The 57,671-nt window shown below is 48.8% G+C and carries 44 protein-coding genes (1 of these 44 only partly in view); 26 read left to right on the top strand and 18 right to left on the bottom strand.

What is annotated here, in order from left to right; translation table 11 throughout:
• Positions 1–5: 5 nt before the first annotated feature.
• The 5 genes from K7B07_RS14750 to K7B07_RS14730 form a co-directional block, all read right to left on the bottom strand.
• Positions 6–1,364, bottom strand: a complete 1,359-nt coding sequence (locus K7B07_RS14750) for a sulfatase-like hydrolase/transferase (protein ID WP_223710874.1) — start codon at positions 1,362–1,364, stop codon at positions 6–8.
• 65 nt (positions 1,365–1,429) lie between these two features.
• A complete protein-coding gene (locus K7B07_RS14745; protein WP_223710872.1) occupies positions 1,430–1,639 on the bottom strand; it encodes a hypothetical protein in 210 nt (69 codons plus the stop codon).
• Between the two features lie 25 nt (positions 1,640–1,664).
• Positions 1,665–1,859: a hypothetical protein gene (locus K7B07_RS14740; RefSeq protein WP_223710870.1), complete on the bottom strand. Its 195-nt coding sequence runs from the start codon at positions 1,857–1,859 to the stop codon at positions 1,665–1,667.
• Between the two features lie 223 nt (positions 1,860–2,082).
• Complete coding sequence (locus K7B07_RS14735) at positions 2,083–3,486, bottom strand: radical SAM protein (RefSeq protein ID WP_223710868.1); 1,404 nt, start codon at positions 3,484–3,486, stop codon at positions 2,083–2,085.
• A complete protein-coding gene (locus tag K7B07_RS14730) occupies positions 3,458–4,240 on the bottom strand; it encodes a prolipoprotein diacylglyceryl transferase family protein (protein ID WP_223710866.1) in 783 nt (260 codons plus the stop codon). Before K7B07_RS14730 ends, K7B07_RS14735 begins: the two co-directional genes overlap by 29 nt.
• Before the next feature lie 141 nt (positions 4,241–4,381).
• Between K7B07_RS14730 and K7B07_RS14725 the strand changes: the two genes are divergently transcribed.
• Complete coding sequence (locus K7B07_RS14725; protein ID WP_223710864.1) at positions 4,382–5,506, top strand: peroxiredoxin family protein; 1,125 nt, start codon at positions 4,382–4,384, stop codon at positions 5,504–5,506.
• A 183-nt stretch (positions 5,507–5,689) separates the two neighbouring features.
• Here K7B07_RS14725 and K7B07_RS14720 read toward each other — a convergent pair whose 3' ends face one another.
• The 7 genes from K7B07_RS14720 to K7B07_RS14690 form a co-directional block, all read right to left on the bottom strand.
• Positions 5,690–8,611: an FAD-binding and (Fe-S)-binding domain-containing protein gene (locus K7B07_RS14720; protein ID WP_223710863.1), complete on the bottom strand. Its 2,922-nt coding sequence runs from the start codon at positions 8,609–8,611 to the stop codon at positions 5,690–5,692.
• A gap of 114 nt (positions 8,612–8,725) precedes the next feature.
• Positions 8,726–9,109 (bottom strand): response regulator, encoded by a 384-nt coding sequence (locus K7B07_RS14715; RefSeq protein WP_223710861.1) that lies wholly within the window; start codon positions 9,107–9,109, stop codon positions 8,726–8,728.
• Positions 9,110–9,613: 504 nt separating this feature from the next.
• On the bottom strand, positions 9,614–10,489 hold the full coding sequence (sucD, locus tag K7B07_RS14710; protein ID WP_223710859.1) for a succinate--CoA ligase subunit alpha: 876 nt from the start codon (positions 10,487–10,489) through the stop codon (positions 9,614–9,616).
• A gap of 60 nt (positions 10,490–10,549) precedes the next feature.
• Complete coding sequence (locus K7B07_RS14705; protein ID WP_223710857.1) at positions 10,550–11,446, bottom strand: ABC transporter ATP-binding protein; 897 nt, start codon at positions 11,444–11,446, stop codon at positions 10,550–10,552.
• 14 nt (positions 11,447–11,460) lie between these two features.
• The gene (locus K7B07_RS14700; RefSeq protein WP_223710856.1) at positions 11,461–12,198 is read right to left on the bottom strand and encodes an MlaE family ABC transporter permease; all 738 of its coding nucleotides are present in this window, start codon (positions 12,196–12,198) and stop codon (positions 11,461–11,463) included.
• 22 nt (positions 12,199–12,220) lie between these two features.
• Entirely contained in the window at positions 12,221–14,551 is a 2,331-nt protein-coding gene (locus K7B07_RS14695; protein ID WP_223710854.1) for an NADP-dependent malic enzyme, read from the bottom strand.
• 548 nt (positions 14,552–15,099) lie between these two features.
• Positions 15,100–15,972 carry a hypothetical protein gene (locus tag K7B07_RS14690; RefSeq protein ID WP_223710852.1) on the bottom strand — a complete coding sequence of 291 codons (873 nt, stop codon included), beginning with the start codon at positions 15,970–15,972 and terminating at the stop codon, positions 15,100–15,102.
• 63 nt (positions 15,973–16,035) lie between these two features.
• Between K7B07_RS14690 and K7B07_RS14685 the strand changes: the two genes are divergently transcribed.
• The 6 genes from K7B07_RS14685 to K7B07_RS14660 all read left to right on the top strand — a co-directional run bounded on the left by K7B07_RS14685 (position 16,036) and on the right by K7B07_RS14660 (position 20,294).
• Complete coding sequence (locus K7B07_RS14685) at positions 16,036–16,368, top strand: hypothetical protein (protein WP_223710850.1); 333 nt, start codon at positions 16,036–16,038, stop codon at positions 16,366–16,368.
• Positions 16,369–16,414: 46 nt separating this feature from the next.
• Positions 16,415–16,945, top strand: a complete 531-nt coding sequence (locus tag K7B07_RS14680) for an FKBP-type peptidyl-prolyl cis-trans isomerase (protein WP_223710848.1) — start codon at positions 16,415–16,417, stop codon at positions 16,943–16,945.
• 13 nt (positions 16,946–16,958) lie between these two features.
• Entirely contained in the window at positions 16,959–17,471 is a 513-nt protein-coding gene (locus tag K7B07_RS14675; protein WP_223710846.1) for an FKBP-type peptidyl-prolyl cis-trans isomerase, read from the top strand.
• A gap of 32 nt (positions 17,472–17,503) precedes the next feature.
• The gene (locus K7B07_RS14670; protein WP_223710845.1) at positions 17,504–17,974 is read left to right on the top strand and encodes an FKBP-type peptidyl-prolyl cis-trans isomerase; all 471 of its coding nucleotides are present in this window, start codon (positions 17,504–17,506) and stop codon (positions 17,972–17,974) included.
• 211 nt (positions 17,975–18,185) lie between these two features.
• Positions 18,186–18,677, top strand: a complete 492-nt coding sequence (locus tag K7B07_RS14665) for an FKBP-type peptidyl-prolyl cis-trans isomerase (RefSeq protein ID WP_223710843.1) — start codon at positions 18,186–18,188, stop codon at positions 18,675–18,677.
• Between the two features lie 177 nt (positions 18,678–18,854).
• Positions 18,855–20,294, top strand: coding sequence for an L-serine ammonia-lyase (locus K7B07_RS14660; RefSeq protein WP_223710841.1), 1,440 nt, complete (start codon positions 18,855–18,857; stop codon positions 20,292–20,294).
• A 78-nt stretch (positions 20,295–20,372) separates the two neighbouring features.
• Here K7B07_RS14660 and rnhA read toward each other — a convergent pair whose 3' ends face one another.
• Positions 20,373–20,834, bottom strand: a complete 462-nt coding sequence (gene rnhA / locus K7B07_RS14655; protein WP_223710839.1) for a ribonuclease HI — start codon at positions 20,832–20,834, stop codon at positions 20,373–20,375.
• A 101-nt stretch (positions 20,835–20,935) separates the two neighbouring features.
• Between rnhA and K7B07_RS14650 the strand changes: the two genes are divergently transcribed.
• Positions 20,936–21,784 carry a DUF4846 domain-containing protein gene (locus tag K7B07_RS14650; RefSeq protein WP_223710838.1) on the top strand — a complete coding sequence of 283 codons (849 nt, stop codon included), beginning with the start codon at positions 20,936–20,938 and terminating at the stop codon, positions 21,782–21,784.
• 178 nt (positions 21,785–21,962) lie between these two features.
• Here the strand turns inward: K7B07_RS14650 and K7B07_RS14645 are convergent, their stop codons facing one another.
• Complete coding sequence (locus K7B07_RS14645) at positions 21,963–22,376, bottom strand: hypothetical protein (protein WP_223710836.1); 414 nt, start codon at positions 22,374–22,376, stop codon at positions 21,963–21,965.
• An 871-nt stretch (positions 22,377–23,247) separates the two neighbouring features.
• Here K7B07_RS14645 and K7B07_RS14640 point away from each other — a divergent pair.
• A complete protein-coding gene (locus K7B07_RS14640; protein WP_223710834.1) occupies positions 23,248–23,682 on the top strand; it encodes a RidA family protein in 435 nt (144 codons plus the stop codon).
• Positions 23,683–23,966: 284 nt separating this feature from the next.
• Here the strand turns inward: K7B07_RS14640 and K7B07_RS14635 are convergent, their stop codons facing one another.
• A complete protein-coding gene (locus tag K7B07_RS14635) occupies positions 23,967–27,212 on the bottom strand; it encodes a TonB-dependent receptor (RefSeq protein WP_223710833.1) in 3,246 nt (1,081 codons plus the stop codon).
• Positions 27,213–27,445: 233 nt separating this feature from the next.
• Here K7B07_RS14635 and K7B07_RS14630 point away from each other — a divergent pair, with 233 nt between their 5' ends.
• The 10 genes from K7B07_RS14630 (at position 27,446) to K7B07_RS14585 (ending at position 44,997) form a co-directional block, all read left to right on the top strand.
• A complete protein-coding gene (locus K7B07_RS14630) occupies positions 27,446–28,645 on the top strand; it encodes a bifunctional 3,4-dihydroxy-2-butanone-4-phosphate synthase/GTP cyclohydrolase II (protein ID WP_223710831.1) in 1,200 nt (399 codons plus the stop codon).
• A 114-nt stretch (positions 28,646–28,759) separates the two neighbouring features.
• Positions 28,760–29,404: a murein L,D-transpeptidase catalytic domain-containing protein gene (locus K7B07_RS14625; RefSeq protein ID WP_223710829.1), complete on the top strand. Its 645-nt coding sequence runs from the start codon at positions 28,760–28,762 to the stop codon at positions 29,402–29,404.
• Positions 29,405–29,962: 558 nt separating this feature from the next.
• Positions 29,963–30,967 (top strand): tryptophan--tRNA ligase, encoded by a 1,005-nt coding sequence (trpS, locus tag K7B07_RS14620; protein WP_223710827.1) that lies wholly within the window; start codon positions 29,963–29,965, stop codon positions 30,965–30,967.
• Positions 30,968–31,038: 71 nt separating this feature from the next.
• On the top strand, positions 31,039–31,677 hold the full coding sequence (locus K7B07_RS14615) for a deoxynucleoside kinase (RefSeq protein ID WP_223710825.1): 639 nt from the start codon (positions 31,039–31,041) through the stop codon (positions 31,675–31,677).
• Between the two features lie 253 nt (positions 31,678–31,930).
• On the top strand, positions 31,931–35,200 hold the full coding sequence (locus tag K7B07_RS14610; protein WP_223710823.1) for a SusC/RagA family TonB-linked outer membrane protein: 3,270 nt from the start codon (positions 31,931–31,933) through the stop codon (positions 35,198–35,200).
• 11 nt (positions 35,201–35,211) lie between these two features.
• Entirely contained in the window at positions 35,212–36,963 is a 1,752-nt protein-coding gene (locus K7B07_RS14605; RefSeq protein WP_223710821.1) for a RagB/SusD family nutrient uptake outer membrane protein, read from the top strand.
• Between the two features lie 161 nt (positions 36,964–37,124).
• Positions 37,125–40,442, top strand: coding sequence for a SusC/RagA family TonB-linked outer membrane protein (locus K7B07_RS14600; RefSeq protein WP_223710820.1), 3,318 nt, complete (start codon positions 37,125–37,127; stop codon positions 40,440–40,442).
• Positions 40,443–40,453: 11 nt separating this feature from the next.
• Positions 40,454–42,226, top strand: coding sequence for a RagB/SusD family nutrient uptake outer membrane protein (locus K7B07_RS14595; RefSeq protein ID WP_223710818.1), 1,773 nt, complete (start codon positions 40,454–40,456; stop codon positions 42,224–42,226).
• 12 nt (positions 42,227–42,238) lie between these two features.
• On the top strand, positions 42,239–43,078 hold the full coding sequence (locus K7B07_RS14590; RefSeq protein ID WP_223710815.1) for an endonuclease/exonuclease/phosphatase family protein: 840 nt from the start codon (positions 42,239–42,241) through the stop codon (positions 43,076–43,078).
• 629 nt (positions 43,079–43,707) lie between these two features.
• Positions 43,708–44,997 (top strand): aminopeptidase P family protein, encoded by a 1,290-nt coding sequence (locus tag K7B07_RS14585; protein WP_223710813.1) that lies wholly within the window; start codon positions 43,708–43,710, stop codon positions 44,995–44,997.
• Positions 44,998–45,210: 213 nt separating this feature from the next.
• Here the strand turns inward: K7B07_RS14585 and K7B07_RS14580 are convergent, their stop codons facing one another.
• From K7B07_RS14580 to K7B07_RS14570, 3 genes are read right to left on the bottom strand one after another with little or no spacing between them, the layout of a single operon-like run.
• Positions 45,211–46,281: a hypothetical protein gene (locus K7B07_RS14580; protein ID WP_223710811.1), complete on the bottom strand. Its 1,071-nt coding sequence runs from the start codon at positions 46,279–46,281 to the stop codon at positions 45,211–45,213.
• Positions 46,282–46,292: 11 nt separating this feature from the next.
• The gene (locus K7B07_RS14575) at positions 46,293–48,086 is read right to left on the bottom strand and encodes an HSP90 family protein (protein WP_223710809.1); all 1,794 of its coding nucleotides are present in this window, start codon (positions 48,084–48,086) and stop codon (positions 46,293–46,295) included.
• A 1-nt stretch (position 48,087) separates the two neighbouring features.
• Positions 48,088–50,577, bottom strand: coding sequence for a tetratricopeptide repeat protein (locus K7B07_RS14570; RefSeq protein ID WP_223710807.1), 2,490 nt, complete (start codon positions 50,575–50,577; stop codon positions 48,088–48,090).
• Between the two features lie 178 nt (positions 50,578–50,755).
• On the opposite strand from K7B07_RS14570, the gene K7B07_RS14565 reads away from it, so the two are divergent.
• The 7 genes from K7B07_RS14565 to K7B07_RS14535 all read left to right on the top strand — a co-directional run.
• Positions 50,756–51,481 (top strand): succinate dehydrogenase cytochrome b subunit, encoded by a 726-nt coding sequence (locus tag K7B07_RS14565; RefSeq protein ID WP_223710805.1) that lies wholly within the window; start codon positions 50,756–50,758, stop codon positions 51,479–51,481.
• Between the two features lie 71 nt (positions 51,482–51,552).
• Positions 51,553–53,529 (top strand): fumarate reductase/succinate dehydrogenase flavoprotein subunit, encoded by a 1,977-nt coding sequence (locus tag K7B07_RS14560; RefSeq protein WP_223710803.1) that lies wholly within the window; start codon positions 51,553–51,555, stop codon positions 53,527–53,529.
• Between the two features lie 7 nt (positions 53,530–53,536).
• Positions 53,537–54,214, top strand: a complete 678-nt coding sequence (locus tag K7B07_RS14555) for a hypothetical protein (protein ID WP_223710801.1) — start codon at positions 53,537–53,539, stop codon at positions 54,212–54,214.
• A gap of 16 nt (positions 54,215–54,230) precedes the next feature.
• Positions 54,231–55,004: a succinate dehydrogenase/fumarate reductase iron-sulfur subunit gene (locus tag K7B07_RS14550; RefSeq protein WP_223710799.1), complete on the top strand. Its 774-nt coding sequence runs from the start codon at positions 54,231–54,233 to the stop codon at positions 55,002–55,004.
• Positions 55,005–55,095: 91 nt separating this feature from the next.
• The gene (locus tag K7B07_RS14545; RefSeq protein ID WP_223710797.1) at positions 55,096–55,935 is read left to right on the top strand and encodes a hypothetical protein; all 840 of its coding nucleotides are present in this window, start codon (positions 55,096–55,098) and stop codon (positions 55,933–55,935) included.
• Between the two features lie 16 nt (positions 55,936–55,951).
• Complete coding sequence (locus K7B07_RS14540; protein WP_223710795.1) at positions 55,952–57,253, top strand: MFS transporter; 1,302 nt, start codon at positions 55,952–55,954, stop codon at positions 57,251–57,253.
• Positions 57,241–57,671: the 5' portion of a CDP-alcohol phosphatidyltransferase family protein gene (locus K7B07_RS14535; RefSeq protein WP_223710793.1), read on the top strand. Its footprint extends 178 nt past the window's final position; the window shows 431 of its 609 coding nt (coding positions 1–431); the start codon lies at positions 57,241–57,243; its stop codon lies beyond the right edge, outside the window. The genes K7B07_RS14540 and K7B07_RS14535 overlap by 13 nt, the downstream gene beginning before the upstream one ends.

Here is a 57,671-nt window from a genome sequence, read left to right as displayed (position 1 = left end):
TTTATTTATTGCTGATCCACTTCCACCACCCACTGGTCATAAAGTGCTTTTAATTCGTTCACGATCCCGGGTTGTTGTTTTGAAAGATTGCTCTTTTCAGCCGGGTCTGCTTTGATATTGGCGAGAAAAAAACCATCCTGGTCCAGCTCTTCTTTCCGGGCCTGCACAGGGTTGTGCAGCAGCTTCCAGTCGCCCCGGCGCACCGCCCATTGCGGTTTCTCTTTGGTGCCCCCCTGTTTCCAAAAAAAAGTTTTATGCCGTGTAGGCGTCCTGTCATCCCTGATAATGTGCACCAGGCTTTTCCCATCCAGCTTTCTGCCGGGCAAAGAAAGATTGCAATAAGCTGCCAAGGTAGGGAGCCAGTCGATATTGGCTGCAAACTGATCTCTTACCTGGTTGGACGCGATGTGCTTTGACCAGCTAATGATGGCCGGAACCCGGGTACCGCCTTCAAACAGGCTGAATTTGGAGCCGCGGAGGATACCTGCAGATCCGCCGCCGCCAAACGTACGCTCTTCCTCTGAAAACCCCTGGTCCGGCTGAAAGATCACGATCGTGTTGTCCGTCAGACCCAACGCCTTCAGGCGGTTCAGCAACATTCCGATCTTTTCATCCATCGTTGATACAAAGGCCGCATATTGAGCGCGGGGCGAAGCCAGCCCCTTTTCCCGGTAATAATCCAGCCACTTTTTTTCACCCTGTAACGGGTAATGCGGCACGTTGATGGCAAAATAAATAAAGAAGGGGTCATTCCGGTTCTTTTCCATAAATGCACCGGCCTCGCGGACCATCAGATCCGGGAAATAAGCCCCATCCTCATGGATCTCCGTTCCATTGCGCCAGAGGTCGTGCCGGTTAGGACCGTTCCAGTAAAAAAAATGAGAATAATTATCGATGCAGCCTCCCATAAAACCAAAGGAATAATCAAAGCCCTGTGCGTTGGGCATCGTTTCAGGGGTGTAGCCTACATGCCATTTACCAATATGAGCCGTTTTATACCCCGCATCCCGGAATAATTCGCCCATGGTATACTGATTACCCGGCATGCCCTCCACTCCCTTTAAGGAGGAAGCCATCTCCGGCAGTCCTGCCCGCTGCGGATACCGGCCCGTAAGCAATGAAGCCCGGGAAGGGGAACAGATGGGGGATGCAGCATAAAACTGTGTAAACCGCACACCACTGGCTCCCAGGCTGTCCAGCACCGGGGTATATAAGTCGTTGGAGCCGAAAGAATGCAGATCAGCCCAACCCTGATCATCGGAGTAGATCAGGATCACATTGGGACGCTGCTCCGTGGATTGCGCCCAAACACGGATGGTGAGCAGCACGCAACCGACGAACGGCCAGAAACGTTTTAATTTCATGCAGGGATATCTGTTATAATTTTGTTCTAAATTAGGATTTATTTGAATTCAGGAGCAACAGTAACCTAATGAAACCCACCGGCAGAAGCCCCCATGGAACAAATAGAAAAACCGATGAGTATGGAGACCACTACAATGAGAAGACCGATAAGGGCCGTCCGGCGTCCCTTTGCGGCTGTTTCGCTGCTTCCGAAAAGCTGGATGATCCCCACCAGCAGTACAATACCTCCCACAATAGGACCAGCGATCAGTAAGAACAAACCCAATTCCGCCATACGGTTGTTTTATTTTTTTAAGGATCTATCGGAATCCCCCTGTGCAGATGGAGAAACCCACCAGTGCCGAAACTACGAGGAAGATGAATCCGATGAGTACCAGTTTCCGCCCTTCGATCGCTTTTTCACTTTGCCCGAACAGCCTTATGATACCCCCCAGGATAAGGATCAGCCCGATAACCGGCCCGCCGATTAAGATCATTATACCCATCTCTTCCATTGTTTTTTATTATTTATAGCCTGGCCTAAAAAATACCGAAGCAAAGCGAAAAGCCAATTAAAAAGATCACTGCAATGATAATGCCATCCGTAAGCAGTAACCGTGATCCGGATTTCCGCATTTTATCTTTCCGGGAAAACAACATTACAAAGCCGGCGATCATCAGGGTCGGACAGGTAATGGGAATCCCAAATAAAAGAAAACCAAAAAATCCATCCATTTATCAAACTGTCGTCTCCATCTTTTCCTGCAATTCTTTTACATACGCTTCCTTCTCATCCCGGTAAAATAAATTCATGGTCTCAAAGGGGATCAGCCGCCCGTCTTTATGTACAATATGCACACAGCTTTTTTTTATGGCGCGCACATCAAAATCATAGGCGTCGATAAATCGCATAATGATGATGCGGAACAGGTTGTTGTAAGTAAGCCCCGGTGCCTGTATCTGCGGAAGACAACAAAGCAGCTGGTTCATATTCTCCTCCACACGGTCTACTGAAATACCGGTGCTGAAGATATCGATCATCTTTTCTTTCAGCGCGTCGTCCTGCTCGTACACAATCGTATTCTTCGAATTGTCCAGCAGCAACGCCGGATCAATATAACGCGTCAGCGGGAATACCTGGTTATTCAGCTTCAGGGCATAGCCCATTACCAGCGCATCGGGGTTGCAGGGTACCGGGATCAGGTCATGGGCGTTGAACACAGTGGTCTGGTGGAGGATCTTCTGCCGCACATCCGTCATGGTGATCCGGTTCACGGCCGGATCAAAATTTTCCGTACGGCCCGCGATCTGAACCGGCTGAAAGGTAACACCCCTTACACAGGGCTGCTGAAGAGCATAGTCGATAATTGCCCCGATCTCATCATCGTTCACCCCCTGTTGCAATGTCACCACCAGCGTGGTGGAAAGATTCAGCTCATTCAGGTGCTGCAGGGCTTTCATCCTTGTTTCCAGCAGGTCTTTTCCGCGCAGCCGGATCAATGCTTCCGGTTTAAAGGAATCAAATTGCAGATAGATCTCAAAGTCGGGCATATAAGATGCCATTTGTTTTGCAAATTCTTTATCCTTTGCGATGCGGATGCCGTTTGTATTTACCATCAGGTGCTTGATGGGCTTGGTTTTGGCAATGTCCAGTATTTTAAAGAAATCGGGATGAAGTGTCGGTTCTCCCCCGCTGATCTGCACCACATCCGGTTCACCTTCATTGGCCACGATGATGTCCAGCATGCGCTCCACCTCTTCCACCGTGCGGTGCCGGCCATAATGCGGGCTGCTCATCGCATAGCAGGTAGGACAGGTAAGGTTGCAGCGGTCCGTAATTTCCACTACCGTCAGGCAACTATGCTGTTCATGATCCGTGCAAAGGCCGCAGTCGTACGGACAACCGTAATGTGTTTTTGTATTGAACTGTAGCGGTGTTTCGGAGGGTTTGTTGTAGTTGCGGATATTTTTGTAGTATTCCACGTCCGTGGCGATCAGCACTTTTTCAAACCCGTGCTCCGCACAGTTTTTGAGCATGTATACCTTATTGTTCTCGAAAACAATTTTGGCATCGACCCTTTTCAGACAGGTGCTGCAGAGGCTGATGGTGAAATCATAGTAAGTGTATGGACGGACCGGCATGACGGATCAGTAATTTTTTAGGTTGAATGATATATCTAAAATAATACAATAATCCCAGTAAGCAAGCGATCTGGATGGACGACAATCCCACCGGCCAGGTGTAATGCGGTTTTATAAAATCCAGCAAAAACCGGAACAGCAGGTACCCGATCATAAAGATCTTGAACCGCGCGCCGCTGTCCAGCTGTACTGCCCGTCCGGTGCGTCTCAGGAACAGTGCCAGCAGCAGCAGGAAAACGATCTCATACAGGGCAACCGGATGCCGCAACAGACCATCGCCCAGATCCATTCCTGTGAAAAGCCGGGTAGGTAATCCGTAGGTTTCCTCCTGCACGCCCATGCTGAAGCAGCCGATACGACCGATGATCAGTCCCAGGAGGATCGGGTAAGTGTACAGATCACCACTGCGTTGCTTTTCACCAATGATCTTTTTCGTTATTTCCACACCGGTCAGTCCGCCCAGAAAACCACCGACAACGGTCTTATTCATATAGAAGTATTGAAGCGGTGAAGCACTGGCAGCCAGCGCCGCCGGGTCTTCCAGTCCGCCCAGCAGGCGTGAGCCCAGCAACGCACCGATAGTGGCACCCAGTAAAATATACAACCGGTTCATTCCTGATATGGTATCCCCCTGCTTTTTTTTAAGATAGACGTAGACCCGGAAAGCAATAAAAAAACTGGCTAATTCCGTTACCATATGTAACAGGATCCTGTGTGTTCCAAAATGCAGGTATACCGGAAATTCCAGACTCATAATCGTTATGGAAAGATAGGTGATTTTGCGCAACGGCAGGCGGTGCAGATCATTTACAAAAAACCGGTTGCCGCCTGTGTCATCCCGCTTCCTCCATGAACCGGCTGAGAATGTTTAAAAACCGGTAACTTTAATGACCGTATGAAGCATCTTTTTTTATCCGCTTTGCTTTGTTGCTCCTGCATATGTTATGGCCAGCAACAGACGGCTCTTATAAAAGGCCGGCTGCTGAATGTAAAGGAATTCATACCTTATATTTATTACAGCTATGAAACAGAGAACGGACCGGTATCGGACAGCGTGCCTGTGACCCATGACCGTTATACCATTCCGATCAAAGAAGAACTGCCGTTGCTGATCCATCTGCGCAGCAGGCCGCTTGACGATCGTTCCCGGCCACGAAGACTGATCACCGCTTCCGTTTATATCCAGCCGGGGATCAATGAAATCTTTTCAAAAGATTCTTTTCCCAATACCTCCATTCCTCATAATACGGCCAATAAAGAATATATTAAGTTAGAAACAGCGTCAAAGATCTACTCCCAAAAAGAAGATTCATTGGGAATGCAGTTAAGGGCCGCCCGGTCGACCAATGACACGGCAACCATGTTTGCCGTACAGGCCCGGCTCACCAAAGTTCAACGTGCTGCCAATGGTATTTACGAAACCTATGCCCGGCAACATCCGCAATCGCCCATTGCCTTATATGCATTGACCCGCTGCTGCGGAGCAATTATTGATGCAGAAAAAGCAGGGCCGCTTTTTGACAGCCTGCCTGTCGCTGTTAAACACTCGACCGCAGGCCGGAATTTTGAAAAAAGATTATTGGTGGCAAAAAAAGTTTCCGGAGGTGCTGCTGCGCCCGGATTTTCTCAGGCAGACACATCGGGGAAACAGGTGGCACTGGCTGATTTTAAAGGCAACTACCTGCTGCTGGAGTTCTGGGCCAGCTGGTGCATCCCCTGCCGGTTGTCTAACCCCTCACTGGTAGCGCTTTTTAACCGGTTCCGCGAAAAGGGTTTTACCATACTCAGTGTATCGCTCGACAAACAGGAAGGTAAACAAAAATGGATCGATGCCATCCGGAAGGATGGGCTGAACTGGACCCATATATCGAGCCTGGATGGATTTGACAATCCTGTTGCGAAGCTGTACGATGTACACGAGATCCCCCAGAATTTTCTGATCGGTCCGGATGGGAAGATCATTGCCCGCAATCTTGACGTGGACGGCCTTGAAAACCGGCTTGCTCCGTTATTAAAATAGCCTGTTAGTTGCCGGGTCGGTGCCCGCACGAACCATTACCCGGCCATGAGCGGTTTTTCCCGGAGATAAACACAGTCGCAACAGCAGCTCTCCTTACGGATCACTTTTCTACAGAAGGACCTGATGCCGCTCGCCGCAAATCAATACGGTATGTCAGCCCTTCGTATAAAAGACGGACGTATTTTACTTCAGCGCGGCCCACAATACTTCCACGGGATGCAGGCTCTGCCGCTTTGCACCATCCTTTATCTGGTGGCGGCAGCTGGTACCGGATGCGGCAATAAGGGTATCAGCGGCTGCCGACCGTACTGCCGGCAATAGTACCAGCTCCCCTACTTTCATCGATACGTCGTAATGTTCCTTTTCATACCCAAAGGAGCCGGCCATACCGCAACAACCCGAAGGGATCAGCTCCACATAATAGTTAACAGGGATACTGAGTGCTTTTTGCACGGAAGGCACAATTCCGAAAGATTTCTGATAACAGTGGCCGTGCAGTTTTACCGTTTGTTTCGCTTCCGTGAACCGGCCGGATGTGATATGTCCTTTTTCATATTCACCGGCCAGAAATTCTTCGATCAGAAAGCTCTGCGCAGCCAGTTGCCGTGCGTTGGTTTTAAGTGCCGCGGGCACCAGGTCCGGCGCTTCATCCCTGAAAGTAAGCAGGGCACTGGGTTCGATACCGATCAATGGCTGATCTGCCGTGACCACTTTTGAAAGTGCTGCTACATTTTCTGTAATGATCTTTTGTGCCTGCCGCACCAGTCCTTTGGAAAGCCAGGTGCGCCCGCTTTCCTTATGTACGGGAATTGTCACTCCGTAACCCAGGGCATTGAGTAGTTTGATGGTGGTTTTGCCGATCTCCACATCGTTGTAATTGGTGAACTCATCACAGAACAAATGTACTTTCCTATTGTATTGCTGTGCCGTTGTTTTTTTATATTTTTCAAACCAGCTGCGCAATGTTGTTTTACCTACCGCAGGTAACGAGCGGTCGGGTGCAAAGCCTGCTATTTTTTTGATCAGGCCCGAGGTAAATTTATTACCGGCCATCGCATTATAAATTCCAGGCACCATAATACCCAGCCGCTGCGATCTTGTAAAACCTGCTATGAGCTTTGAGCGGAACGGAATCCCGTTGGCATCATAATAATGTTGTAAGAATTCAGCTTTAAGTTTGGCGATATCCACACTGGAAGGGCATTCCGACTTACAGGCCTTACAGCTCAGGCAAAGGTCCATCACTTCCTTTATCTCAGGATGATCAAAAGGATTCTCCGCTGAAGTATTGGTAAGGAACTGCCGCAAAATATTTGCCCGTGCACGCGTGGTGTCTTTTTCCTGCAAAGTTGCCATATAAGAAGGGCACATGGTACCCCCTGTGATATGCGATTTCCGGCAATCACCCGAGCCGGAGCATTTTTCGGTAAGCCGCAGGATATTTTCCTGGGCGGTAAAGTCAAACACCGTAGCTATATTACGCGGCGTTTTTTGCGGGTCATAGCGCAGCTGTTCATTCATTTGGGGGGTATTCACGATCTTGCCTGCGTTAAAAACACCCGCCGGATCAAAAAACTGTTTCACCTGCTGCAACAGCCCATATACTGCATCACCCATAGCGCTGGCAATAAATTCGCCTCTTAACCGGCCATCGCCGTGCTCTCCACTTAATGAACCATTGTATTTTTTAACCAATCCTACCGTATCGCGCAGCACATCACGGAACACCTGTCTTCCTTCTTCTGTTTTCAGGTTGATCATCGGCTCCACATGCAATTCACCCGCACCCGCATGGGCATAATAAGAAGCGGTAAGACCATATCCGTCCAGCAGTTGTTGCAGGTCTTCGATATAGGCCGGCAGGTCTTCGGGAGAAACGGCACAGTCTTCGATCAGGTTCACCGGCTGCCGGTCCCCGGGCATGTTGCGGATCAGCCCCAGACCGGCCTTCCGGATATCCCATACCAGTTTTGTCTGCGGGCCTTTTATCACCGGCCAGGCATAGCCCAGTCCGTCCCGTTTCAGATCTTCGATCAAAGCAGCGGTCCGTTCGTCCAGCTTTTCATCCGTATCCTCCATAAATTCCACCATCAGCAGCGCCTCGGGAGCACCTTCAATAAAAAAACGGTTCTGCTGATATACGGGATGTCCCTTTGTAAAATCCATGATGTACCGGTCTACCAGCTCCGAAGCCATGGGATGGTGCCGCAGCACCACATTATTAGCATGAAGCGCATCTGCAAGTGATGCACAATGAATGCAGACCAGCGCATCTTTCGCCGGCGGCAGCGGCAGCAGGTTCAGTTTGACTTCCGTTACAAAGGCCAGTGTGCCTTCGGATCCCGCAAGGAGCCGGCAGCAATTAAAACCACCCGTTCCGGCTTCCATCTCCTCCAGCAGCGCATCCAGCGCATATCCGGTGTTGCGCCGTTTCAGCGAGCGTTTGGGATAATTTTTGCGGATGACGGTCTGGTTGACCGGATCGTTTAACAGCGTCAAAAGTTCTTTGTAGATCTTTCCTTCCAGGGTAGCCGCCCGGGCCTTTGCCTCCATATCTGCTGCCGTCCTGTATTTCAGCACTACTTCTTCCCCGTTGCTCAGCAACACGGTAGCTTCCAGCAAATGCTGCCGGGTATCGCCCCATACAATGGAATGCAGACCGCAGGAATTATTGCCGATCATTCCGCCGATCATGGCCCTGCTGGCGGTGGAGGTTTCCGGGGCAAACAATAATCCATAGGGTTTTAGTGCCGCATTCAGGTCGTCCCGGATAATACCCGGTTCCAGCCGCACCCATTTTTCCTCCTTATTCACTTCCAGGATCTGTTTAAAGTGCCGGGATATATCCACCACGATGCCGTTCCCTACTACCTGCCCTGCCAGCGATGTGCCCGCAGCACGGGGGATCAGTGAAATGTTATTCTGATTGGCAAAGCGTATGAGCGTTTTCAGATCGTTCCTGTCTTTGGGATGTGCCACTGCCAGCGGCTGCTCCTGGTAAACGGAAGCGTCGGTGGCATACACCATTTTCTGTGCCCGGTGCAGGCTGCTGTCGTCATAAAACAGTTCCCCGGAAAATTCCGTTTCCAAATGCTTAAAGTCCATGATCCTGTGTTCTATCCGCTAAAGATAACTGATCCCCCGTAAAACAACGGCCGGTTCATATAATAATAGGAGTTTCCGGTGAAAGCGGATCAGCCGGTTACGCACACGCAAAAATCACTCAAGCAATCCGGCAATGGTTTCTATGCGGATGGGCTTTACAATATAGCCTTTTATCAGCGGATAGCTTTTCACCCGTTCCTGATCTTCATCCGAAAAAGAAGAGGACACCATATAAACCGTTACCGGATCACGCAACGCAGGATCCAGCTGCTCAAAGGCTTCGATGAACTGCCAGCCGTTCATCACCGGCATTTCGATATCCAGCAGAATGAGGTCCGGGGTTCCCGTATCAGGATCTTTTAACGCATCCAGCCCTTTCTGGCCGTTCTCAAAAAAACGGAGGTGGTATTCTTGGGATTGCTTGGCAAACAATTTATCCATCAGCAGCCGGTGAATCGGATCATCATCAATTATAAAAATCTTTTTGCCTTCCTTCATATACAGTTGAAGTTATTTGAACGGTTTACATCATTTTACACTGTGGTGTTCAAATAAAATAGCAATCATACGGTCGTTGTCTCAGGAATGCAAAACAATTCATTATCCAACAGCATTCATGATCAATTATCCGGTAACAGGGGCATTCAAATTTATGATATTTTTCTTGATATCCTTTCCGAAATCTGATAAATAAAAATGGCTGCATCCAAAATCGTTGCAACAGGGAGCCGTATCAAAAGTCTCCATCCTGTTACCATGCTGAATCCTGACCGGGATTGTTCCTGCATCTAAAGTTCAGTCAGCCAATTAACAGATACTGATCTTCCACGGCGGGCAAAACAATGCGCTATTCACAGTATCTTAATACAATCACATCTAAAAACACTCTTTATCAACAGATTCGGAAATACCATTACGCCACATTCCCTCAGGAACCGGTATTTGATGCGGTACAGCAAAAAGCCCCGGTTAACGGGGCTCTGTAAAATAAATGCGTTCAGATTATTTTTTGATGAGTTCGGCCATTGTTTTACCGATATCGGCCGGGCTGCTTACTACTGCAATACCACACTCGCTCATGATCTTCATTTTTGCTGCCGCCGTATCATCAGCGCCACCCACGATCGCTCCTGCATGGCCCATACGGCGTCCGGGAGGGGCGGTTTGTCCGGCAATAAATCCCACTACCGGTTTTTTATTTCCGTTTTCTTTGATCCAGCGGGCCGCTTCGGCTTCCATACCTCCGCCGATCTCACCGATCATTACGATGGCATCGGTATCATCATCCTGCATAAACAGTTCGATGGCTTCACGGGTAGTAGTGCCAATGATCGGATCTCCGCCGATGCCGATGGCGGTACTGATGCCCAGACCGGCTTTAGCTACCTGGTCGGCCGCTTCGTAAGTAAGCGTACCGGATTTGGAAACGATCCCTATACGCCCTTTTTTAAACACGAAGCCAGGCATGATACCTACTTTGCACTCATCTGCAGTGATCACACCCGGGCAGTTCGGTCCGATCAGTCTTGTTTTTGAACTTTGGAGGAAATTCTTTACGGTCACCATATCCTGTACCGGGATCCCTTCAGTGATACATACCACCAGTTCGATACCGGCATCCGCCGCTTCCATAATTGCATCCGCCGCAAAAGCCGGCGGCACAAAGATAATGCTCACATTAGCGCCGGTTTGCTTTACGCAATCCGCTACTGTATTAAACACCGGACGTTCCAGGTGTGTTGTTCCGCCTTTACCCGGCGTAACACCCCCCACTACGTTCGTTCCGTATTCGATCATTTGTGTGGCGTGGAAGGTACCTTCCGTGCCTGTAAAACCCTGAACCAATATCTTTGAACTCTTATTAACCAAAACTGCCATATCGTATAGATTATATATTTAAAAAAGCAAGTGCAAAATTAAGGGTTTGCGTTGTACGCGCTAGTTTTCTTTTGACGGAGGTGTTTTTTTTGTTCCGTCTCCGATAACGCCGTCCTTATCCAGGTCGATGTTCAGATTTTCCTCGATCTTATTCTTTACATCGTCGGACACTCCCTGGGGCAGTTCCCCCGTTTCCTGGATGGTGCGCATCTTTTTTGCATCCTGTAAGAATTCGGATGCAAAAATGAATTCATTGAGTTTTTTATTATCGCTGAGGATGATCTCTTTACTGTTGCCTTCCCATTCCTTCTCCCCCTGGTGCATATAAACAATATGGTCACCGATCTCCATCACACTGTTCATATCATGTGTGTTCACGATAGTTGTGATATTGTATTCCTGCGTGATCTCATGGATCAGTTTGTCGATCACCATCGAGGTCTGGGGGTCCAGTCCGGAATTGGGCTCATCACAAAAAAGATATTTGGGGTTCAGCACGATGGCCCTGGCCAGCGCTACCCTTTTCTGCATGCCCCCGCTGATCTCCGACGGAAATTTCCGGTAGGCATCCTCTTTCAGCTGTACCCGTTCCAGTACCTGTTTTACCCGTTCCTTCTTTTTGGAGTATTTGTCATTGGTGAACATATCCAGCGGGAACATTACATTTTGTTCCACCGTCTGACTGTCGAACAACGCACCGCCCTGGAACAGCATCCCGATCTTTTCACGCACGGTCTTTTGTTCAATATCACTCATGTTCACAAAATCATCTTCATCATACAGCACATTCCCGGAGGTCGGTTTTATCAGCCCTACCATGCATTTCATCAGCACCGTTTTACCGCTGCCGCTGCTGCCGATGATCAGGTTACATTTGCCGTCATCAAAAACCACATCCACCCCTTTCAGGACCGCCTTGTCGTCAAAACTTTTCTTCAGGTCTTTTATTTCAATCATGTTATTGAGCGTTTTTACAGAAGCAGTGCAGATAAGATGTAATCAGCCAGCAGCAGCAATACACAGGAAACCACCACCGCACGGGTACTGCTGTGCCCGATCTCCAGCGCACCACCCTTTACATTATAGCCGTAGAATGCCGGCACTGCGGTGATAATAAATGCGAACACCACCGATTTGATCAGGGCGAAATAAACGTTATATGCCTTAAAGGCCATCACCAGCCCCGTATCAAAAATAGTAGGATCAATAATACCCGCAGCGGTACCGGCAAGCCGTCCGCCCCAGATGCCCAGGATCATCGCCAGCATAATCAGCAGCGGGATGGTCACCAGACCGGCCAGTATCTTTGGCAATACCAGGTATCCTTTTGTATTGATGCCCATAATTTCCAACGCATCGATCTGCTCACTCACCCGCATATTTCCCAGTTCACTCGCGATCTTACTGCCTACCACACCGCAGAGCACGATACAACTCAGCGTGGGCGCAAATTCCAGGATCACGGTATCCCGCACGATCTGGGCAATGGTGGTTTTGGGAATGATGGGTGATACCAGCTGATAGGCGGTCTGCAAGGTAGATACCGCCCCGATAAAAACAGAAATAATGCAGATAATACCCAGGGAACCGATGCCGATATCGTTACACTGAAGCATGAACTGCTTCCAGTACATCTTGGTATTCTCCGGTTTGCGGAACATGCCACCGGCCATTTTAATAAATTCCCCGAGCTCTTTTAATATTCTCAATGGATCGTTTTTAAAAAATGGATCAATCAGTTTTTCTTTTCAACAGTCTTCTTCCGCGTTTTTCGCTTTCAGCCGTAGTTTTTGTCTTCAGCTGTGCGTCGATCACCGCGATCATTGCCATATTCACGATACTGCTTACCGTACTGCCCAGCTGCAGCAGGTGCACCGGCTTTTTGAGCCCCATTACGATCGGACCTACCGCATCCGAGGAACCGATCTCCAGCAGGATGTTATAGGCAATATTTCCGGACGCTAAGTTAGGGAAGATCAGCGTGTTTACCTGCTGTCCTACCAAATCACTGAACGGATATATTTCCTGGAGCAATCCGTTGTTCAGTGCTACATTGGCCTGCATTTCCCCGTCGATGATCAGGTCCGGCATTTTTTCTTTAACGATCTCCCGGGTACGGGACATCAGCTGTGCCTCCGGCGATTTGCTGCTGCCGAAGTTGGAATAACTCAGCAGTGCGATGCGCGGCGTGAGGTTAAACGCCCGTACTTCTTTTGCGGTCAGCAACACGATCTCCGCCAGCTCTTCTGCCGTAGGGTTAAAGTTGACCGTGGTATCTGCAAGGAACAACGGGCCTTTTTTTGTCATTACCAGGTACATACCGGCCACCCGGTTCACGCCGGATTCGGTACCGATGATCTGCAGTGCCGGGCGGATGGCCTCATCGTATTTTTTGGTAAGACCCGCCAGCATGCAGTCTGCATCTCCCTGTTCCACCATCATACATCCGAAGTGATTCCGTTCCTTCATGAGTTTATAGGCCTCATCCTTTGTATACCCTTTACGCGCCCTCATTTTAAAGAAAAGCTCTCCGTACTCCTTTCGCTTCCCGATCATTTCCTCGCTGCGTGGATCAAAGATCTCCATCCCTGAGATGTCGATGCTGTTCTCGGCCGCAATCGCTTCAATTTCTTTCTTATCGCCGATCAGCTGGGGGAACCCGATCCCCTCATCCAGCACGATCTGAGCGGCTTTCAGGATCTTTACATTTTCGCCCTCAGCAAATACGATCCGTTTGGGCGCAGAGCGGGCCTTGGCACCCATGGCGCGCAGTACCTGATTGTCAACACCCAGCCGTTTATCCAGTTCGCGGCTGTAGGCCTCCCAGTCTTCAATATGGTGGTGTGCCACCCCGGATTCCATTGCCGCCCGTGCCACGGCCGGCGCCACGGTGGTGAGCAGCCGCGGATCCAGTGGTTTGGGAATGATATAATCCGGTCCGAAGGCCATTTTTTCCTGGTTATAGGCAAGGTTCACGATATCCGGTACCGGCATTTTTGTCAGTGATGCCAGGGCTTTTACCGCCGCCAGCTTCATCTCGGTATTGATCACCCTTGCCCTTACATCCAGCGCCCCCCTGAATATATAAGGGAAGCCCAGCACATTATTTACCTGGTTCGGATAATCGCTGCGGCCGGTGGCCATGATCACATCCTTGCGGGCACCGGTGGCGTCCTCCCAGGAGATCTCCGGGGTAGGGTTGGCCATTGCGAATACGATCGGGTTTTTCGCCATGCTTTTGACCATCTCTGCCGTAACGGTGTTACCGGCGCTCAGACCGATGAACACATCCGTTCCCTTCATGGCCTCCGCCAGTGAAATTTCACGCGTGGCATTGGCAAAGGGCAGTTTCATCTCCTCCAGGTCGGTCCGGTTCCTGCCCAGCACGCCATTCTTATCAAACATCAGGAAATTGGATGGCCGGGCACCCAACTCCTGGTACAACAGCACGCAGGCCATGGCAGCGGCACCCGCACCATTTATTACAAATTTTACTTTATCGATCTTCTTTTTCTGGATCTCCAGGGCATTGATCAGCGCCGCCGCGCTGATAATAGCGGTGCCGTGCTGATCATCATGCATCACGGGAATGTTCATCTGCTTCCGCAGTTCATTCTCGATATAAAAACATTCCGGTGCCTTGATGTCTTCCAGGTTGATACCACCAAACGTGGGCTCCAGGGCCTTTACGATCTCAACAAATTTCTGCGGGTCTTTTTCATTGATCTCTATATCAAATACATCAATATCCGCAAATATTTTAAACAATACTCCTTTACCTTCCATTACCGGCTTGCTGGCTTCGGGGCCGATATCTCCCAGCCCCAGCACTGCCGTACCATTGCTGATCACGGCCACCAGGTTTCCTTTTGCCGTGTATTTAAAAACGTTCTCTGTATTCTTTGCGATCTCCAGGCAGGGTTCTGCCACACCGGGCGAATAGGCCAGTGCAAGATCTCTTTGGGTTTTGGCTTTTTTAGTAGGGACCACCTCTATTTTTCCCGGCCTTCCTTTTGCGTGGTAGGCCAGTGCCTGCTCTTTTCGTAGATCATTCTTTGTCATATGATTTATTTCGTAATATCAGCCGGTCTTAGACGCCCGAAAAGTAAATCAATCTGCCAAATGTGCAAAATATTGTTTGGCCGTAACCGGCGTACAGCGGCCGTTTCAGCGGCCGCTTCCATGTTGTTTTACAAATAGTTAACCTCGTTCCGTATGAAAACAAACAGGATCCGGCACAAAGCCGCCGGTTGTCATGCAATCCTGATGAATCACATATGTGCGCCAGGTTAATATTTGCCATTAGAACGCTGCAGCGCAGCGCTGCTATTACAGGTATTGACAACAACAGCGTAAGGCGGTACAGGGCCGTACAGAAGGTGATCGCCGCGCTGCGGCTTTAAGGGTCGTCAGGTACCCCGGGGGTTACAAAGAGAAACGGCGCGCTGCGCCTGTTTTTATTTGATAGATTATAAGGGATATGCCGACGTTTCAGCCGGGGCATTTTTATCCTGACGCATATGTTAACGAATCGGGATGTTTTGGAGGCCTGTGCTGAAACAAGCACCGGAAAGAATTTTCCGGTTGATATGAAACGACCGTCGACCTTATCAGTAACGGATGGTCACTTTTCTTCCGGAGATCGCGGTCAGTGAGTCCCGCACCCTGGCAGTGTCTGTAGCGGGTGTGTTCAGCCGCATAATGATCGCATAGCGCAGGGAATCCAATTGTTCCAGCTCCACCGGCCATTCTATTTTTTTCAGCTGATTGTAACGTTTGGAGGCACGTGGTTCTTTTGTGGTTTCCAGCACATAGGTGGTGGTGCCGGGAGTTGCCGTGGAAACAGGCACAGCAGTGCGCGCCGATGATGTATCACCACTGGCACCGGGTTTACCGGCGGTTCCTGTTGAGGGTTCGCCCGCGGTACTGTTTGATGTGCCCGTAGTATCACCAGCCTGCTGCCGTTCAGCAGGCTCGCCTGTTTTTGAATAGAACCATACTGTGGCTGCAATGGCAATAATGGCAAGGACGATAATGATAATCGCCGGCTTTTTTGATCTGACATTAACCGGTTTCTCTTCGATATAGGATTGCGGCACCGTGTTCCGCTCCGTGAACGGAACATCCTTTTTCTTCGGAGGCGGGGCCATTACAGTATTGGGGACAAAGTCATAGGTACCGTCTGTTTTTTTCAGCAGGGTACCGATTCCGTTAAACAGATAGGGCTTACCGGTATTTAAAAACCGCACAGCTTCATACAATTGCGAATTCAGGTCGGATACCGCCAGTACCTTCATCTTACCGGTTTCTGCTGAAATAAAATCCACCACCGAAGGCTCAAAATCCTCCACGGGCTGTTGTTCAAACCGGACAATTGTATTTTCTGGTCCGCCGCTGGTATCGGCATGAAAAACTCCGAGCCCAGGCAAGCTTAACTGCTTATGGGCGAACAGGTATTGGGCTAATAATGACGCTAGTTTCACAAACAATTAATTGAACTGCAATATAGGCAACATTTGTTACACTTACAAAACTGCCTGTTTTTCATGTACCTTTGGGTTGCCATGTATACGAAAGAAGAAGAGGCCTTTATCAAATACTGGGAAGCGAACCGGCTGAGGAAAAAGAGGTCATTAAAAAATTTTTTAATCAGTACGCCCCTGGGAATCTTGCTGATGGTAGGTATTTTTATAAATTTCTTCAGCGGATGGTACAAAAAAGCTGCCATGCAGGCCAATGCAGATCCGTCGCTTTTTTTAATTTTATTAATTGCCGGGATCATTATTGTTGCGTTTATCGGTATCTTTTCGTCTTATCACAAGTGGGATATCAATGAAAACCACTACAAAGCGTTGCTGGCCCGTAAAGACAAAAAATAACTACTTGATAGTCAATATTTATTAATTTAATTATTAAATCGAAAGAATGAAAAAAACGTTATTCGTCCCCATGATTGCTGTTGTTGCTGTTGTAACGGTACTTGCCTCGTGTATGAAAGATAAAGGACCTTCCTGTGTTCCGCTGACTACAGAACAAGACAAGCATGTCATTGATTCTTTTATTGCAGATAATGGGCTTAATTTAACCTATAAAGCCGATGCCGATTATGGTACCTTCTATTATATCGGTGTTACCGATCCCGGAACAGGAAGCACACCTACTTCAGATTCGCTGATCAGTTTCAAATATACATTGAGCCTAATGAATGGTACGGAGATCGGAACATCAGATACCATCAAACAAAAAAGTGACGGAAGTCCGATCAAATTAAGCGATCTGAAAAGTTATGAACTGGCAGCGCTTTCTTCTGTAAGAGAGAGTGGTAAAGCAAAGGTGATCCTTCCTTCCTCGCTTTATTTCTCCTGCACACCGCAGACCATCAACGGAAAGAATGTGCCGGGCAACTCCCAGCTGATCTACGAATATACCCTTACGGACGTAAAAAAGCCCAACTGATCCGGAACAGGATATGAAAAAAGGAATTTCAATTCTCTTTTTTATTGCAGCCCTGGCAGCCGGTTGTTCCAAATCGGGGGATAAATCGCCCTGTACCAACAAGCTGACGCTTGCCCAGGACCGGAAGATCATTGACTCCTTTCTCCTGGCGAATCAGCAGCAGAGGCAGTACACATTCGACAACCAGGCACAGGTGTATTATTTTGTTGAAGATGCGGGCAGCGGTACCACCCACCCCACCATCGATTCGCTGGTATCCTTTCGATATAAAGGCCGGCTGATGAACGGCACACTGGTGGATTCCCTCACCGTAAAAGATCCGCCAACGGCACCATTGAGGAATTTCAGTTCCGGCGTTTATGTGGTATATGCGCTCAGCAAAATTTCAAAAGGAGGAAAGATCCGCCTGGTCATACCGTCCTCCATCCAGTTTGGCTGTACCCCGGTGCAGGGCCTTAATAGGATACCGCCCAACTCCCAGCTGGTGTACGAATATGAACTGACGGATATGACACGCAATTATTAAAGTTCAAATAAAACAGTTCCCAAAATCTTAATATGAAAAAAATCATTGGCCTGGCTGCGATACTGGGCATACTTGTAACCGGCTGTCTGAAAAATGATGATGTAAAACCCTGCACACCTAAATCCGTGGAAAGCGAAAAAACTGCCATGGAAAAATATGCAACCGATAGCTCCATCAACGTTACCACGGATGCCACTGGCGTGATGTATGAAATCATCACGCCCGGAACCGGTGCCACACCTGCGGCCACCAGCAAGGTAACCGCCAAATATGTGGGCCGCTTTTTAAACGGCCAGCAGTTTGATGCATCGGCCCAGGGTGTGGAATTTCCGCTAAACGGGGTGATCTCCGGCTGGCAGATCGGCATTCCCAAGATCAAAGAAGGCGGCGTCATCAAGCTCATCGTGCCTTCCTCGCTGGCTTACGGATGTACCGGTTATTTAAGCATTCCGCCAGACCAGCCCCTTTATTTTTACGTAGAGCTGGTAAAAGTGACCAACTAAGGTCATTGATCCCGGCCCTTCAAAAGGAGGTCGCAAAAGTTATTAATGTCATGCTGTTCCGGCAGGATCCGGTAAGCATGACATTTTAATTTAAAACAACGCTGATACGGCCTCATTTATATTAACAACCGGCATTCAGCAGTTTACTGTAAATTGCAGCGTTTCCCGAAAGCGTTATCCCGGTTGGGATGGCGCATTAACACCTGATTGAATGAATAAAAAAGCATACGCGGGCATTGCCGTAATTCTTGGTCTGCTGCTGATCGGCTGCCTTAAAGAAGAAGAAGTTACCAGCTGTGAACCCAGGGATGTGATCAGTGATACGGCACAAATGAAAAAATATGCACGGGATAGTGCCATCACTATCGATACGAATACCAGCAACTGGATGATGTGGGAGATCATTGACCCCGGAGCCGGTCCGAAGCCGGAAGCATCCAGCCTGGTTACAGTTAAATATATGGGGCGCCTGCTGACCGGCAAGGGCTTCGATTCTACTTATGCCGCACATCCCGATGGCACAGAGCTGCGGCTCAGCCAGATCATTCCCGGCTGGCAGGAAGGCCTTGCCAAGATCAGGGAGGGTGGCCGCATCAAGCTGCTGCTTCCGTCAGCCCTGGCTTACGGCTGCGATCCGCGATACGGGGCACTCACCAATCAGCCCTTGTTTTTTGATATCGAATTGATCAAAGTGGCGCAGTAACGCACTGATAAATAATACCGGAGCGTAAAGGTCTTACGGCAGGCGAAAGAAAAGTCCTTGCAGCACAGTCCCGCTCTGACCGGTTCGTTACCATTAGCCTCCCCGTACCACTGCTTTTATTTTCTTAAACTTACAATCACCGGCTTTGTTGTAATTTCGATCATTAAAGATTGTTATATGCAATACGAGCCGATTTCGGTTTTTGATATGTTGAAGATCGGTGTAGGGCCCTCCAGCTCCCACACCCTTGGTCCCTGGCGGGCTGCAGAGCGGTTCCTGGCATTTTTAAAACAGCAGGGGCAGCTGGACCAGGTGGTGCGGCTGAAGGTGCTGCTCTATGGTTCCCTTGCCAAAACGGGTGTTGGCCACGGCACTGATATTGCTGTACAGCTTGGTCTCTGTGGCTATGACCCTGTGACCTTTGATGTGGAAAAGATCGACAGCACTATTGCAGACATAAGGGAAGCAAAACAACTGGTTCTTGGTGGCAGTCATCCTGTTGCCTTTGATCCCGAACAGGATATTGAATTCCTTTTTTCGGAAACCCTCCCCTATCACTCCAATGGGCTTACCTTCCTGGCAACGCTCGAAAACGGCAATAATATTGCAAAAACCTATTACTCCATCGGCGGCGGATTTGTAAAGGAAGAGGGAGAAGAAACAGTGCTCAACAATAATGTGCTGCTGCCTTTTCCGATTGATGATGCCGATGATCTCCTGCGCTGGTGCATCAAGACCGGGCTTCCCATCAGCGATATTGTAGCGGAGAATGAACAGGCCTGGCGCGGTGAAAAAGAGACCAGTGAGGGGCTTACCAAAATATGGGAGGCCATGCGCGACTGTATCTACCGCGGCTGTCATAAAACCGGTGTGCTGCCCGGCGGCTTAAATGTGCGGCGGCGTGCTGCTGCACTCAATAAAAAACTCATCGGCAATGCGTCCTATAACAGCTATGAAGAATGGATCGCGCTGATCCGCAACGGGGGCAGCAGCTTCCGTTATACGCTGGACTGGGTCAGCTGTTTTGCGCTGGCCGTCAACGAAGAAAATGCATCCTTCGGACGTGTGGTTACGGCCCCTACAAACGGGTCGGCCGGTGTAATACCTGCGGTGCTGCACTATTTTATCATTTTTTGTGCCGACGACCCGGAAGCCGGCAACCGCGAACGCATCCATAAATTTTTAATGACAGCAGCAGAGATCGGGAGCATCTTTAAAAAAGAATCCACCATATCGGCCGCCATGGGTGGTTGCCAGGCGGAGATCGGTGTTTCTTCTTCCATGGCTGCTGCGGCATTGACCGAAGGACTGGGCGGCTCACAAAAGCAGGCCATGATGGCTGCGGAAATTGCCATGGAACATCACCTGGGCATGACCTGCGATCCGATCGGCGGACTGGTGCAGGTACCCTGTATCGAGCGGAATACCATGGGAGCCATCAAGGCCATCACTGCTTCCCAGCTGGCATTGCAGAGTACACCCGACTTTGCCCGGGTATCGCTGGACGATGTGATCAAGACCATGTGGGACACGGCCCAGGATATGAACTTTAAATACAAGGAAACAGCTGACGGCGGGTTGGCAGTGCATGTACCGCTGAGTTTGCCGGAATGCTGAGATCAGAATTGAGACGTCAGATTTGAGATTTCAGCAGTCAGCTTTCAGCCACCCGTCCCGTTTCTCAAATCTCAATTCTCACCCCTCGTACCCTACGTCTTCCGCCAGGTTGCGCCCATCAGCCGCAGCAGTGGCCAGTTCATCGCAGCGATTGTTATAGGGGTTGTCTGCATGTCCCTTTACCCATACAAAACGGATCTGGTATTTCTTTGACAGCTGGTGGTATTGCATCCAGAGGTCTTTATTCTTCTTACCGCCTTTAAAATCGGTACGTACCCAGTTATTCAGCCAGCCTTTGGTAACGGAGTTCACTACATACTGACTGTCGGAATAAATGGTTACCGGCAGCTCGCTTGTTTTTAGTGTCTTTATCCCTTCAATTACGGCCATCAGTTCCATACGGTTATTGGTAGTGCGCTTAAAGCCGCCGGATAATTCCTTCACGTGTTTGCCGTACATCAGCAGCACACCATAACCACCGGGGCCGGGATTGCCGCGCGCCGCACCGTCTGTATAGATCGTAATTCCCTGGGATTGCATCGCGGACAAAGATAATGGTTGCCCTTTAATCTGTTTATGGAATTTAGCGCTGCACTACTCCTATCTCTAAAACATTTTCCTTATTTAAATGCACCATGCGCATGAAAATCACACCCCTGCTTCTGATCCTCGGCAGCTGGCTTTTTCCGGCCTGCGAATATGCAGCACCGGATGCCGCCGCAATAACAACAGTACCGTCTGCATTACCGGAGGAGGTCCTGCCCGCCACCATTTCGCGGATCCGTGTTCCGGAAGGTTTTACCCGCCATCAGCAACCGGCTGCTGCTTTTGCTACTTACCTGCAACAGCTGCCGCTAAAAAAAGACAAACAGGTACACCTTTTTAATGGCACATTAAAAGAGAACCAGCAGGCACAATACGCCGTACTGGATGTAAGCGTGGGCACGAAAGACCTGCAGCAATGCGCCGATGCGGTAATGCGGCTGCGTGCGGAATACCTGTTTGCTGCAAAACGGTTCAGTGAGATCCGGTTCAATGCCGGCGATGGCACCTGGATCCGGTACGACCGCTGGCTGAAAGGCACCCGTTACCGGCTCTCCGGGAGAAAGCTCATAGAAGTATCCGGCAGCCCCGTTACCAGTACCCATGCCACACTGCTGCAATACCTGGAAACCGTTTTTGCCTATTGTGGCACCGCCACACTACCCTCATCGCTTTATTCAAAGCCGCTGAAGGAGCTGCAACCCGGCGATGTGTTCTTAAAACCCGGCGCCCCCGGTCATGCTGTGATCGTTGTGGACATGGCCGAAAATAAAAAAGGTAAAAAAAGCTACCTGCTGGCACAGAGTTATATGCCGGCACAGGACATTCATATTCTTAAAAACCCAACTGATGAAGAAGGCGGTCCCTGGTATGCATTAACGGACGCCGCCGTTATCCAAACACCGGAATGGACCTTTTACAGCAACCAGTTATATGGATGGAAGTAGGTAAAATCAGCACCGGCTCATCATGGCATATCCAAAGCTCTCAGTTGCCACAACCTGTACCCCGCAAGACCATCCTGTGCAGCCACTTGCAGGTTGTATCAAATCTGCTCCCCGAAAAATCAAAACCGTTTTATACATTTGAGTCTCATACCCGCAATGAAAAAAGACCTGTCTCCCGTTAGTTGCGCATCCGCACATAGGTAACCACGCGGCCGTCGTATAAGCAGGGCGGCGTATAAATTGTAAGCGTATCCTTATCTACTTTAATAGCCTCATGGCTACCGCTTTCATATTCCAGCGCCCAATATTTTTGTCCCTTCGGCTCGCTGCAGTCAGCGGTTCGTCTTTCTATCTTGATTTTTTCTGTAGCAGTCATCTTGCCGTCAGTATACTGGCTAAGCACCCCCGTGCTCTTCAGTTCGATGTAGGTACCACTCCCCAGGTAGGTTTCTGGTAAGGATGAAGCTCCATGAGTTACAAAAGCCAGCAATCTCCAGCTGCCATAGAACCTTTCTGTACTCAGCTCCTCCTTTGTACAGGAAATAACAGCCAATGCCATCAGGCTTATAAACAGGAAATATATCTTTTTCATAAAGGCAGTTTCTTACATAAACGAGATAAGCGGGGCAAGCGCAACAGGTAACATGCCGGCAGGCAAACAAAGCGGCACTCTTTCATCCCGGTTATGCATTTATTTCCCCCGCCTGCTCCGCACTACTTTACCCCACCTCCCGGGTACCCCCGCGTACCTAAAACCCAAACGCACCAGGCTTTTACCTTAGCTTGCAAAGCAATTTGTTAAACTGTTGAAGCTTTTGCCTAAACGCACCCACCTGTGCAGGTGGGGGTACCCACCTTCTCTCTCTGGTCAGTTTAGGTTTTGTATACCCTTAACATAGAAAAAAGCTTCGCGCGCGAAGCTTTTAGGTGGGCCGGTTTAGCTTTTTGCTTCAACGGCTTAGGATTTTGATAAATTAGTTTAGGTATTAGGCACCTCCCCCCTGCTTTCAGGTGGGGGTACCTGGGTTTTACCCTGCCCGCTAAACCGTTGCTTTTATGCACCGTGCCCATGGCACTCCTGCGCTCCGTAGCATGTGGGTCCCCCCGGAATAAATTCCGGGAGTTAAAAAATCAATCAGGCCTATGGCCTTTACAAAAAATCCATTGCCCGGTCGCTGCCCTCAGCGAAGCGGTTCTATAGTTACCGGAACAAGATGAAAAAAATTGTTCCTCTCCCTGGCAGACGAAAGGCCTGTGTCGCGCAGGTCGCGCCCGGTTCCACATAACAGGGCATGCCCATAAAAAAACTGAGCCTATGGATAAATAACTTTCTGGCGCAGGCCTCCCGACCGGTAACCAGCAGAAAGCATAGTTACCTGGAAATACTGTTCACTTTTGCATTTTTCACTATCTCTCATACGCATTGACTATTTTTACTGAAACCTTATTTAAATTAAACAGCTATGCGATATTTCATCCTATTATTCTTTCTTTTAGTCTTTTGCAAAGCGTTTTCACAAGAAGCAAAAATTGAAAAAGAAAAATGGCATTGGAACAATAAGGCAAAACAAGATACAGTTGCTGGCTATACTCAAGTTCTAAAAGTTGACAATGTTCTCTACATTTCAGGTGCAGTAACAAATGATATAACGCCTGAAGGCATCACTTCTGTTTATAAGGCTTTAAAAGCTTCGCTATCCAGCTATGGAGCGACATTTGAAAATGTGGTAAAAGAGAATTTATATACAACAGACATTGAGGCAATGAAAAAATATAATAATATAAGAAAGGAATTTTACAAGGGCGACTTCCCGGCAGCAACTTGGGTACAAATCGAGCGACTATATATGCCGAAAGCAAAATTAGAAGTTGAACTGATCGCACATTTGCCAAAATAATTTGAAAAATTATCGCAATAAATAATTCTCTTGCGCAGGCCTCCCGGCCGGCGCAGCAGCATTACTGAGCTTCTCACTAATTGCAGCAAGAGTATAATTGTATAGCAGTAATAAATAATTCCGGCTTAATAAATGGCCCAGGTAACAGGCACAACCTAAAACATATGAACAAGCTAATCTATGCAGTGCATCGTATGGCTGCGCTGCCTGGAGTTCCCAATACCTCCTGAAAAGCAAAAAACCGCCCGGAGGCGGTTTTGACAATTTTAGTATTGGTAGTTGCATTAAAAGATATAACGGATACCCAGCTGCATGTTCCAGGTGCTGCCAAAGTTATTGGCCTTGCTGTATACCGTTTTAGGACTGGTTGGATTATAAGTATACTTACCGCTGCTTACCCCAAGGATACCCTGGTCGGAGAAACCTCCATAGTTATAAGTATACCTGTTACCCCATCCATCGTTGAACATGTTCAACAGGTTCTGAATATCCACGCTGATCTGGAAGGTATGCTTGCGATTGCCGATGGTAGGCCGGATGTCTTGAAGGAACCGCAGATCCAGCTGGTTTACCCATGGTAATAATGCATCAAAACGATCCACATATTCTCCCTTACGGTTTTTCAGTTGTTTATCATTTTCAACAAAAGACCAGAAAGCGTCTGCCTGTTCTTCAGGAGTATAAGTGGCAGTTACATCTCCAGCAGCATTCTTAACCTGCAGTGTTGTAAACTGCTGTTCCAGTCCGTTTCTTGATTCAGGTATAAAGAACAGGTCGTTGGTGGCACCATCTCCATTGATATCGCCGCCATACCGGTACAGGTAGCGTTGCTGGGAAGCACCAGAGTAAAACAGGGTAATCGTGCTGGCCAGGTTTTTATTGGCATACTCAAACCGGTAAGATGCATAGGCGTTTACCCGATGCGGAATATTGTAGGCGGAATAACCCAGCTCCGGTGCATTGGGATTGGCAATGATCGCGTTCTGGGTCCAGGAGCTCTGGGAGCGGTCCCCATTGTTGGGAGAAATATCCTTTGCATTGGCGTAGGTATAAGCCACAGAAGCCTGCCAGTTTTTAGAGAACCTGCGCGCCAGTGCTGCCGTAAGCGCAAATGAAGAGCCTTTGGAAGTATTGTCCATTACAAACACCTGATCTACTTTGGTAGTATAGTACTTGTTATAGGTATTCCGGTCATCACCGCCAAAACCGGTACGCGGTCCTTTTACATCACCCAGGTTGGCATTGTAATGATAAACAGCATTAATGGTTTTAGAGAAAATCCCTTCGATAGAAGCGGTATATCCATCGCCAAAGCTTTTATCAATGGCCAGGTTGCTTCTCCATACCTGGGGTATTTTAAAATCAGGAGAAGTTACACTGTAATAAGCACCCTGGACGATCCCCAAATTGGAGGGCAGGGTCTGAGGCACATGCGCTGTACGGTTGGGATCAAATAGATAGTCGTTCATATTGGCATTGGAAGGGGTATATGTTGCCGTAGTATTCAGCACCCCATTGTCAGACGACTGGTTTACCAGCCATACAAACGGGATCCTTCCGGTAAAGATGCCGGTTCCGCCTCTAACCACCCAGCTCCGGTCGTCTCCGGCAGTATAGGTAAAGCCTACACGGGGAGATACCAACAGCCTTGCTTTGGGCCAGACACCCACATCTGCGCGGAATTCCTGGCCCGAAGGATCACGCAGTGGAATGGCATATAAAGAGTCGTTAGACACTTTGTCGCCGGGATAGAACGGAAGATCAAACCGCACCCCGTAGGTCAGTTTCAGACGATCGTTCACGGTATAATTATCCTGTAAATACAGGCCCAACTGACCAAATTTGGCCTTAGCTGCCTCTACAGCTGCACGGTCTGTATTGCTGTAGGTAATAGCAAAAACGGTGGGCGCTTTATTATCCATAAAATCCTGCATGGAAGCATAGCGGTAATAGCTTTGTCCGCCGAAGTTGGCAAACGAGTTTTCGAACGACATATAATCAAAGCTGGCGCCCGCCAGGATGTTGTGCTGCCCCAGGTTCCAGGTAAGGTTATCCGCAATGTTTATGGTATTGTTCTTTACATAGTTCTGATAGGAATAGATCTCAGAACCAAAACTCATCAGCACATTGTTGGCATCCCGCATAATGTCCACAAAAGGAAACTGTGAGCCAGGTGTGGCGCGGAAATCGTGGATCTTGGTAAAGGAAGCCAGGAACTGGTTGGAAACCGAACTGCTGAATTTGCTGTTCAGCTCACCTACCAGTGAGTATACATTATTATTTTGTGTGTAATTGGCATTGGAGAAGTTTAAACCACCCGATGGTCCCCCGACACGGCCGTTGGAGATACGCGGGTTGGGTCCGCTGCTGGTATTGGTCAATACATCATCAGAGGTTTCTGCCTGGTTATACCGGATCGAGAACCGGTGATAGTCGTTAATATTCCAGTCGATGCGACCCAGGAATTTGGTATTCTTGGTATTAAAATCGTAACCGGAGAACCCGCCGGGGTCGTAACCGTATTTCGATTTAAGAAAATCGCTCATCTTCACCATATCCGATTCCAGTACATTGGGTACAGCATTTGGACTCTTGTCACCTGCTTGCTTTGAAGGTACCCAGCTTTGGCCGGGGTTGAGTTTCTTTTCATATTCCCCGTTCACAAAGAAGAATAGTTTGTTCTTAATAATAGGACCACCCACGCTGGCGCCGAAAACATTTGAAGAAGATTTCAGCACAGAAGGCATTTCAAAACCATCGATCTTTTTCCCGTTAAAACTCTGGTTTCTGTAAAAATCGTAAACCGTTGCATAAAATTCATTGGTACCGCGACGGGTCACCGCGTTCACACCGGCTCCGGTAAAGCCCGCCTGGCGTACATCATACGGCGCCAGGTTTACCTGTACCTGGTCGATCGCGTCGATAGAGATCGGCTGCGAAGCACCACCGGGAAGCGGGTTGCTACCCAATCCAAAGTTATTATTGAATACAGAGCCATCCACAGTAATATTGTTAAACCGGTTACTCATTCCCAAAAAGCTTCCGCCATTCGCCTGGGGAGAGAGCTTGGTCACATCCATCAGGCTCCGGTTGATATTGGGAAGATTGGTGATCTGTGTTCTGGAAATATTGGTGGCGGCACCAATACGCTGGTTGCGTGCGGCGCCGGATACAATTATTTCAGACAGCTGCTGTGCCACAGTGCTCATGTTCACCGTTGCCTGGTAAACATCGCCGAGGGGGATGGAGATATCAGATAAGGTATAGGTTTCATAGCCCACATTGGACACTTCAAGGGTATAAGGTCCGCCGGGGTTGATATTCTGAATATTGAATACACCGCCAGTTTTGGATGTAGTGCTGTATACAGTACCCGTTGGTGTATGGGTTAATACCACCGTTGCGCCAGCGAGGGCTTCCCCGTTCTGTCCTTTTACAGTTCCGGAGGCTCCACTCGTTGTTACCTGCGCATGCAGACCGGCCACGGAAAGCAATACCACAGCCAAAACAAGATAAATTTTCTTAAACATAAATTTTGGGATTAAGTGATTTCAAGGGGCAAAGAAACATAATAAACTTTAACATTTGGACCCCAAATGTTAACAAATTGTAACCAGTCTCTTAACAAATCAGGATATTGATCCGCGTCAACAACCACCCGCCATACATCCCGGATGCCAGCCGTTCTTCCTGATAACCCTACTGCTATACTGAACCAAACCCGCTTACAATCGTTATCTTTGTATAAATTTCAGCAAAAAATATGTTTGATACAATAGAAAGCGCCATTGAGGCCGTTAAAAACGGCCAACTGGTAATTGTTGTAGATGATGAAGACCGTGAGAATGAAGGCGATTTTATTACCGCTGCTGCTACCATCACACCGGAGATCGTAAATTTTATGGCCAAGAACGGGCGCGGCCTTATCTGCACCCCGCTGCCGGAAGAGCGATGCGATGAGCTGAACCTGCCTCCCATGGTTACCAACAACACCGCTTTGCATGAAACGGCATTTACCATTTCTGTGGACCTGCTGGGCAATGGCTGTGGTACGGGTATCTCCGCTTCCGACAGGGCCAAGACCATCGAAGCGCTCAATAACCCCTTCACCAACCCTTCCGACCTGGGCCGTCCCGGGCATATTTTCCCGCTGCGCTCCAAAAAAGGCGGGGTACTGCGCCGGGTAGGACATACCGAAGCAGCTACCGACCTGGCCCGGCTGGCCGGGTTCCCTTACCCGCATGGGGCCGTGCTGGTGGAGATCATGAATGACGACGGCACTATGGCCCGCCTGCCGGACCTGATCGAAGTGGCGAAGAAATTTGATCTGAAGCTGATTTGTATCAAAGACCTGATCGAATACCGCCTCAAACGCGATTCGCTGATCGAAGAAATTGTACGGGTGAACATGCCTACCCGATATGGCAATTTTACCCTGGTGGCTTTCAGAGATAAGAACAGCAACAACGAACACCTGGCGCTGATCAAAGGTGAATGGGAAAAAGGCGAACCGGTGCTGACAAGAGTACACTCCTCCTGTTTTACCGGAGACATCCTGGGCTCCCTGCGCTGCGACTGTGGCGACCAGCTGCACAAAGCCATGCAGATGGTGGAGCAGGAAGGAAAAGGAATTATTCTTTACATGAACCAGGAAGGCCGCGGCATCGGGCTGATGAATAAACTGAAGGCCTACAAACTGCAGGAAAATGGCATGGACACCGTGGAAGCCAACCTGCACCTGGGCTTTAAAATGGATGAGCGGGATTATGGTGTCGGCGCACAGATCCTCCGCCACCTGAACGTTACAAAGCTCCGCCTGATGAGCAATAATCCCCGGAAACGGATCGGCCTTATCGGTTATGGCCTGGAGATCGTGGAAAGCGTACCCATTGTGATCACTCCCAACGAGCACAATGAAAAATACCTGCGTACCAAAAAAGAAAAACTGGGTCACGAGTTTTAGCAATACCCGGATACCATAAATAGTTATCCCGGCAGCATTAGTGGTGCCGGGATTTTTTTTGCTCAAAGTCTTTATGGAAATCCGGCGCCTCCGCATCTCCCTGAAAAGCTTTTTATGAACAAACTCCTGGTGGCATTCAGCCTGCTGCTGCTTGCCGGCGGCTTCCTCTATTATTATAATACACATGCTGAATCGTTCAGGATGACCCCAATTCCGGGCCGGGTTAAGGCAGTCCCGGAAACCAACACTGTTTACAAACCCGCAGCAGCACAACTGGCTGCCGCTAAAGCCGTCATCCGCGCCAATCGTTTCAATTCCGGCATTGCCTTCCTGATCGATATGAAGCGTGCCGCTTCCCAAAACCGTTTTTTTGTTTATGACCTGAACAGGGACTCGATTATTGCTGCCGGGCTGGTGACACATGGTCGCTGTGGTGAAAAATGGCTGGAAGGCCGGCGCTACAGCAATACAGTGGGCAGTATGTGTACCTCTTTGGGCAATTACCGTATCGGCAACCCTTACCAGGGAAGGTTCGGACTGGCCTATAAGCTTTACGGCCTGGACAGCAGCAACAGTAATGCCTTTGAACGTTACGTGGTACTGCACTCCCACGCCTGTGTGCCCGAAGCGGAAACGGATTACGAGATCTGCCAGAGCGATGGCTGTCCTACGGTAAGTCCCGGTTTTCTGAAACAGCTGCAGGCCATTATTGACGCTTCTCCCCGGCCCATCCTGCTTTCCATTTATGAAAGCCAATAAATAAAAAGCAGTGCTACGACTTAAATGAGCCCCAGGCCGAACCGCTCCTGTTTATTTAATAATGTATATTCCCCATTGGCGAGGCACGGACCAGGGCATTTGAATTTCAGCAATCCTTAACGACCAGCTGCCGGTTTGGATGCTGAACTATTTCCAAGCTATCGGGACAAATTGTATAATGTGTCAGGATAAGAAAGACTTCATATGGCTGAAACACCCAGAATATCGGTACCTCCCATACAATTGTCAAATAAAAACAGGCGCAGCGCGCCGTCCATCTTTGTAACCCCGGGTAGCTGACAACCCTCCCAGCCGCAGCGCGGCGATAACCTGACGCATACGCAATAGACCAGGAGCATCTGATTGCCCGCGATAACAGTAAAATATTGGTCATTGATTTTACAACGCGGTAATCAGCATGAGATAAATGCAGCATTTTAAACAATCTCAGCCTTGCCTGGCAATGGCTTTGTTGTTATATACCGGTTAGAAAAATATCCGCCGGCCCGCCTCCTGCCTTGAGCTTAAAACCTCAAACATTAGTTATCTTTGCGCCCTATGAGTAAAAAAAGTGAAATTGTATTAAGCGGGATACGGCCTACGGGGCAGCTGCACCTGGGAAATTATTTTGGCGCATTAAGCAATTATGTAAAAATGCAGGACGAATACGATTGTTATTTCTTTATAGCCGACCTGCATTCACTTACTACTCATCCGGATACCAAAGAGCTCCGGGACCACATTCTTTCGGTTACCTCCTATTATCTGGCCAGCGGCCTCAACCCGGATAAATGTGTGTTGTACTGCCAGAGCGAGTTGCCCCAGACCACCGAGTTGTATCTTTATTTGAATATGCTGGCCTATAAAGGCGAGCTGGAAAAAACCACTACCTTTAAAGACAAGGTAAAACTGCAGCCGGAAAATGTGAATGCCGGTCTGCTTACCTACCCCGTACTGATGGCATCCGATATCCTGATCCACCGTGCACACTATGTACCGGTAGGCAAGGACCAGGAGCAGCACCTGGAGATGACACGCACTTTTGGCAATCGTTTTAACCACCGGTACGGTGAAGTGTTCCCGGAGCCAAAGGCATTCAATTACGGAGAACAATTGCTTAAAGTGCCCAGCCTGGATGGTGCCGGTAAAATGAGCAAAAGCGAGAACCAGTATGCCACCATCTACCTGTCGGATGAAGATGACCTGATACGGAAAAAAGTAATGAAAGCCAAGACGGATGCCGGTCCTACAGAGCTTAATTCAGAAAAGCCGGATTATATTGTCAATATTTTTGACCTGATGAAACTGGTGAGTGATCCGTCCGTGATTGAAAAATACGAAGCAGATTTCAATGCCTGTACCATCCGCTATGGTGATCTTAAAAAACAACTGGCAGAAGATATGGTCCGTTTTATCAGTCCTATCCGCGAAAAGGCAAAAGCCATCCGGGAAGATGAGCGGTCCCTGAGTATTGTTTTAAAAGTAGGTGCACAGAAAGCAGCAGAAAACGCAGAAAAGACGATGCAGCTGGTACGCCAGTCGATGGGACTTAAATACTTTTAAGAAAAATAAAATCATTTAAAAAAGAATGGTTATTTTTCACCACAAAACCATTCTTTTCTCATCTTCGTACTATGGCTAAATCGAAATCCAAACCCAAACATATTGCCATTGCCGGAAATATCGGTGCCGGAAAAACCACCCTCACCGAAATGCTGAGCAAGCATTATAAATGGATTCCCAATTTTGAGGATGTGGATCACAATCCTTATCTGATGGATTTTTATGATGATATGCCGCGATGGAGTTTTAACCTGCAGATCTTTTTCCTCAACAGCCGGTTAAAACAGCTTATCGATATACAGAACGGGACGGAAACCGTGATCCAGGACCGGACGATCTATGAAGATGCCAACATCTTTGCACCCAACCTCCACGAAATGGGACTGATGAGCAAACGTGACTTTGATAACTATTATCAGTTTTTCCAGACATTGAAATCGATGGTGCGCCCTCCCGACCTGATGATCTACCTGAATGCATCGGTGCCAACACTGGTGGGTCAGATCCAGAAGCGTGGCCGCGAATATGAGGAAAACATCCGTCTCGACTACCTGAAACGCCTGAATGAATACTACAACAAATGGATCGCCGGTTATAAGGAAGGCAAACTCCTTATTATCGATGTAGACAAGAACAACTTTGCGGACAACAGCGAGGATTTTGGAAAGATCATCTCCAAGATCGACTCCCAGCTCTACGGTCTGTTTTAATTTTCTTATAGTTTACCCCCGACTTTCGTATTTGCCTGAAAACTGATCTTTTCCGGCAAATAATTAATTGTCAACAAGAAGCATTTTTTGTTTAAAATATTGCTTTCCTATACTTATGCATATAGTTTAATTTTATTTCTTTTTCTTATTTTTTAAATTTAAAATACTTTTTTTATTTTAAATTTGATAATATTTACTTAACGATTTGTTATTGTTTGCCCGATAGATTTGCCACTTTCTAAACAAAAACGCTATGCACTTATCACCTCGAACCCTTTACAGGTATGCCCTTGCCATAATGCTGATGGGGCTTTTTAATTGCTGGGCCCTCTGCGCCCACCAAAAAACGGCTGCTGCCCAAAGTATGGACAGCGAGCTGACGGGAATCGTTACCGATTCCGCCCATAACCCTGTAACCGGTGCCACTATTACCGTACAGGACCAATCCATTACCGCCCTCAGCGGGGTGGACGGCTATTTTAAGCTGCGGTTAAAGCCCGGCACCTATACCCTTTCCATCACCCATGTCTCCTACCTCCCAAAAGAACTGAAGTTATCGGTAACATCGGGTCAGAATGAGCCCCGCACCATCGAGCTGCAGACAAAACCCGGAAGCAGCATGGAAGAAGTAGTGGTAGTAGGATATGGAACGCAGAAAAAGATCAACCTTACCGGCGCCGTTGCACAGATCGGCTCCGAAGCATTGGAAGACCGGCCCTCTCCCAACCTTACCCGCATGCTGCAGGGGGCATTGCCCAACCTGAATATTAAAATGGTAGACGGCAGCCCCACCCGAAGCGCTACTTATAACCTGCGCGGGGCTACCTCCATCGGCGCCGGCGGAAGCGCCCTGGTGCTGATCGATGGTGTGGAAGGCGATCCCAACCTGGTAAACCCGAACGATGTGGAAAGTGTCTCCATTTTAAAAGATGCCTCTTCAGCCGCCATCTACGGTTCAAGGGCCGCTTTCGGGGTGGTACTGATCACTACAAAGTCGGCCAAAAAAGGGCGGGTGAAGGTAGACGTCAACAGCAGTTATACCATCAACAAACGGATCATAACCCCGAAGCTGGTCACCAACGGCTACCAGTGGGCCAAAAACTTTGATGAAGCGTTCAACGCCTGGTATGACTATAAATCGCATCCCATATCTGTAAACAACATCTATCCGTTCTCACTGGAGTACCTGGATGAATTGAAAAAACATGATGAAGATCCCAGTCTGCCCCAGGTGGTATACAACGAACAAAAAGAACGGTACGAATATTTCGGTAATACCGACTGGTACAACCTGGTGTATAAAAACAGTATGCCGGCAGTGGAAGAGGCCGTAAGCATTTCCGGTGGATCTGAAAAAGCCGACTACTATATCTCCGGAAGGTATTATTACCAGGATGGTATTTTTAATTATCTCAGTGACAAATTCAATAAGTACAACCTGCGTGCAAAAGGGACCGTCCGCATCGCACCCTGGATCAGCATCCAGAATAATACCGATATCAGCAGTTTTAATTACCGGTATCCCATGTTTGCCGATGGCGATGGCAATATCTGGCGGCAGTTCGAGCATCAGGGCTATCCCATGGCCGTGATCTATAATCCCGATGGCAGCTATACCCATTCCGGCGTATATACCGGCGTAGCCTCCTATATTGAAGGGAACAACAAATCCGATCTCAACAATTTCTTTGTCCGTAATACCGCGGGCGTTACCCTGATCCCCATCAAGAACCGGCTGACCTTTAAAGCGGATATCACCTTTTCAAAAAAGATCGAGGACGAAACACGTACCAATAACTTTATCAACTACAGCATCGCCCCCGGTCGCACCGACCGCTTTGGCAGAAGCCTACTGCGTCAGCTCAATACCAATGAAAGCTATCTCGGGTCCAACATCACGGGGGAATATACCAAGAGCTTCGGGTCGCACAACCTTAAACTCCTGGGCGGCTATAACGTGGAATCCTTTACCAGCAAACTGCTCAATGCCAGTCGTGACGGGATCCTTGTAGAAGACAAACCGGACTTTAACCTGATGGATGGCCTCAACTATGGCATCAACGGCGGCGGGCTGGAATGGAGCTATATCGGCTGGTTCTACCGGCTGAACTATGACTTTAAGAACCGGTACCTGCTGGAACTGAACGGCCGCTATGACGGATCCTCCAAGTTCCCCAGTACGCAGCGTTTTGGGTTCTTCCCTTCTGTTTCTGCCGGATGGCGCGTATCGGAAGAATCCTTCTTCCAGCCATTGAAATCGTTTATCAATGAATTTAAGCTGCGCGGCTCCTATGGCTCACTCGGGAACGGAAATGTTGCCGCGTACCGGTACCTGGAGATCATGTCGGTTGCCAAGACCAGCGTGATCCTGAACGGGGTACAAACCAGCTATACGCAATTACCCAATGTAATACCCAATGGACTTACCTGGGAACGCTCCACCACTTTTGACCTGGGAGCCGACCTGACCCTGCTGGACCGCCGGCTGGACGTGGTCTTCGATTGGTACGACCGTAAAACAACCGGTATGTTTACCCAGGCACAACCCCTGCCTGCAGTTTTCGGGGCAGCATTGCCTTTTGGAAATTATGCCGACCTGTCTACCAAAGGATGGGAACTGTCGCTTTCATGGAAAGACAACACCACTGTTTTCGGAAAGCCCTTCCAGTACAGCTTCAGCGGATCATTGTGGGACAGCCGTTCCTTTATCACCAAATTCAATAACCCTACCAAAACCCTGACCTCCACTTATTATGAGGGGCATGAGATCGGGGAACTGTGGGGCTATACCACGCTTGGCTTCTTTACTTCAGAACAGGACATTGCGCAACATGCCAACCAGGACTTTTTGCAGAACTCCAACAACCGGGAATGGCTGCCGGGCGATCTGAAATTCGCCGATCTGAACGGCGATAACGTGATCGACCAGGGCAAGAATACGGTTGACGAGCCCGGCGACCGCCGTATCATCGGAAACACTTCCCCGCGTTATCAATACGGCTTTAATGTGGCCCTGCAATGGAACGGGATCGGCCTCTCGGCCTTCTTCCAGGGTATCGGCAAAAGGGACTGGTATTTTGCTCCGGAAGCCGGACTGTTCTGGGGACCGTACAACCGCCCTTACGGATACCAGCCTGCTAAAATGATGAACGATTTCTGGACGGAGGAGCATCCGGATGCCTACTTCCCGCGCTTCCGCGGATACACGGCACTGAACACCAACCGTTCACTGGGTGCGCCGCAAACACGCTACCTGCAGGATGCCAGCTACATGCGGATAAAGAATATCTCGCTGGATTATGCGCTGCCCACCCGCCTGCTCAGCAGACTGAGAATAGCACAGGCAAAAATTTATGTAACCGGTCAGAACCTGTTCACCTTCTCCGGCCTGTTCAAACATACGGACAATTTCGACCCGGAAGTGCTGGAAAATCCCGTTGGTGAGCTTACCAATGGCAGCGGTCAGGGATATGCATATCCTATGCTTAAATCCATCACATTCGGTTTAAATCTTTCATTTTAATCTACGATACCATGAAAAAAATATTCCACCCCTTACATATCGCTGCAGCACTGATTTTCCTTACCTCCTGCAGCAAAAGCTTTCTTGACAAAGAGCCTTTTGATCAATTGGTTCCCCAGTCCTTTTTCAATACTGAAAAAGACCTGAACCTGTATACCACTTCCTTTTACCAGCGCATGCTTCCGTCGGCGCTCACCGTTACCACCGACGATGAATGGGGAGAGTACACATCGAAGAACCAGTCCCCGCAATTCATTGCCGGTTCCTATACCTCTGTAAATGAGCCCTCCTGGAACTGGACCAACCTGCGTAACATCAATTATTTCCTCGAAAATGCCGACAAAGCCGGTACCGCGCAGGAGGTAAAGGACCACTATATCGGTATCGCCCGCTTTTTCAGAGCCTGGTTCTATTTTGATATGGTGCAGCGTTTTGGCGATGTCCCCTGGTATTCCAAAACCCTGTCCATTTCAGATCCCGACCTTTATAAAACCCAGAACAGCAGGGCGGATGTAATGGATTCCGTACTGGCCGATCTTAATTTTGCGTCAGAAAAAATAAATGACACAAAGGACAACACCGCTTCTACCGTTACCCGGCAGGTGGCGCTGGCATTCAAATCGCGGGTCTGTCTTTTTGAAGGCACGTTCAGAAAATACCACACCGAGCTGAAACTGGAAGGCACCGCCGGTCAATGGCTGGAAGCCGCAGCCGATGCAGCAAAAAAAATAATGGATGCCGGGCAGTATAAACTCTACTCCACCAATAAACCCGCCTCCGATTACCGCACCCTGTTCACATCAGAAAACCCGGTTGCGGATGAAGTATTGTTCGCCGTTGTTTATAACAATGCGCTGCGGCGCTGGCATGAGGTGACCTGGAAGTTCAACAGTGCCACTTATGGTTCCCGCTGGGGGCTGATCAAACAATTTGTAAATACCTACCTTAATACGGACGGTACCCGTTTTACCGACAAACCGGGTTTTGATACCATTCAGTTTGTACGGGAAATGGCACAGCGCGATAACCGGCTGGCACAAACCGTAAGATCGCTGGGTTATAAGCGGAGCGACGGAAGCGCGGCACCTCCTAATTTCGGATACACATTCACCGGCTATCATCTTTTAAAGTTCAGCCTGGATGATAAACGGCTCGACGGCGTTGGGGAATCATACAATTCCATTCCGCTGATCCGCTATGCAGAAGTACTGCTGAACTATGCCGAGGCCATGGCCGAACTTGGAAAAATGGACAATACGGTGTGGAGCAAGACCATCGCCCCCCTCCGGTCCCGCGCAGGTGTTACCCCCATTGAACCGCAGACCGCCGACACCTACCTGCAGACCACTTACTTCCCTGAGATCACGGATAAATACCTGCTGGAAGTACGGCGGGAACGTGGCATAGAACTGGTGTATGAGGGGCTGCGTTATGCCGACCTCCTGCGCTGGAAAAAGGGAAAACTGCTGGAAATGCAATGGCGGGGTATCTATGTACCGGCAAAGAACCTGCCCATGGATCTCGATGGCAATGGCAGTCCCGATGTGGCGTTTGTAGACAAGGTACCCGAAACCAAAGTGCCCGGGGTGATCTATTATGTGCTGGACGGCACTGCTTCCAAATTATCGGAGGGCAGCAAGGGTTATGTGTTGTGGAGAGACGATGAGGATCGTGAATTCAGTGATAAAAAATACTATCATCCCATCTCCAACACGGATATGGTGCTGAATCCGGATCTGAAACAAAATCCGGGCTGGGATTAAACCGGCTTTTAATGACCAGGAAACGGCTGCGGTTTACGACCGGCAGCCGTTTTGTCTTTAAAAACGGCATTGTGTCCCGGATACACCTTTTTGGTAATTTTGGTTTAACGATTCGTTAACACGTCGTAAATACATTTGCCCTCACCTTAAAATCGATCATCATGCATTTATTGTCTAGGTATCGCTGTAAGCGATTGTGCAGCTACTGTATGCTGCTGTTATCCTGTATGCTTTGCATGTTCTCCGCTATGGCTGCGCCACCGGAAACAAAAAAGATACAGACCTCCGTTGAAGGAGTAGTGACCAACACAGAAAACAAACCGGTGGAAGGTGCCACGGTCACCATCGAAGGCCGGAATTCCACCACACTTACCGATGCAAACGGAAGCTTCAGTTTAAACGTTGAACCCGGTGATTATACCCTGACGGTGTCCCATGTTTCGTACACCACGGAGCAGCAAACGATCCATGTCAGGGCCGGTGAAACGCTCCGTCTTGCAATCAAAATGAAACTATCGCAGGCGGCCGATATGAATGAGGTGGTCGTTGTGGGTTATGGCACCCAGAAAAAAGTAAACCTCACAGGCGCGGTGGACCAGGTCACTTCCAAAGTACTGGAGAACCGGTCGGTCCCCAACCTGGCACAGGGGCTTCAGGGACAGATTCCCAACCTGAACCTGGTACCGCGCGACGGAAAACCCATCAACTCTCCCGCTTATAATATCAGGGGTACCACTTCTATTGGACAGGGCGGCAATGCACTGGTGCTGATCGACGGGGTGGAGGGCGATCCGAGTAAGATCAATCCCAACGATGTGGCCAGCGTATCTGTTTTGAAAGATGCCTCTTCAGCAGCCATTTATGGTGCACGTGCTGCATTTGGTGTTGTACTCATCACTACAAAAAATCCGGTGAAAGGCAAAACAATGATTAACTATTCATTCAATCAGTCGGTCAAATCGCCTACTACCGTTCCCGATTTTGTAACAGACGGTTACACATTTGCCAAAATGTTTAATGAAGCCTGGACCGCCTGGAATGATTATTCGCAAACACCTAAAAATGTAAATAAAACCGTAAAGTTCTCTCCTGCATATTTGGAAGAGTTGGAAAGACGATCAAAAGATCCGTCACTACCGAAAGTAGATATAAATTCAGATGGTGAATATGTTTACTATGACAATACCGACTGGTACAAGCTGCTGTACAAGGATCACCTGCCTGCCTCCGAGCATAACCTCACGATATCCGGTGGCAGCGAAAAATCCGACTTCCTGGTAACGGGTCGTTATTTTAAACAAGCCGGGCTATTCCGTTATAATTCGGATGACTACAGTGTTTATAATGTCCGGGCCAAGGGTTCGCTCCAGGTATTCAACTGGCTGAATATTTACACCAACAATGATTTTTCCCAAATGAAGTATCATAACCCGATAAACGTTGGTGAAGGTGGCGGTATCTGGCAGAACATTGCGGACGAGGGTCATACGATGGTGCCGATGCTGAATCCCGATGGGACACTTACCTATTCAGGAGCCTACACTGTTGGGGATTTCTATCTTGGGCAAAACGGTATTGACATGGATCAGCGCGTTTTGAGAAGTACTGTTGGATTCAACAGCAAGTTCTTTAATAATCGGCTTCGTGTAAAAGGAGATTATACCTTAACCAATACAAACAATGATCAGGTAACTAAAAGGGTTCCTGTTCCTTACAGCACCAAACCCGGTGTGATACAATATGTGGGCACCAACTATAATGATTACCAGAATCAAAACCAGACCACCCAATACTTTGCTTCCAACACTTATGTGGAATATGAACCCCAGCTCGGCAACGGGCATTACTTCAAAGGCCTTGTCGGTTACAACTATGAACAATCTACCTACAAGCAGATTGCAATAGGCAGAAATGGCCTGATGTATCCCGGCGCGGAAGATCTGTCGCTTGCACTTGGCCAGTCGGCTACCACCAGTGGCGGATGGAGGAAATGGGTTACCAATGGTGGTTTTTACCGTTTAAACTATTCGTATAAAGACCGCTACCTTGTTGAGTTCAACGGCCGGTATGACGGCTCTTCCCGCTTCCCCGAGAACCAGCGCTACGCCTTCTTTCCTTCGGTATCTGCGGGATGGCGCATTTCTAATGAGTCTTTCTGGGAAGGTTTAAAAAATGCGGTCAATGATTTTAAGATCAGAGGATCTTACGGATCACTGGGTAACGGAGCCATTGCACCCTATCGGTTTATGGAATTATTTACCATACGCCAGTCGGATCGCGTCCTTAACGGTGTACGCCCCCAGTATACGGATCAGCCCAATGTATTGCCCGATGGGCTTACCTGGGAAGCATCCCGTACGGTAGATCTGGGAATTGATCTCGGTCTGTTCAGAAACAAATTGACACTGGTAGCGGACGCTTATATCCGCAAAACCATCGGGATGTTCACCAATGCCATGACCCAGCCTGCAGTATATGGCGTAGACCCTGCTGCAGGCGCCAATAAATTCCCCAAAGGCAACTATGCCGATCTTACCACCCGAGGCTGGGAGGCCAGTCTCAGCTGGAGGGATGATCTACAGGTAGGCGGTAAACCATTCAATTACGGCGTCCGGTTTACGATGAGCGATTATATAGCCAAGGTGGATAAATTTAATAACCCCACCAAGCTCCTGACAGATTATTATGAGGGACAACGGGTAGGTGAGATATGGGGCTATGTAAATGAACGCTATTTTACAGCGAGTGATTTTAACACCGACGGAAGTTTAAAGACCGGAATCCCGACACAAATCGGATTAAAGGCCTCTACAAGCGGCAAGTTTCTTCCCGGCGATATAAAGTTTGCAGATCTGAATGGCGACGGGGCTATCAATAACGGTGATAATACTGTTGACAAACCCGGTGACCGTCGTATTATTGGCAATTCGCTCCCCCGGTATACCTATGGTATTTCACTGGATGCCACCTGGAACAATATTTCTTTCTCCGTGTTCTTCCAGGGCGTGGGTCATCAGGACTGGTATCCCGGTGCCGAAGCCAAGAATTTCTGGGGGCAGTACAACCGGCCTTATAACAAGGTACCTACTTATCAGCTGGGCAGGATCTGGTCGGAGGAAAATCCCGATGCCTATTTTCCCAGGTACCGTGGTTATTCGGCGCAGAACGGATCTGCAGAGTTGACACCTCCGCAAACAAAGTACCTGCAAAATGTGGCTTACCTGCGGATGAAAAACATTCAGCTTGGCTATAACCTGCCTGCTAACTGGATTAGCCGTATACGGATGACCAATGCACGTATCTATGTTTCCGGAGAGAACCTGCTTACCTTCTCGCCTCTGTATAAACTCACCAAAAACATCGATCCTGAAAATGCATCCCAGCCGGTAGACCAGGTGGCAGCCAGCGGCAGCGGTGCACTGGGCATGAATTATCCGATGTTAAAAGGAATCACTTTTGGCTTATCCGTTAACTTTTAAACCCGTCAACAATGAAACATATTTTAATAGCACTATTAATCACCTGCACTCTCTGGGGATGCAGTAAACTCGATCAGTTGCCAAGAGAAAGCGCAACCAAAGAGGCCGTATTTAATAATCAGGGAGGACTGGAAACCTATTCCCTGTCGTTCTATAATATGCTACCCAAAGGCAGCGATATTCACTCCGGTGATAATATGAGCGATTATTTCGCCCGTACGCAGGTTCCGGATTTTCTGGTTCCCGGCAATTACAACTCCAGAACCACCAATGGCTGGAACTGGGTGGACCTCCGGAATATTAACTATTTCCTGGAAGGGCTGAACGAATCGATACTCGATCCGGCTATGATCAATCATTACAGGGGTCTTGCACGCTTTTTCCGCGGCTGGTTCTACTTTGAAAAGGTAAAACGATATGGCGATGTACCCTGGATCAACCGGACGATTCTCCTGAACGATCCGGCACTCAAAAACAAAAGAGATCCACGCACACTGATCATCGACTCCATCATTGCCGATCTTGATTTTGCGGCGGCCAATATTACCACTACCGATATCACACGCAGCCTGATTACAAAATATACCGCATACGGTTTAATATCCCGGGTATGTTTATTTGAAGGGACATTCAGAAAATATCACCTTGATTATAAGCTTGAAGGCACAGCAAATGCACTGCTGCAAAAGGCAGTTGCTGCTGCAGAAAAAGTGATCGGGGAAGGAAATTTTTCTGTTTTTAACAGTGCAGGAAGCGATAAATCCTACAGACAGTTATTTACAGACCTCAAGCCGATATCACAGGAGATCATGCTCTCTTACGTAGTGGATCCAGCCTATGGGGTCTTTCATGACGCCAACTGGTCGCTCACGAGTGCCACTTACGGGTCCCGGCTGAACTTTATTCGGACCTTTATCAATACCTACCTTAATATAGACGGCACTCCTTTTACTGGAAATCCAGCCTACAGAACAATGACCTTTATGCAGGAAACCAAAAAACGCGACATGCGGTTACAGCAAACCATCCGTACACCGGGTTATAAAAGATTGGTAAGCGGTACCCCAAAATCAGCACCACCTGTTTTTTCCTACACGTATACCGGTTATCAACCCATCAAGTTTACACAGGATGATGAAAGTTTAGACGGAGGCACAAGAAACACCAACTCCCTGCCTATTATGCGTTATGCAGAGATCCTCTTGAACTATGCTGAAGCAAAAGCAGAGTTGGGTACGCTTACAGACGCCGACTGGAACATGACGGTAGGCGCATTGCGGCGCAGGGCCGGTATTACCGGAAATACCGGCAGCAAACCCGTCACCATTGACACTTACCTGCAGCAAAACTATTTCCCCGCAATTGCAGATGCTTCATTACTGGAGATCCGTAGGGAAAGGAGCATTGAGCTGGCCATGGAAGGGTTCCGCTTTTATGACCTCGTACGATGGAACCGGGGCAAATTACTGGAAATGCCCTGGACCGGCTTCTATGTCCCCGCGCTGGATACACCGATGGATCTGGATGAGGACGGCAATAATGATGTACGCTTTTATATTACCAAACCGGCTGGCGCGCTTCCTGGTGTTACAGATATCAATGTAGGTCCTACTATCAGCGGGGGCACCAACCCTCAGCAGCTCAACAATGGCAGCAGTGGAGAGCTCACCTGGCTTAAAAACGCAAAACGTGAATTTGCGGAACCTAAGAATTATTTATACCCCATTCCTGAAACGGATTTACAACAAAATCCTAACTTAGGCCAAAACCCCGGCTGGGATTAAATTTTATAAACAATGAAACGTTATTTACTTGCACTCATCATTACCGGTATTTCTTTTTACAAAACACAGGCACAACAATTAAAGGTAGCTACTTTCAACATCCGGATGGAGACCACTGCCGATCAGGGCAACCTCTGGAAAGACCGGGCAACACCGGTGGCCAGCCTGATCCGGTATCATGATTTTGATGTGTTTGGTACCCAGGAAGGTTTTAAAAATCAGCTGGACGATATCAGTGAGCGCCTTCCGGCCTATGCGCGTTACGGCAAAGGCCGCGACGACGGAGGCGATAAAGGCGAACACTCTGCGATCTTTTATAAAAAAGACAAATTCACCCTGCTGCGGTCCGGCGATTTCTGGTTATCGGAGACCCCGGATAAACCCGGCAAAGGATGGGATGCAAAATGCTGTAACCGCATCTGCTCCTGGGTGGCATTGAAGGATAAAAAGACCGGGAAGCCATTCTATTTTTTTAGTGTGCACTTTGATCATGAAGGAAAAATAGCGCGCGTGGAAAGCGCTAAACTCATGCTCAAAAAAATAGCAGCCATAGCGGGCCGCGGTAATGCCGTACTCGTGGGCGACTTTAATGGTGATCGCAATTCCGAATGGTACCAGACCCTGGCCAATGCCCCCTTGCTGAGGGACGCCTATCGCGACGTAAAGGACCCCTACGAGAACAACGGGTCTTTTAACGCGTTTGGAAAATCGGTGGAGCATACCGCGGTGATCGATCATATTTTTATTACCAGGAACGGGCAAGCCTCCGGCTGGGGTATCCTAACGGATACCTACCGCGGAAAATTCCCATCGGATCATTTCCCGGTAACGGCGACCCTTAGCTTTAAATGATCGGTCCGGCATTTTAAAGCGCCTGTTTTAAAAGCCGGCTGACAGCATCTCATATCATCATCGCATATGCCTCAAGATAAGCAAAGCTGTTTTAGAGTAAAAACCCGGGAAACCGATGTTTCCCGGCACATTTTGTCAATAAAAATACTTGAACAAAGGCGCGGCGCGCCGGTAATCTTTATAATCCGGTGTAACAAATAAGCATCACAGCCGCAGCGCGGCGGTAATTTAGTAAACCCGGCCAGTATAAGACCTGTGCTATGACCGGTGCGCTGCACCTCCATTGTCTGTCACTGTCGCCTACTTCAAAGATCAACGCTGCATTGCAGCTTTTTAACAATAAAAATTAACTTGACGCATATGCGATGATGATCGGGATAACATGACAATACGGCTTTTGGAACAGCAGCTTTTTTAGCCTTGCGCAAACGATTTTTATTTTGAGAACTGCCCTTTCCCAGGGCAGTCCTTTTTTTTAAGATCGTCCGCGCCGGCATCAACCCGGAGCCGCTCAAAAATACGTGCGGCCATTCAACAGGTTCCGGTTCCGTGTGGTTTAGACTTTTGCGTATATTTGAACCCCCTGAACAACATCCCCCAGGGACTGTTGTCAGTTTAAATACGGACACATGAAATATTTACCACTGGATCCTCAGATCTTTATCAAGAACCGGAAGCGGTTCACCGAAAAAATGGAACGCAATACCATTGCGCTGTTTGTAGCTAATGATGAAGTTCCCGAAAACGGCGATGCGCTTTACCGTTATAAACCCAACAGTAACCTGTTCTGGCTGTCCGGAATCCAACAGGAAGACAGCATGGTGCTCCTTTACCCGGACAATCCCGATCCCAAATACCGCGAAGTGCTGGTATTGGTGCGCCCGAATGAACTGAAAGAAAAATGGGACGGGAAACGGCTGCGCGAAAATGAAGCCACTGCCATCAGCGGCATGAAGACCATTGTTTGGCTGGACAGCCTGGCACCCCTGCTAACCTCCTGGATCCACGCTGCTGAATCCATTTACCTCGACACCAATGAGAACGACCGGAAGAGCTCCTGGATCGAGACCCGTCAGTACCGTTATATAAAAGAGCTGAAAGAAAAATTCCCGTTGCATCAGTACAAACGTGCGGCACCGCTGCTGAAAGAACTGCGGGCCATAAAAACACCGGAAGAGGTGGAAGTGATCAGACAGGCGATCAGCATTACCGAAAAAACCTTTCGCCGCTTATTGCAGTTCATCAAACCCGGCGTCTGGGAATTTGAAATTGAAGCAGAGATCCTGCATTCCTTTCTCAGCAACCGTGCCACAAGGGAAGGTTATGGCAGCATCATTGCCAGTGGCGACCGCGCCCGCACCCTGCATTATGTAAGCAATAACCAGCAATGCCTGGACGGTGAGCTGATCCTGATGGATTTTGGTGCCGAATACGGCGGATACAATGCCGACCTTACCCGTACCGTTCCTGTAAACGGAAGGTTTACCAAACGCCAGAAAGAAGTATACAATGCCTGTTTGCGGCTACACCGCTATGCAGCCTCCATACTGAAGCCCGGCATCACCATTGTGGACTATCATGAAAAAATGGGCCATGAGGCTACCAAGGAATTTATAAAGCTGGGGCTGCTGACCAAAACGGATATTAAGAACGAGGACCAGGAGAACCGGGCCTACCGAAAATACCTCTACCATGGCATCAGCCATCATCTGGGTATTGATGTGCACGATCTCGGACCCTTCCGCACTCCGCTGAAAGCCGGCATGGTGCTCACCATCGAACCCGGCATTTACATCGAGGACGAACAGCTGGGCATCCGCATCGAAAATAATTTCCTGCTTACCCGCAATGGCAATATCGATCTGATGAAGACGATGCCCATAGAAGCAGATGATATAGAAAGCCTGATGAACAGTTAAATACAGCAGCAGTATTAAAAACGAACAGCGGACCGATTGTACCGGTCCGCTGTTTTTATTATATTCCTCTGACAGAATTTATTGGAAAAACAAGTATGGTAACAGCAGGTTGCTACAGTTCCGTTGTATAGATAGTGCTGCCAGCTGTGACACCGGCGACCAGATGACGAATACTGCTACTTACACCCCTGCAATAACACCAACAAATACCCTTCAGATAATCGCGTCCAGTTGCTTCATAAAATTATTGTTCCCGTTGCGCCGGTCAAACAATCCGGCTATATCACGGGCTACCTGTTCAAAATAGCCCAGCAGCTCATCGCGCGTATATTCCGTCTTCCCGGACCGGAACAGGGCATGATCTTCTTTCAGCAACAGGCTGAACGGCGTGGCTTCCGGAAACTGCCGCAGGATCTCAATCAGGTAAAGCGCCATCTGGAATACTTTCCGTCCCTGGTTTCCCGTTATCCGCGGCAACAGCTGCTCCACCCGCTCTTTTCCGGCAACGGGGTCTTCAGCGGTCCGGAACACCAGCAGTTTTACTTCCGACAATAATGCCGAAGCATCATGTGTTAATGCCTCCAGTTCCGTTTCTGCTTTTGAGCAGAATTCCTTCGCCAGTTCCGGCTGGTTATTTTTAAAGGCCTCGTAGCTCAGGTTCACCAGGGTACGCATCGGCACATGTACACAGGTGTATTGTTTTTCCAGTAATGGCAATGCCTGTTCATGTCCCTGCTCAAAACCCTGCAGCTCAAAAGTAGCGCTCACTTCGGCATCCATTTCACAGGCTTCACAATCGCTCATCGAATCGCGGGTCACCATCTTCAGTTTTTCGCCATATTCCTGTATCATCGCGGTATCCTTTTGCACCAGGGCATCATTATACAGCTCATTATAATAGGCCCGTAACCCATATCCATTCCGCTGCAGTCTGATTTTAAAATCTTCCAGCGCTGCATGCACCTGTTCTTTTGAAACCTGCGGATTGTCATACAGATCAGCCATCATCCATTTGTACTGCCATAAAAAGTCCGTTTCTGCAAACAGGTCGGGATGACCGTCACAGGCATTCAGGATCCAGGCAAAAGCCGGTATCGATTCCTTTGTAAACGTTACATCCCGCTCTGTTTCGATCAGCATCAGCCGCAGGTCATACCCCCATTCGATATCCTCATTCTCGTCGGCAATCTTTATTGCCTGCAGCAGCAGTTTTACTTTTTCCTCCGGCAGGGAAAGCTCCTCCCCCTGGTTTAATAATTTCTGAATTTTTAACGTATACAACATGTGTATTGATTTTAGATCTGAATAAAATTTTTCATGCCCATTACCAGCAGCGAATGCAGGGCACTGTTAAAAAGGTTCATCTGCTTTTCATTCACCGGATGCTTGCCCATCAGCAATGCCTGCACATACAGCACTTCTGTAATGGCCTGCAACATATACGCGTCATCCAGTGTAAGCATGTTCTGAACCAGATCGTTGTTCATGTTGAGACAGAACTGGTTCGACAGCTCCGGTTTTTGCTGCAGGCTGCCCAGTGCACTGGCAAAGGGATTATCGCTGGCCTTTAACTTTTTAATGGTGGCTTCTGCAAAATCTTCATCCGCCCGGGTAAAAATAGAAGGTGTGTCCTTCGGTTCAAAATATTTTAAACTTACCGTGCAATGAAGCGGCCGTGTAAAGTCGGCCAGCCGATCCAGGAAGGGACGGTAACGTTCCTCCTCTTCTGCACTGATGTTTACGAAAGTGTCCAGCAGTCTGGCAGAGGACATCTCCTGTATGTTGAGCTCCTTCCGGATGCTTTTTACCTTCTTCAGCAGTTCTTCTTCAAATGTATAGGCCACGTTCAGCACCAGCACACCCTGGAATTCTGCAATACGCTGTACCTGTTTGAACGCTTCATAATCGGCACAATAATAAATTACAGGGAATTGTTCGCTGATGTTCTTAAAACTCCGCAACCCCTTATTGGTCTCAAAGGGAAGATCATCCAGTATCAGCCGGAGGAACTCATCATCCTCCGCCGCCATGGCCTTTAAATGCAGGAAATGCGTTTGTATGATCTTCAGGTATACCTGGGGGTCAATATCCCGGATGCTCCTGAGATAGGTCTTTAGCGTTTCCCCGATCTCTTTGCGTGTGGCACGCAGCAGATCGTTCTGCATCAGCGATTCCCGCGATGCAGTGGCGCTGAGCCCGTTGCTGTTCACCACCATTTTTACAAAAAACGCCCAGGAGGGTAATAAGCCGTTATCCGCTTCGCCCAGGAACATACGCTTTAAATAAAGACGGTGGTGCTGCTTTACGGAAAACTGGGCTTTATAAGGCAGGATGTATAATACACCTTCACACTCGCCGGAGTCCGTATGCAGTTTTACCGCATCCAGGAAGGACAATTGAAAGATCTCCTTGCCTGCCTGTAACAGGGCATCCCTTGTGGCATCGGGGTTCAGCCATACCGGGGGCTCCGGATTGATCAGCTTTTCTTCCCCGTTGGAAACAACGGTTATCTTTTCCGGAAGCGCATCCCCGTAGAACCGGATCTGGGGAATAAAATTCTCCGGCCGGAACAGGTGTGCATAATTCTTCTTGGGCGTCAGATATACCCTGGTGCCAATGGGAAGGTTGTCAACCGGATCGATCTGGTAACGCCCGTCATTAAAAGCCGACCAGCGGAATCCTTTCTGATCAAATGCCGAACGGGTTTCAATGGTAATGGCCTCGCTTACCACAAAGCAGGACAACAGACCGATACCAAATTTACCAATGAAGAGCCGCGCGTCCTCCGCATTCTTCCGTTTGGAGCTTTCTCCGATCACGGAAAGGAATTCGTGTATCTCATTTTCTTTCAGTCCGATGCCGTTATCCTGAAAACTAAAGGAAGGTTTATCCGCCGCCGGCAATTCAATACGTACCACGCCCTCCAGCGCTTCATCCAGCTGGCGCAACGCCGCTATGGCATCCACCGCGTTCTGGAGCAGCTCTCTTATAAATGTATTGGGATTGCTGTACAGGTGTTCCGACAGCAGACTGATCATTCCCTGAAGGTTTACCTGGAAGGAATAGTATTCGTTGTTTGATGCTTCCATTTTATTTTCTTCTTCTTCCTGTTAATTTTTTGGCGCCTTCATGGCCGTTGTCTGCCGCCCGTTCAAACCAGTACATTGCTTTTTGTTCGTCCTCATCCACTCCTTCTCCCATCAGGTAGCAATTGGCCAGTTCGTATTGCGCATTAGCGGATTCGTTCTCTGCCGCTTCTGTAAATAATGGTATCGCCTTTTCCGGCTGACGCGGAATACCTTCTCCTTTCAGGTACTGCCGGCCCAGGTACAGTTTTGCATGATCATTCCCTTCATTGGCGCTTTCGCCAAACCAGCGGAAGGCAGTCTCCAGGTTTTTGTCGGTACCAAACCCATCATAATAACAACGGCCCAGCCGGTACTTGGCATTGCTGTTACCGTATTCTGCTGCAAGTGTGTATTCATTAAAAGCCGTGGCGGGCGCGGTTTCCACACCGATACCATATTCATAGCAAAGCCCCAGTCCATCCGAATACACCTGCTGCTCTTTGGCCCTCCGGTAGTAGTCAAAGGCTTTATCATACTGTTCCACCCGATCGTAATCAAACATATAATAATCGCCCAGCTCCAGTAATGCATACGGATACTCATACGCCGCTGCCTTCTCCAGCCACTCCAGCCCCTTTGCGCTGTTTACCTGCACATACCCATGCAGGTAATACCGGCCGGTGGCATACTGTGCATATACATAGTTAAAACCTGCGGCCCGCTCCATATATTCAACCGCCTTGTCCCGGTCTTCTGTCACGCCTTCTGCGCGTTCATAACTCAGCGCCAGTTCCGTAAGCGCTTTTGGATTGTTGGCATCTGCCGCTTTTCTCAGGTACCCGATCGCTTTGTCAAAGTCCTGCTGTGTTCCCGTCCCGAACTTATAACAACGGCCCAGTTCATACGCAGCATTCATCTCATTGTAACCGGCTGCATATTCGTAGCATTGTACGGCCGCTCCCGGATCGGTCTTGCCGGATTGGTGATAATCATATTCCAGGTACAATCCTTTTATATAATTGGCATAGGGATATCCCAGTTCGGCCGCCTTGCTGAAGTGCTCAAATGCCTGCCGGTAATCCGGTTGTCCGGAGGTCTCGGCGATCAGCCCCAGTTCAGTACACGCCTGTGCATTGTTTGCTTCCGCTGCTTTTGTAAAATAGGGTATGGAAGCTTCCACATCCGGCTCATTGTTATCAAACCCGTATTTAAGAAACCGTCCCACATTATACTGGGCAACAGGCAGTTGCTGGTCTGCAGCCTCTTTATAATAATTAAATGCCCTGGTCAGATCGGCGGTAATACCAAGATCGGGATCACCATATTCATAAAAGTGCCCCAGGCGGTAAGTAGCGTAGGGTACCTGTTTGGTATGTAGCTCATTAAAGCTGTCGAGCGTAACCGTTTTATTTATTTCGGTAAACCTGCCTTCGATATGTACCTCGGCCCATTCGATCGCAGCGTCTATATTTCCGGCATCTTTGGCAGCCTCCAGGAGTTGCAGTCCTGCCGGCACATCGGCCACCAGTTCATTGTACAGGTACAGGTAGGCCAGGCGGTAGGCCGCATATGCATTGTCGTACAACCAGCTTTGCTTCAGCCAGAAAATGGATCGTTCATAGTCCTGGGCCGTTTTAGGTTCCTGGGGCAGGTATTTCAAACCCAGACTGGTAGCAGCATCCATCGAACCGTCGTTATACGCTTTTTCCAGTTCCTTTAGTATTGCTGTTTTTTCTTCTTCGGTTTGAGCCTCCGGCCAGGAGATCTCTGCCAGCACATAACGCGGGTAGGCCGCGTCATAATGGCTGATGGACTCCTTTAATAACCCCACCTGTTTTTCCTTATCTCCTTTTTTACCATAATATCCCTGGAGCACATCATAATAATTCTTTTGTAATTTCCGGTCGGAGTGGTTTTTTAACTGGTCAATTGCAGGAGTGAGTTCAAAACCGGTGCTGAACCATATCTGGTAAAACGCATCATACACCAGCGCCCAGGGATTGCCAGCAGCTGCCAGTTTTTTCAGCTCTTCCAGCGCAACTTCCTTATCCCCTCCGGGCATCAGCCCCACATACTGGTAGTAATAATAGACGGGAGCCGCAGCTTCCACGCCGGCTGCCAGCGCCTGTTGAAAAGCCTTTTCCGCTTCCGTATAATCCCGGTAGCCGCGGCGTGCCATTAACAGCGCCACTGCTTTTTCCAGCAGGGCTTCCGGATACACTGCTCCCACCCTTGTAAGCACTTCCAGCATTTTTTTAAAGAACCAGTCGTATGTTTCTGCTGAAAAATAAACGCTCACCGTATGATCTGCACTGGATTTGAACAACAGATCGAAAAGAAATGCCAGTTCTTCCTTTGGAGCACCGGCGCCTGCTTTTTGCTGCAGGAGGGCCAGGGCCGGGAACCAGGTGTCCGGGTTCTTGATACTGGTGTTATTCAATGTTTGTGTAAAATCCGCTGAAAGGGAAAGCGGGTCTTCAAAGTACTTTTCATAAACCGCGATGTTGCTCATACTTAAACTTTTAATTGGTGAGGGTACTAAAATAGCGTTTTCTTAAATATCTTCTTTCCCGGCATCCGGAAACATCCGGAAAGCACATCACCGGCAGGTAACTTGTCATTTTTTTGTCACCAAATTAACCATGATGCGTTAACTTTGCCTGCAATTTATTCACCTTCTATAAGAAAATATGAACTGGTCTCAATTTTTTACTTCATCTGTTGGTAAGAAAATTACCATGGCGCTGTCGGGTATCTTTTTAATCCTTTTCTTAATTGTTCATGCGGGGCTGAACGCCTGTATCTGGGCAAACGACGGTGGAGTAATGTTCAATAAGGCCGCTCATTTTATGGGGTCCATGGTGGTGCCCCGTGTACTGGAAATCGGTCTGTTTTTATTCTTTCTGCTTCATATCATCCAGGGTATTGTGCTGGAAATCCAGAACCGCAGCAAACGGGGTGTAGGCTATGCAGTAAAAATGGGCAATAAAGGCAGTGCCTGGAACAGCCGGGCTATGGGCATCCTTGGCGCACTGATCCTGATCTTTTTGGTGATCCACATCAGCGATTTCTGGATCCCCAGCCGTTTTGGAGGTCTGCAGCCGGTATTCATCGACAATGCTACAGGCCAGATCGTGCCTGAAGGCACACCCGGAGCTAAAGAATACCACGACTTATATGGAGAAATGAAGCACCAGTTCACCACCTACCCCTGGATCATTATCGTGTACGAGCTGGGGGTGATCGCGCTGTTCTGGCACCTGGTGCACGGGTTTCAGAGCTCTTTCCGCACATTGGGGCTTACCAATCACAAATATATCAGCCTTATCAAAGCCACCGGCATTGCATTTTCCATCATCGTTTGCCTGGCATTTATGCTGATGCCGATCAGCTTTTATTTAGGGTGGATACAGTAATACAAAAGCGTGCCGGAAAGGCATCCGATTGTTGAAATCTCAAATCAGAAATCTCAAATCTCAAATCAGTTATGCTTGATTCAAAAATACCAGCCGGAAAGTTAGAAGATAAATGGACCGAATACAAAGGCCATTGTAAGTTGGTGAACCCGGCCAATAAACGGAAACTGGAAGTGATCGTTATCGGCACCGGGCTTGCCGGGGCATCTGCAGCGGCCGCATTGGGCGAGCAGGGTTACCAGGTAAAGGCTTTCTGCTTCCAGGACTCTCCGCGCCGGGCGCACTCCATTGCCGCACAGGGCGGGATCAATGCTGCAAAGAATTACCAGAATGACGGGGACTCAATCTTCCGTCTTTTTTATGATACCATTAAAGGCGGCGATTACCGCGCACGCGAGGCCAATGTGCACCGCCTGGCAGAGGTAAGCGTAAATATTATTGACCAGTGCGTGGCACAGGGGGTTCCTTTTGCACGCGAATATGGCGGCCTGCTCAACAACCGTTCTTTCGGCGGGGTGCAGGTAAAACGTACTTTTTATGCTGCCGGACAAACCGGTCAGCAATTGTTAATCGGTGCATACCAGGCCCTGGAGCGCCAGGTGGCACTGGGTAACGTAAAAATGTACAACCGCCACGAAATGCAGGATGTGGTGATGATCGATGGCAAAGCCCGCGGCATCATTGCCCGCAACCTGATCAACGGTCAGCTGGAACGATTTTTCGGTCATGCCGTGCTACTGGCCTCCGGTGGTTATGGAAACGTATTCTACCTGTCTACCAATGCCATGGGCAGCAATGTTACCGCAGCCTGGAGGGCCCATAAAAAAGGTGCGCATTTTGCCAATCCCTGTTTTACGCAGATACACCCCACCTGTATCCCGGTTTCCGGCGATCACCAGAGCAAGCTGACGCTGATGTCGGAGTCCCTGCGGAATGACGGACGGATCTGGGTACCCAAAAAGGAGAATGATACCCGCAAAGCAAACGAGATACCGGAAGACGAAAGGGATTACTACCTGGAGAGAAGGTACCCCGCCTTCGGGAACCTGGTACCTCGTGATGTGGCGTCCCGCGCAGCAAAAGAACGCTGCGATGCAGGGTTTGGCGTAGGTACTACTAGGCAGGCGGTATATCTTGATTTCAAATACAACCTTATTAATAAATACGGAAAGGCAGAAGCCAATAAACATGGCATCCAGAACCCCGATACGGAAACACTGATACGCCTGGGTAAGGAGGTAGTGAAGGAAGAATACGGGAACCTGTTTGATATGTATGAGAAGATCACGGGAGAGAATCCCTATGAGGTTCCGATGCGGATCTACCCGGCAGTACACTATACGATGGGCGGGCTTTGGGTAGACTATGACCTGATGACCTCTGTAAAAGGTTTGTTCTGCCTGGGTGAAGCCAACTTCAGCGACCACGGCGCCAATCGCCTGGGAGCTTCTGCACTGATGCAGGGTCTGGCGGATGGTTACTTCGTGATCCCTTATACGCTGGGTAACTACCTGGCCGATGAGATCGGGGTAAAACCCATCCCCACTACCGACCGTTCTTTTGTTGATGCTGAGACCAAAGTGAATGAGCGGATCAACCGGCTCATGAGCATCCAGGGTACGCAGACCGTTGAAAGCTTTCACAAGCGCCTGGGTAAGATCATGTGGGAAAAATGCGGCATGGCCCGTAACGAACAGGGACTGAAAGAAGCCATTGAAGAAATAAAGGCATTGAGAGAAGATTTCTGGAAAAATGTACGGATCCCCGGGGGTATTCATGAAATGAACCCCGAACTGGACAAAGCCAGCCGCGTTGCCGATTTCCTGGAGCTGGGCGAACTGATGTGCCGGGACGCGCTGGAGCGCAATGAAAGCTGCGGCGGTCATTTCAGGGAGGAAAGTCAGACCCCCGACGGAGAGGCATTACGCCACGACGACCAGTACATGTACGTTTCTGCATGGAAACTGAATGGCGAAAACTCATGGGAACTGGAAAAAGAACCGCTGAACTACGAGGTGATCAAACCCACCCAGCGGAACTATAAATAATCAGATCATGAAAAAACATCCCCTGTTACTGAAATGCCTAGTAGGGATGTTGCCGGTGTTGTTTTTGTTGCAGGCAACTGCACAGACAAAAGTTCTTTTAAAAATTCCTGCGAATGGCGCAACTACCACAGCATTCATCCCCGAGGGATACGATACCATTAGCGTGGTGTATGGCGACCTGAACAAGGATGGCCAGGATGATGTGGCAATGGCACTGAACGCCTTTGATGAAGGACGGTATGATACAGATGAAGGGCTCCCCCGCCTGTTGATCATCCTGTTAAAAACCCCTGCCGGTTATCAGCTCGCAGGAAGGTCGCAGGAAGTGCTGATGTGTCGTGCCTGTGGCGGGGTGATGGGTGATCCGTTCGCATCCATTTCCATCACCAACGGAATATTGAGTGTAGATCACTATGGAGGCAGTGCCTGGCGCTGGGCGGAAACGGAAAAATTCCGGTACCAGAACAATGCCTTCTATCAGATCGGAAGCACCTACGATAATTTTTTTATCGGACGGGAATGTGAGGACGGGATCGGCGATGCCGGAAGAAAAATGAAAGATATCAACTGGGTAACCGGCGACCAGCACATCATTGAACGGAACGATGATTGCAGCCTGGTAAAAGACAAGAGAGAAAAAATTAAGAAAAAGCCGCTTGTAAAACTGGAGGCTTATAAACGCTGATATAAATAAAAGAAGCATGGAACATTACAATATGAACCTCACTTTGAAGGTATGGAAACAGAAAAACGCCGAATCCGGCGGGAAGTTCGAGACCTACAAAGTATCCAATATCTCATCGGAAATGTCTTTCCTGGAGCTATTTGATGTATTGAACGAGCAACTGATCCGTGAAGGAAAAGAACCCATCGCCTTTGACCATGATTGTCGCGAAGGTATCTGTGGCATGTGCTCCATGTACATCAACGGCCGCCCGCATGGTCCCTGGCACGGCACCACTACCTGTCAGCTGCATATGCGCGCTTTTAAAGATGGTGACACCATTGTGGTTGAACCCTGGAGGGCAAAAGCATTCCCTGTGGTAAAAGACCTGATCGTGGACCGCGGCGCCTTTGACCGTATCATCCAGGCCGGGGGTTATATCTCCGTAAATACGGGCAACGCCCAGGATGGTAACGCCATTCCCATTCCGAAAGAAAATGCGGATAAGGCGTTTGCCGCCGCTGCCTGCATCGGTTGCGGTGCCTGCGTGGCCGCCTGCAAAAATTCATCAGCACTCCTGTTCCTTTCCGCCAAGGTATCGCACCTGGCGCTGTTGCCGCAGGGCGAAGCAGAAAAAAAGGACCGTGCACTGAACATGATCGCCCAGATGGACAAGGAAGGATTTGGCGCCTGTACCAATACCGGTGCCTGCGAAGCTGTTTGTCCAAAAGAGATCGAGATCACCAATATCGCCCGCCTGAACCGGGAATACCTGGCCGCCGGATGGGCCTCCGACACAAAAAAGCATTAGCACCTTCTTTACAGTTGAGCAGCCCCGGTAATGCCGGGGCTTTTTTATTGGGCCAAAAGAATTATTTTAGCAGGAACACAGATGACACCAAATGAAGACCGCTGAACAAAAACTGGGGCATCCCCTTTTCCTTACGGCTGTATGGCTGCTGCTGCTGAACGACTGGCTACTGAAACCCGCATGGCACAACGCCTTAACCGGTAAGCTTTCGGATATTGCCGGTTTATTTGCCCTTCCGTTTTTCCTGAGTGCTCTATTTCCTGCCTGGCGCAAACCGTTACACCTGGCGGTTGCCGGCCTGTTTATCTGGTGGAAGTCTTCGTGGGCACAACCGCTGATCGACCAACTGAATGCCTGGCAGATCCCGGTGGCCCGGGTCGTGGACCCCACAGACCTGCCGGCCTTGATCAGTGTTCTGTTCTCCTATCTGGTTTTCAACAACAGTGCCGTTTACCGGTTAAAACGGCTGGCATTGAATTCGATCCTGGTGATCAGCTCCTTTGCCTTTATGGCCACGTCTATGGCGTACCGCCAGTATAACTTTAATAAAACCTACGACTTCAACTGCTCCAAACAAAAGCTGGTAGCCGCTTTCAACACCTTACAACTTCAATACCTGACCAGGTTTAAAAGCAATCTCGATTTTGACAGCGAAAAAAATGTGTTCCATTATAAGGATCATTCGGATACAGTGGCCTATCTGCTGGACTACAGGAAACTAAAAGATACGGATACCATTCGCTATCGGACGAGTTATTGTAAGATACTCATTACTGGTGACAGCCTGAAAGCAAGGCTCCAATTGATCAGCGCCATTAATTATGCGCCGCCACCTCCTTTCCCCTGGAAACCATCTCCTGAAAAAACCATCCGGCAGTTTGAAAAACGGGTGGTTCAAAAACTGAAACAATATATAAAAAACGATTACTGACCCCTCCTATTACTGCATGAGCGCACAACAGCTATTAAAGAATAATAAAAAAACCATCAATGCCTGGTGCTGGTACGACTGGGCCAATTCGAGCTATTCCCTGGTCATTACCTCCGCCCTGTTTCCTGCTTATTTTCTCAGTCTTTCGTTATTGAGTGATAAAAAGCTGTGGTGGCAGCAAATGGGCAATTCTGTATTGTATGCATATATCTATTCCTTTTCTTCTTTACTGATCATGCTGCTGAGCCCCTTACTGGGAGCGCTTGCAGACAATTCCGGCCGCAAACGCTTTTTTATGAGTGGCTGTTCTTTTATTGGCGCCGTCAGTTGTATGCTGTTGTTCTTTTCCTCCGCCGAACAGATGGCACTTACCTGCATTTTATTTATGGTGTCCAGTATTTGTTACAGTCTGGGTGTGGTGTTTTATAATGCCTTTATCCCCGAAATTGCCACGCCTGATCGTTATGATGCCATTAGTGCCAGGGGATTTGCCTGGGGATATGCCGGTGGAATGCTTGCCCTGATCCTCAATTTGCTCGTGATCCGTTTTGCCGGCCCGCTCGGTTTCAATGCCGAACAGATAAGGCAGCAGGTGCCGGTACGGCTCTCATTTGTAATTATAGGGCTGTGGTGGCTCGTATTTGCAGCTTATTCTATAAACCGGTTGCCGCGGGACCAGAGGCGCAGTAACCGCGGCAATGAGGTGCTGGTGCATGCCTATAAACAGATCATTGAAGCCCTGCGGCTTGCCGGAAGAAATAAGCGGATCTCGATATTTCTTCTCGCTTTCTTTTTTTATGATATGGGCGTAACCACCATCATGGGCATGTCCAGTGTTTTTGCAGTCAAAACCCTGCATATCGGCACCACGGAGCTCATTGGCGTCATACTTACGCTCCAATTCCTGGCCATACTGGGCTCCTACCTGTTCGTACTCCTTTCAAAAAAGGCAGGTACCATCACGGCCATAAAAACGGGTGTTCTGCTCTGGATCCTGATCTGTTTTATCGCCTGCGGGGTGCGGAATACCGGGCAGTTCTATATTATGGCCGTGTTAACAGGACTGGTAATGGGCGGTACCCAGGCCCTGTCGCGCTCCACATTTGCGGGATTGATACAGGACGAACAGGATAAATACGCTACGTATTTCAGTCTGTATGACGTACTGGACAAGCTGGGCGTTGTTATTGGCACCTTCCTCTTTGGATGGATGGAATGGGCCACCGGCTCCATGCGCGCCAGCGTAGCCCTGCTGAGTATTTTTTTTGCAATCGGTTTTATTTTTTTACAGTTAATGACCCGATCATGGAAAAAATAAAAAAGTCGATCCCCTTTGCGTTGATCCTGTTCCGGCTGCTGCTGGCGCCCGTAATGCTTTTATGGACCCTGCAAACCCATAAAAGCGGCTGGTTCCTGGTGGTCTGTCTTTGGGCAGGCCTGCTTTCCGATATTTTTGACGGCATCATTGCCCGGCACCTGGGCGTTGCCGACAACCGGTTACGAAAATGGGACGCCTGGGTGGATATCGTTTTCTGGCTGACGGCCGGATGCTGTATCTGGATCCTCAACGGGGGTCTGTTTCAGGATCATGTTGCCTGGATCGTGCTGCTTTTCATTCTGGAACCCGTCTCCGATCTTATCAATTATTTTAAGTTCCGGAAAAGCGGCTGTGCCCACAACTGGCTTTCCAAATTATGGGGACTGGTGCTGCTGGTAACCTTTACGCTTTTCCTGGC

It is taken from the genome of Niabella beijingensis, assembly GCF_020034665.1.
Lineage (GTDB): Bacteria > Bacteroidota > Bacteroidia > Chitinophagales > Chitinophagaceae > Niabella > Niabella beijingensis.
Note: the sequence above shows the minus strand (reverse complement) of the source record. Positions and strands in the feature narration are given on the sequence as shown.

Coding starts and splice junctions, on each gene's coding strand:
- K7B07_RS14750 (WP_223710874.1), bottom strand. CDS start 1,364: ATGAAATTAAAACGTTTCTGGCCGTTCGTCGGTTGCGTGCTGCTCACC.
- K7B07_RS14745 (WP_223710872.1), bottom strand. CDS start 1,639: ATGGCGGAATTGGGTTTGTTCTTACTGATCGCTGGTCCTATTGTGGGA.
- K7B07_RS14740 (WP_223710870.1), bottom strand. CDS start 1,859: ATGGAAGAGATGGGTATAATGATCTTAATCGGCGGGCCGGTTATCGGG.
- K7B07_RS14735 (WP_223710868.1), bottom strand. CDS start 3,486: ATGCCGGTCCGTCCATACACTTACTATGATTTCACCATCAGCCTCTGC.
- K7B07_RS14730 (WP_223710866.1), bottom strand. CDS start 4,240: ATGAGTCTGGAATTTCCGGTATACCTGCATTTTGGAACACACAGGATC.
- K7B07_RS14725 (WP_223710864.1), top strand. CDS start 4,382: ATGAAGCATCTTTTTTTATCCGCTTTGCTTTGTTGCTCCTGCATATGT.
- K7B07_RS14720 (WP_223710863.1), bottom strand. CDS start 8,611: ATGGACTTTAAGCATTTGGAAACGGAATTTTCCGGGGAACTGTTTTAT.
- K7B07_RS14715 (WP_223710861.1), bottom strand. CDS start 9,109: ATGAAGGAAGGCAAAAAGATTTTTATAATTGATGATGATCCGATTCAC.
- sucD (WP_223710859.1), bottom strand. CDS start 10,489: ATGGCAGTTTTGGTTAATAAGAGTTCAAAGATATTGGTTCAGGGTTTT.
- K7B07_RS14705 (WP_223710857.1), bottom strand. CDS start 11,446: ATGATTGAAATAAAAGACCTGAAGAAAAGTTTTGACGACAAGGCGGTC.
- K7B07_RS14695 (WP_223710854.1), bottom strand. CDS start 14,551: ATGACAAAGAATGATCTACGAAAAGAGCAGGCACTGGCCTACCACGCA.
- K7B07_RS14685 (WP_223710850.1), top strand. CDS start 16,036: ATGTACCTTTGGGTTGCCATGTATACGAAAGAAGAAGAGGCCTTTATC.
- K7B07_RS14680 (WP_223710848.1), top strand. CDS start 16,415: ATGAAAAAAACGTTATTCGTCCCCATGATTGCTGTTGTTGCTGTTGTA.
- K7B07_RS14675 (WP_223710846.1), top strand. CDS start 16,959: ATGAAAAAAGGAATTTCAATTCTCTTTTTTATTGCAGCCCTGGCAGCC.
- K7B07_RS14670 (WP_223710845.1), top strand. CDS start 17,504: ATGAAAAAAATCATTGGCCTGGCTGCGATACTGGGCATACTTGTAACC.
- K7B07_RS14665 (WP_223710843.1), top strand. CDS start 18,186: ATGAATAAAAAAGCATACGCGGGCATTGCCGTAATTCTTGGTCTGCTG.
- K7B07_RS14660 (WP_223710841.1), top strand. CDS start 18,855: ATGCAATACGAGCCGATTTCGGTTTTTGATATGTTGAAGATCGGTGTA.
- rnhA (WP_223710839.1), bottom strand. CDS start 20,834: ATGCAATCCCAGGGAATTACGATCTATACAGACGGTGCGGCGCGCGGC.
- K7B07_RS14650 (WP_223710838.1), top strand. CDS start 20,936: ATGAAAATCACACCCCTGCTTCTGATCCTCGGCAGCTGGCTTTTTCCG.
- K7B07_RS14645 (WP_223710836.1), bottom strand. CDS start 22,376: ATGAAAAAGATATATTTCCTGTTTATAAGCCTGATGGCATTGGCTGTT.
- K7B07_RS14640 (WP_223710834.1), top strand. CDS start 23,248: ATGCGATATTTCATCCTATTATTCTTTCTTTTAGTCTTTTGCAAAGCG.
- K7B07_RS14635 (WP_223710833.1), bottom strand. CDS start 27,212: ATGTTTAAGAAAATTTATCTTGTTTTGGCTGTGGTATTGCTTTCCGTG.
- K7B07_RS14630 (WP_223710831.1), top strand. CDS start 27,446: ATGTTTGATACAATAGAAAGCGCCATTGAGGCCGTTAAAAACGGCCAA.
- K7B07_RS14625 (WP_223710829.1), top strand. CDS start 28,760: ATGAACAAACTCCTGGTGGCATTCAGCCTGCTGCTGCTTGCCGGCGGC.
- trpS (WP_223710827.1), top strand. CDS start 29,963: ATGAGTAAAAAAAGTGAAATTGTATTAAGCGGGATACGGCCTACGGGG.
- K7B07_RS14615 (WP_223710825.1), top strand. CDS start 31,039: ATGGCTAAATCGAAATCCAAACCCAAACATATTGCCATTGCCGGAAAT.
- K7B07_RS14610 (WP_223710823.1), top strand. CDS start 31,931: ATGCACTTATCACCTCGAACCCTTTACAGGTATGCCCTTGCCATAATG.
- K7B07_RS14605 (WP_223710821.1), top strand. CDS start 35,212: ATGAAAAAAATATTCCACCCCTTACATATCGCTGCAGCACTGATTTTC.
- K7B07_RS14600 (WP_223710820.1), top strand. CDS start 37,125: ATGCATTTATTGTCTAGGTATCGCTGTAAGCGATTGTGCAGCTACTGT.
- K7B07_RS14595 (WP_223710818.1), top strand. CDS start 40,454: ATGAAACATATTTTAATAGCACTATTAATCACCTGCACTCTCTGGGGA.
- K7B07_RS14590 (WP_223710815.1), top strand. CDS start 42,239: ATGAAACGTTATTTACTTGCACTCATCATTACCGGTATTTCTTTTTAC.
- K7B07_RS14585 (WP_223710813.1), top strand. CDS start 43,708: ATGAAATATTTACCACTGGATCCTCAGATCTTTATCAAGAACCGGAAG.
- K7B07_RS14580 (WP_223710811.1), bottom strand. CDS start 46,281: ATGTTGTATACGTTAAAAATTCAGAAATTATTAAACCAGGGGGAGGAG.
- K7B07_RS14575 (WP_223710809.1), bottom strand. CDS start 48,086: ATGGAAGCATCAAACAACGAATACTATTCCTTCCAGGTAAACCTTCAG.
- K7B07_RS14570 (WP_223710807.1), bottom strand. CDS start 50,577: ATGAGCAACATCGCGGTTTATGAAAAGTACTTTGAAGACCCGCTTTCC.
- K7B07_RS14565 (WP_223710805.1), top strand. CDS start 50,756: ATGAACTGGTCTCAATTTTTTACTTCATCTGTTGGTAAGAAAATTACC.
- K7B07_RS14560 (WP_223710803.1), top strand. CDS start 51,553: ATGCTTGATTCAAAAATACCAGCCGGAAAGTTAGAAGATAAATGGACC.
- K7B07_RS14555 (WP_223710801.1), top strand. CDS start 53,537: ATGAAAAAACATCCCCTGTTACTGAAATGCCTAGTAGGGATGTTGCCG.
- K7B07_RS14550 (WP_223710799.1), top strand. CDS start 54,231: ATGGAACATTACAATATGAACCTCACTTTGAAGGTATGGAAACAGAAA.
- K7B07_RS14545 (WP_223710797.1), top strand. CDS start 55,096: ATGAAGACCGCTGAACAAAAACTGGGGCATCCCCTTTTCCTTACGGCT.
- K7B07_RS14540 (WP_223710795.1), top strand. CDS start 55,952: ATGAGCGCACAACAGCTATTAAAGAATAATAAAAAAACCATCAATGCC.